The 55,952-nt window shown below is 73.2% G+C and carries 52 protein-coding genes (1 of these 52 running past the window's edge); 21 read left to right on the top strand and 31 right to left on the bottom strand.

The window, feature by feature from the left end; all coding sequences use genetic code 11:
- Positions 1–637 carry the 3' portion of an L-glyceraldehyde 3-phosphate reductase gene (mgrA, locus tag ACF1BH_RS02260; protein ID WP_391640485.1) on the top strand. 401 nt of this gene lie to the left of the window's left edge, so the window shows 637 of its 1,038 coding nt (coding positions 402–1,038); the start codon falls outside the window, past its left edge; its stop codon occupies positions 635–637.
- A gap of 307 nt (positions 638–944) precedes the next feature.
- On the opposite strand, the gene ACF1BH_RS02265 is transcribed toward mgrA, so the two are convergent.
- Positions 945–1,676, bottom strand: a complete 732-nt coding sequence (locus tag ACF1BH_RS02265) for a prepilin peptidase (protein WP_391640486.1) — start codon at positions 1,674–1,676, stop codon at positions 945–947.
- 138 nt (positions 1,677–1,814) lie between these two features.
- Between ACF1BH_RS02265 and ACF1BH_RS02270 the strand changes: the two genes are divergently transcribed.
- Positions 1,815–2,195 carry a DUF192 domain-containing protein gene (locus ACF1BH_RS02270; RefSeq protein WP_391640487.1) on the top strand — a complete coding sequence of 127 codons (381 nt, stop codon included), beginning with the start codon at positions 1,815–1,817 and terminating at the stop codon, positions 2,193–2,195.
- A gap of 92 nt (positions 2,196–2,287) precedes the next feature.
- On the opposite strand, the gene ACF1BH_RS02275 is transcribed toward ACF1BH_RS02270, so the two are convergent.
- From ACF1BH_RS02275 to ACF1BH_RS02330, 12 genes are all read right to left on the bottom strand, one after another.
- Positions 2,288–2,956 (bottom strand): OmpA family protein, encoded by a 669-nt coding sequence (locus tag ACF1BH_RS02275; RefSeq protein ID WP_391640488.1) that lies wholly within the window; start codon positions 2,954–2,956, stop codon positions 2,288–2,290.
- Positions 2,957–2,964: 8 nt separating this feature from the next.
- Positions 2,965–3,546: a hypothetical protein gene (locus ACF1BH_RS02280; protein ID WP_391640489.1), complete on the bottom strand. Its 582-nt coding sequence runs from the start codon at positions 3,544–3,546 to the stop codon at positions 2,965–2,967.
- Between the two features lie 67 nt (positions 3,547–3,613).
- Positions 3,614–4,339 (bottom strand): pilus assembly protein TadG-related protein, encoded by a 726-nt coding sequence (locus ACF1BH_RS02285; RefSeq protein ID WP_391640490.1) that lies wholly within the window; start codon positions 4,337–4,339, stop codon positions 3,614–3,616.
- Positions 4,340–4,380: 41 nt separating this feature from the next.
- On the bottom strand, positions 4,381–4,548 hold the full coding sequence (locus tag ACF1BH_RS02290) for a membrane protein (protein ID WP_030287944.1): 168 nt from the start codon (positions 4,546–4,548) through the stop codon (positions 4,381–4,383).
- Between the two features lie 476 nt (positions 4,549–5,024).
- Complete coding sequence (locus ACF1BH_RS02295) at positions 5,025–5,918, bottom strand: DUF5936 domain-containing protein (protein ID WP_345092362.1); 894 nt, start codon at positions 5,916–5,918, stop codon at positions 5,025–5,027.
- A 13-nt stretch (positions 5,919–5,931) separates the two neighbouring features.
- Positions 5,932–6,879: a type II secretion system F family protein gene (locus ACF1BH_RS02300; protein WP_391640491.1), complete on the bottom strand. Its 948-nt coding sequence runs from the start codon at positions 6,877–6,879 to the stop codon at positions 5,932–5,934.
- Complete coding sequence (locus ACF1BH_RS02305; protein ID WP_391640492.1) at positions 6,876–8,213, bottom strand: CpaF family protein; 1,338 nt, start codon at positions 8,211–8,213, stop codon at positions 6,876–6,878. The genes ACF1BH_RS02300 and ACF1BH_RS02305 overlap by 4 nt, the downstream gene beginning before the upstream one ends.
- Positions 8,210–8,758: a TadE/TadG family type IV pilus assembly protein gene (locus ACF1BH_RS02310; protein ID WP_391640493.1), complete on the bottom strand. Its 549-nt coding sequence runs from the start codon at positions 8,756–8,758 to the stop codon at positions 8,210–8,212. The genes ACF1BH_RS02305 and ACF1BH_RS02310 overlap by 4 nt, the downstream gene beginning before the upstream one ends.
- Positions 8,755–9,141, bottom strand: a complete 387-nt coding sequence (locus tag ACF1BH_RS02315; RefSeq protein WP_391640494.1) for a TadE/TadG family type IV pilus assembly protein — start codon at positions 9,139–9,141, stop codon at positions 8,755–8,757. Before ACF1BH_RS02315 ends, ACF1BH_RS02310 begins: the two co-directional genes overlap by 4 nt.
- Positions 9,142–9,292: 151 nt before the next feature.
- Positions 9,293–10,633 carry an AAA family ATPase gene (locus tag ACF1BH_RS02320; RefSeq protein WP_391640495.1) on the bottom strand — a complete coding sequence of 447 codons (1,341 nt, stop codon included), beginning with the start codon at positions 10,631–10,633 and terminating at the stop codon, positions 9,293–9,295.
- Between the two features lie 13 nt (positions 10,634–10,646).
- Positions 10,647–11,363 (bottom strand): Flp pilus assembly protein CpaB, encoded by a 717-nt coding sequence (gene cpaB, locus ACF1BH_RS02325; RefSeq protein ID WP_391640496.1) that lies wholly within the window; start codon positions 11,361–11,363, stop codon positions 10,647–10,649.
- Positions 11,360–12,754 (bottom strand): hypothetical protein, encoded by a 1,395-nt coding sequence (locus ACF1BH_RS02330; RefSeq protein WP_391640497.1) that lies wholly within the window; start codon positions 12,752–12,754, stop codon positions 11,360–11,362. Before ACF1BH_RS02330 ends, cpaB begins: the two co-directional genes overlap by 4 nt.
- Before the next feature lie 398 nt (positions 12,755–13,152).
- Here ACF1BH_RS02330 and ACF1BH_RS02335 point away from each other — a divergent pair, with 398 nt between their 5' ends.
- A complete protein-coding gene (locus tag ACF1BH_RS02335; protein WP_391640498.1) occupies positions 13,153–14,139 on the top strand; it encodes a chitinase in 987 nt (328 codons plus the stop codon).
- A gap of 105 nt (positions 14,140–14,244) precedes the next feature.
- On the opposite strand, the gene ACF1BH_RS02340 is transcribed toward ACF1BH_RS02335, so the two are convergent.
- From ACF1BH_RS02340 to ACF1BH_RS02360, 5 genes are all read right to left on the bottom strand, one after another.
- Positions 14,245–15,162 carry a serine protease gene (locus ACF1BH_RS02340; RefSeq protein ID WP_391640499.1) on the bottom strand — a complete coding sequence of 306 codons (918 nt, stop codon included), beginning with the start codon at positions 15,160–15,162 and terminating at the stop codon, positions 14,245–14,247.
- Between the two features lie 190 nt (positions 15,163–15,352).
- On the bottom strand, positions 15,353–16,834 hold the full coding sequence (locus ACF1BH_RS02345; RefSeq protein ID WP_391640500.1) for a GntP family permease: 1,482 nt from the start codon (positions 16,832–16,834) through the stop codon (positions 15,353–15,355).
- A 296-nt stretch (positions 16,835–17,130) separates the two neighbouring features.
- Complete coding sequence (locus tag ACF1BH_RS02350; RefSeq protein WP_391640501.1) at positions 17,131–17,541, bottom strand: RidA family protein; 411 nt, start codon at positions 17,539–17,541, stop codon at positions 17,131–17,133.
- A gap of 5 nt (positions 17,542–17,546) precedes the next feature.
- On the bottom strand, positions 17,547–18,326 hold the full coding sequence (locus ACF1BH_RS02355) for an IclR family transcriptional regulator (RefSeq protein WP_391640502.1): 780 nt from the start codon (positions 18,324–18,326) through the stop codon (positions 17,547–17,549).
- Positions 18,323–19,546, bottom strand: a complete 1,224-nt coding sequence (locus ACF1BH_RS02360; RefSeq protein ID WP_391640503.1) for a sugar kinase — start codon at positions 19,544–19,546, stop codon at positions 18,323–18,325. The genes ACF1BH_RS02355 and ACF1BH_RS02360 overlap by 4 nt, the downstream gene beginning before the upstream one ends.
- Positions 19,547–20,016: 470 nt before the next feature.
- Here ACF1BH_RS02360 and ACF1BH_RS02365 point away from each other — a divergent pair, with 470 nt between their 5' ends.
- Together ACF1BH_RS02365 and ACF1BH_RS02370 are read left to right on the top strand one after the other, a co-directional pair.
- Entirely contained in the window at positions 20,017–21,345 is a 1,329-nt protein-coding gene (locus ACF1BH_RS02365) for an alanine racemase (RefSeq protein WP_391640504.1), read from the top strand.
- A 185-nt stretch (positions 21,346–21,530) separates the two neighbouring features.
- Entirely contained in the window at positions 21,531–23,153 is a 1,623-nt protein-coding gene (locus ACF1BH_RS02370; protein ID WP_391640505.1) for an amidohydrolase family protein, read from the top strand.
- On the opposite strand, the gene ACF1BH_RS02375 is transcribed toward ACF1BH_RS02370, so the two are convergent.
- Together ACF1BH_RS02375 and ACF1BH_RS02380 are read right to left on the bottom strand one after the other, a co-directional pair.
- Positions 23,128–23,343 carry a DUF397 domain-containing protein gene (locus ACF1BH_RS02375; protein WP_391640506.1) on the bottom strand — a complete coding sequence of 72 codons (216 nt, stop codon included), beginning with the start codon at positions 23,341–23,343 and terminating at the stop codon, positions 23,128–23,130. The genes ACF1BH_RS02370 and ACF1BH_RS02375 overlap by 26 nt on opposite strands.
- Complete coding sequence (locus tag ACF1BH_RS02380; RefSeq protein ID WP_391640507.1) at positions 23,324–24,178, bottom strand: helix-turn-helix domain-containing protein; 855 nt, start codon at positions 24,176–24,178, stop codon at positions 23,324–23,326. Before ACF1BH_RS02380 ends, ACF1BH_RS02375 begins: the two co-directional genes overlap by 20 nt.
- Positions 24,179–24,287: 109 nt before the next feature.
- On the opposite strand from ACF1BH_RS02380, the gene ACF1BH_RS02385 reads away from it, so the two are divergent.
- Positions 24,288–24,524: a hypothetical protein gene (locus ACF1BH_RS02385; protein WP_391640987.1), complete on the top strand. Its 237-nt coding sequence runs from the start codon at positions 24,288–24,290 to the stop codon at positions 24,522–24,524.
- Positions 24,521–24,655, top strand: coding sequence for a hypothetical protein (locus ACF1BH_RS02390; protein WP_391640508.1), 135 nt, complete (start codon positions 24,521–24,523; stop codon positions 24,653–24,655). The genes ACF1BH_RS02385 and ACF1BH_RS02390 overlap by 4 nt, the downstream gene beginning before the upstream one ends.
- Positions 24,656–24,696: 41 nt before the next feature.
- Here ACF1BH_RS02390 and ACF1BH_RS02395 read toward each other — a convergent pair whose 3' ends face one another.
- The gene (locus ACF1BH_RS02395) at positions 24,697–27,327 is read right to left on the bottom strand and encodes a P-loop NTPase fold protein (protein ID WP_391640509.1); all 2,631 of its coding nucleotides are present in this window, start codon (positions 27,325–27,327) and stop codon (positions 24,697–24,699) included.
- A 305-nt stretch (positions 27,328–27,632) separates the two neighbouring features.
- On the opposite strand from ACF1BH_RS02395, the gene ACF1BH_RS02400 reads away from it, so the two are divergent.
- The 5 genes from ACF1BH_RS02400 (at position 27,633) to ACF1BH_RS02420 (ending at position 32,843) form a co-directional block, all read left to right on the top strand.
- Positions 27,633–28,841: a pyridoxal phosphate-dependent aminotransferase gene (locus ACF1BH_RS02400; RefSeq protein WP_391640510.1), complete on the top strand. Its 1,209-nt coding sequence runs from the start codon at positions 27,633–27,635 to the stop codon at positions 28,839–28,841.
- Positions 28,842–28,974: 133 nt separating this feature from the next.
- Complete coding sequence (locus ACF1BH_RS02405; protein ID WP_391640511.1) at positions 28,975–29,244, top strand: hypothetical protein; 270 nt, start codon at positions 28,975–28,977, stop codon at positions 29,242–29,244.
- A 40-nt stretch (positions 29,245–29,284) separates the two neighbouring features.
- Entirely contained in the window at positions 29,285–29,866 is a 582-nt protein-coding gene (locus ACF1BH_RS02410; protein WP_391640512.1) for a DUF6879 family protein, read from the top strand.
- 33 nt (positions 29,867–29,899) lie between these two features.
- The gene (locus ACF1BH_RS02415; protein ID WP_391640513.1) at positions 29,900–32,305 is read left to right on the top strand and encodes an ATP-binding protein; all 2,406 of its coding nucleotides are present in this window, start codon (positions 29,900–29,902) and stop codon (positions 32,303–32,305) included.
- A gap of 109 nt (positions 32,306–32,414) precedes the next feature.
- Positions 32,415–32,843, top strand: a complete 429-nt coding sequence (locus tag ACF1BH_RS02420; protein WP_391640514.1) for a hypothetical protein — start codon at positions 32,415–32,417, stop codon at positions 32,841–32,843.
- Between the two features lie 153 nt (positions 32,844–32,996).
- On the opposite strand, the gene ACF1BH_RS02425 is transcribed toward ACF1BH_RS02420, so the two are convergent.
- Positions 32,997–34,817 carry a phosphoenolpyruvate carboxykinase (GTP) gene (locus ACF1BH_RS02425; protein WP_391640515.1) on the bottom strand — a complete coding sequence of 607 codons (1,821 nt, stop codon included), beginning with the start codon at positions 34,815–34,817 and terminating at the stop codon, positions 32,997–32,999.
- Between the two features lie 424 nt (positions 34,818–35,241).
- Here ACF1BH_RS02425 and ACF1BH_RS02430 point away from each other — a divergent pair, with 424 nt between their 5' ends.
- Both ACF1BH_RS02430 and ACF1BH_RS02435 read left to right on the top strand, forming a co-directional pair.
- A complete protein-coding gene (locus tag ACF1BH_RS02430) occupies positions 35,242–35,991 on the top strand; it encodes a hemolysin III family protein (protein ID WP_391640516.1) in 750 nt (249 codons plus the stop codon).
- Positions 35,992–35,995: 4 nt separating this feature from the next.
- Positions 35,996–36,688, top strand: coding sequence for a TetR/AcrR family transcriptional regulator (locus tag ACF1BH_RS02435; RefSeq protein ID WP_391640517.1), 693 nt, complete (start codon positions 35,996–35,998; stop codon positions 36,686–36,688).
- Between the two features lie 187 nt (positions 36,689–36,875).
- Here ACF1BH_RS02435 and ACF1BH_RS02440 read toward each other — a convergent pair whose 3' ends face one another.
- The 5 genes from ACF1BH_RS02440 to mca all read right to left on the bottom strand — a co-directional run bounded on the left by ACF1BH_RS02440 (position 36,876) and on the right by mca (position 42,820).
- A complete protein-coding gene (locus tag ACF1BH_RS02440) occupies positions 36,876–38,249 on the bottom strand; it encodes an amidase (RefSeq protein WP_391640518.1) in 1,374 nt (457 codons plus the stop codon).
- Between the two features lie 85 nt (positions 38,250–38,334).
- A complete protein-coding gene (locus ACF1BH_RS02445) occupies positions 38,335–39,339 on the bottom strand; it encodes a zinc-binding dehydrogenase (protein WP_391640519.1) in 1,005 nt (334 codons plus the stop codon).
- Between the two features lie 100 nt (positions 39,340–39,439).
- Positions 39,440–41,515, bottom strand: a complete 2,076-nt coding sequence (locus ACF1BH_RS02450; RefSeq protein WP_391640520.1) for a thioredoxin domain-containing protein — start codon at positions 41,513–41,515, stop codon at positions 39,440–39,442.
- Positions 41,516–41,688: 173 nt separating this feature from the next.
- The gene (locus ACF1BH_RS02455) at positions 41,689–41,943 is read right to left on the bottom strand and encodes a hypothetical protein (RefSeq protein ID WP_391640521.1); all 255 of its coding nucleotides are present in this window, start codon (positions 41,941–41,943) and stop codon (positions 41,689–41,691) included.
- A gap of 4 nt (positions 41,944–41,947) precedes the next feature.
- A complete protein-coding gene (mca, locus tag ACF1BH_RS02460; protein WP_391640522.1) occupies positions 41,948–42,820 on the bottom strand; it encodes a mycothiol conjugate amidase Mca in 873 nt (290 codons plus the stop codon).
- 130 nt (positions 42,821–42,950) lie between these two features.
- Between mca and ACF1BH_RS02465 the strand changes: the two genes are divergently transcribed.
- Both ACF1BH_RS02465 and greA read left to right on the top strand, forming a co-directional pair.
- Positions 42,951–43,367 (top strand): DUF4307 domain-containing protein, encoded by a 417-nt coding sequence (locus tag ACF1BH_RS02465; RefSeq protein ID WP_391640523.1) that lies wholly within the window; start codon positions 42,951–42,953, stop codon positions 43,365–43,367.
- A gap of 221 nt (positions 43,368–43,588) precedes the next feature.
- Complete coding sequence (greA, locus tag ACF1BH_RS02470) at positions 43,589–44,086, top strand: transcription elongation factor GreA (protein WP_391640524.1); 498 nt, start codon at positions 43,589–43,591, stop codon at positions 44,084–44,086.
- Between the two features lie 143 nt (positions 44,087–44,229).
- On the opposite strand, the gene ilvA is transcribed toward greA, so the two are convergent.
- Positions 44,230–45,489, bottom strand: a complete 1,260-nt coding sequence (gene ilvA, locus ACF1BH_RS02475; RefSeq protein WP_391640525.1) for a threonine ammonia-lyase — start codon at positions 45,487–45,489, stop codon at positions 44,230–44,232.
- A gap of 225 nt (positions 45,490–45,714) precedes the next feature.
- Here ilvA and ACF1BH_RS02480 point away from each other — a divergent pair, with 225 nt between their 5' ends.
- Positions 45,715–46,215 carry a MarR family winged helix-turn-helix transcriptional regulator gene (locus ACF1BH_RS02480; RefSeq protein WP_391640526.1) on the top strand — a complete coding sequence of 167 codons (501 nt, stop codon included), beginning with the start codon at positions 45,715–45,717 and terminating at the stop codon, positions 46,213–46,215.
- A 109-nt stretch (positions 46,216–46,324) separates the two neighbouring features.
- On the opposite strand, the gene ACF1BH_RS02485 is transcribed toward ACF1BH_RS02480, so the two are convergent.
- On the bottom strand, positions 46,325–47,485 hold the full coding sequence (locus ACF1BH_RS02485) for a cystathionine gamma-synthase (RefSeq protein ID WP_391640527.1): 1,161 nt from the start codon (positions 47,483–47,485) through the stop codon (positions 46,325–46,327).
- 137 nt (positions 47,486–47,622) lie between these two features.
- Between ACF1BH_RS02485 and ACF1BH_RS02490 the strand changes: the two genes are divergently transcribed.
- From ACF1BH_RS02490 to ACF1BH_RS02505, 4 genes are all read left to right on the top strand, one after another.
- A complete protein-coding gene (locus ACF1BH_RS02490) occupies positions 47,623–48,762 on the top strand; it encodes a hypothetical protein (protein ID WP_391640528.1) in 1,140 nt (379 codons plus the stop codon).
- Between the two features lie 145 nt (positions 48,763–48,907).
- Positions 48,908–49,573, top strand: a complete 666-nt coding sequence (msrA, locus tag ACF1BH_RS02495; RefSeq protein ID WP_391640529.1) for a peptide-methionine (S)-S-oxide reductase MsrA — start codon at positions 48,908–48,910, stop codon at positions 49,571–49,573.
- 249 nt (positions 49,574–49,822) lie between these two features.
- The gene (locus ACF1BH_RS02500) at positions 49,823–51,223 is read left to right on the top strand and encodes a S41 family peptidase (RefSeq protein ID WP_391640988.1); all 1,401 of its coding nucleotides are present in this window, start codon (positions 49,823–49,825) and stop codon (positions 51,221–51,223) included.
- A gap of 166 nt (positions 51,224–51,389) precedes the next feature.
- Entirely contained in the window at positions 51,390–52,793 is a 1,404-nt protein-coding gene (locus ACF1BH_RS02505; protein WP_391640530.1) for an MFS transporter, read from the top strand.
- Positions 52,794–53,121: 328 nt separating this feature from the next.
- Here the strand turns inward: ACF1BH_RS02505 and ACF1BH_RS02510 are convergent, their stop codons facing one another.
- Together ACF1BH_RS02510 and ACF1BH_RS02515 are read right to left on the bottom strand one after the other, a co-directional pair.
- A complete protein-coding gene (locus ACF1BH_RS02510) occupies positions 53,122–54,390 on the bottom strand; it encodes a DUF2786 domain-containing protein (RefSeq protein ID WP_391640531.1) in 1,269 nt (422 codons plus the stop codon).
- Between the two features lie 166 nt (positions 54,391–54,556).
- Positions 54,557–55,861 (bottom strand): Ig-like domain-containing protein, encoded by a 1,305-nt coding sequence (locus ACF1BH_RS02515; protein WP_391640532.1) that lies wholly within the window; start codon positions 55,859–55,861, stop codon positions 54,557–54,559.
- Between the last annotated feature and the right edge of the window lie 91 nt (positions 55,862–55,952).

Below are 55,952 nucleotides of genomic sequence, written 5' to 3' on the forward strand. Positions count from 1 at the left end.
TTACGTCGATATCTTCTACTCGCACCGCTTCGACCCGGAGACCCCGCTGGAGGAGACGATGGGCGCCCTCGCGTCCGCCGTCCGCCAGGGGAAGGCGCTCTACGCCGGAATCTCCTCGTACACCTCCGAGCAGACCCGCGAGGCGGCCCGGATTCTGCGCGGGATGGGCGTTCCGGCGCTGATCCACCAGCCGTCGTACTCGATGATCAACCGCTGGACCGAGGACGACGGGCTGCTGGACACCCTGGAGAGCGAGGGCATGGGCTGCATCTCGTTCGCGCCGCTCGCGCAGGGGCTGCTCACCGACAAGTACCTGCACGGTGTCCCGGAGGGTTCGCGCGCCTCGCTGGGCAAGTCGCTCGACCCGGGGCTGCTCTCCGAGGACGTGGTGCGGCGGCTGCGGGGGCTGAACGAGATCGCCGCCCGCCGGGGCCAGTCGCTGGCGCAGCTGGCGCTGGGCTGGGTGCTGCGGGATCCGCGGATGACGTCGGCGCTGATCGGGGCGAGCAGCGTGGCGCAGCTGGAGGCGAACATCGCGGCGCTGGGCGCTCCGGAGCTGACGGAGACGGAGCTGTCGGAGATCGACGAGTTCGCGCGGACGACCGACGGGGTGAACATCTGGGCCCGCCGGAGCTGATCCCGGCGGGACGAGCGGGGGCAGCGGCTCCGGGGGGCCGGGCCGGTGTCCGGGAAGCGGTGTGCGCCCCCGTGTGCCGTGTGCTCCCGGCGTGCGCCGGAGCGGTCGCGGATGCCCGGGAACGGAGCCCGGGAGAACCCCGACAAAAAGCGGGCCGGTCCGTGGGGGGGGGATACGGACCGGCCCGAGGGGGGGCTTCCACCATAACCCCATGAGCCCTGTGGTGTGCGCAACATCGGAGAACCGGTGTGCCCCGGTCGCGCGCCGGGGCGCATCGCCGCCGCCCGGGAGGCGGTCGCGGCCCTCGTCAGGCGGCTGCGGCGGCCGCCGGGAGCAGCCCGCAGAGCGCCCCGGCGATCAGGTACGGGCCGAGCGGCATGGCCTCCCGGCGCCGCCCGGCGAGCAGCAGCCAGCAGCCGCGGAGCGCGCCGAGCGCGATGCCCGCGGCGGCGCCGAGCAGCAGGGTGTGCCAGCCGTACCAGCCCAGGGCCGTGCCGAGGCCGACCGCCAGCTTGGCGTCGCCGAGACCGATGCCGCCGGGGTTGGCGACGAAGAGCAGCAGGTAGCAGCCGCCGAGCAGCAGTCCGCCGAGGACCGCACGGCGCCAGGACCCGGCCGCGCCGCCGAGCTGCGCGGCGCCCCCCAGCCCGGCGGCGGCGAGCACGGCGAGCGTCGCCGTCAGGGCGTCCGGGAGGCGGCGTACCCGTAGGTCGACGGCGGCGAGGAGGACGGCGACGGGCGCCATCAGCAGCCAGGCGGCGAGTTCCGGACGGGGCCCGGTGGCGGCGGCCAGCGCCGCGCAGACCGGTGCGGTGACGGCCGCGGTGGCGCCGGCCCCCGGCCCGTACGCGGCGCCGCAGGGGCGGCAGCGGGCGGCCCCCAGCCAGCCGTGGGCCGGTCCGGTGAGGGGGTGCCCCTGGGGGCAGTCGGCACGCCAGTCCTGGTCGGGTTCGACGCTCAGCCGGTGGACGGGCCGGGGCAGCAGCGCTCCGGCGGCGGCGCCGTAGACGGCGGCGAGGATCATCAGCGTCGGAGACACCCGACGACCATAGAGCGCGGGCGCCGGGGGCGGGGCCGGTCGGCGGGAGAGCGGCGGGGGGCGCTCCGGGGCGCGGACGCGGGCGGCGGGCCGGGGCGCGCGTACCGGTGGGGGCGGGCGGCTGGTAGAACGGCGGCCATGGCGCGTTGGCGGGACGGTACGGGGACGGTGCACGGGGCGGACATGCCGGTCGCGGTGGAGATCGCCGCGTCCTACCGGGCGCGCAGGCGGGGGCTGCTGGGCCGGGACGGGGTGACGGGCGCGCTGCTGCTGACGCCGGCGAGCGGGGTGCACACCTTCGGGATGCGGTTCGCGATCGATGTCGCCTACCTCGACCGGACGTTGCGGGTGCTCGCGGTGCGCACCATGCCGCCGGGCCGGCTGGGGATGCCCCGCCCGCGCGCCCGCCATGTACTGGAGGCGGCGGCCGGGGCGATGGCCGGGTGGGGGCTGCGGGAGGGCATCCAACTGACGGTCTCCACGGGGGACGTGGGCCCGGAGGCGCGGGGTCACCCGTGAGCGGTCGGCCCCCGTCGCCGGCGTGACATCACCTCGGGCCACGGTTTTCCGGCAGCCTTCCCGAAGGTTCCGTCCTCCCGGCGCCCCGCCCCTCACCCCTCCCGGGGGAAGCTGACCTCCACCCTGCGGTTCTTCTTGCGGCCCGCCTCCGTGGAGTTGTCCGCGATCGGGTACTGCTCGCCGTAGCCACGGATCTCGAAGGTGATGCCGGAGCCGAGGTCCTGGGCGAGGCGGCGCTGGACGGCGCCGGCGCGTTGGCGGGAGAGGGTCAGGCCGTGGGCGGCGGAGCCGAGGTTGTCGGTGAAGCCGAAGACCCGCAGCTTCCGGGCGTGTTGCTTGGTGCCCTCGGCGGCGATGGCGGAGATACGGGAGCGGGCGTCGTCGGTCAGCTCGGCGCTGTCCTTGCCGAACAGCACCTCCGCCTGGAGCGCGAACGTCACGTTGTCGTTGGTGTCCTGGCGGCGTTCGGCGCCGTCGTCGGTCTCCACGACGGACTTGATGTTGAGGACCTTCGCCGGGGCCAGTGTGGCGCCCTGCACCATCCGCAGATCGGGGTCGCGCGGGTCGATGGCGACCGGCGGTGTGGTGTCCTCGGTCAGTCCCGGCGGGGTGTCGGCGTACGCGGCGGGGGCGGCGAGTCCGGTGGCCAGCAGCAGGGCGGCGGCGGTGACGGCGCGTCCGGTGCGGACGGCGCGGGGCGGGTGGCTGCCGGCGGGGCGGGTGCCGGTCGGGTGGGGGCGGGGCGGGTGCGTCGCGGGCATGGTCGCGGTCACTCCGTGATCCGTACGTCGGCGGGCGGCATCGTCGGGAGCTGGAAGTCGACCTCGGTGACCTTGGCGGGCGGGGCGGGGAACTGCGCGAAGATCGGTCGGCTCTCGCCGGGCCGCAGCCCGCTCAGGCCCGTGGTGCACAGGCATTCGCCGTCGGTGTCGCGCAGGACGAGGTACCGCTTCTTGCCCGCCTTGTCGACGAGGGTGGCGCCGGAGAGGGAGGAGCGGGAGCGGAGTTCGGATTCGTTGGAGCGCCAGTCGATGGCGTTGAAGACGTGGGTGCCGTGGTTGACGACGGTGCCGTTGACGGTGACGAAGCCGCCGGAGTCGCGGATGACGGAGTGCAGGGTGACGGTGACGCCGTCCGGGCCCTTCATCTCGCCGATGGCCTTGTCGACGTCGGCGGCGGGGGCGGTGGGTTCGGCGGTTGCGGGACCGGCGTTGCGGGCCGGCGCCCGGTCGTCCGTCCGTCCTCCCCCGGCGTCACCGCCTCCGCAGCCGGCGACGAGGAGCGCCAGGCCGGCCGCCACGGCCGTGGCGGCCGCTCCTCGGGCGGCTTTCGTCGTGCGCCGCATGCTCATGGGTGCCAGTCCTTCGGTCGTCAGCGGTTCGGTGGGCGGTCGGCCGTGCCCGGGACCGGCGGCGCGGTCATCGGGCGAGCCGGACGGCGAACAGGTCGGTGGCCCCGGGCAGTCCGCGGCCGTCGTGCAGGTCGCCGGGGACCAGGTGCCATACCTTTCCGTCGCAGACGAGCCCGGGGAGGGAGGCGTCGTCCGTGCCGTCGGGGTCGTGCTTCCCCTTTCCCCCGCCGGCGTCGCCGCTACCGGGTCCGGGGGTGGAGGAGGGTACTCCCCCGCCGGGGGTGTGCGGTCCGGTCGTCGGGGGCGTGTCGCCGGACGCGTCGGCGTGGCAGCGGGGTTCGACGACGGCGGTGGCGCGGGCCTCGGCGTGGGCGGACTCCGTACCGGGCACGACGGAGTGGCCGACGGCGGAGCGGGAGCGGACCTGGACGGCGAAGGAGGTGGGCCAGGAGTCGGGGGTGCAGTCGGTGAGGACCGCGTCGTTGCGGCCGGCGAACCAGCCGGCGCTGTCGCAGGCGGTACGGGAGTCGGCGCCGCGGCCCTCCAGCAGATCGCGCCAGTCGGCGCCGGAGCGCAGCGCGTCGAGGAGGCTCTCCGCCAACCGGTCGCGGTACTTCTGACCGGCGGCGAGGGCGGCGGCGTCGGCGGCGGTCTGGGCGCCGCCGCGGCTCGCCGCCGCCTGGCCGACGGCGAAGAACGCGAGGGCGAGGAAGAGCAGCCCGGCGACCGCCACGATGTAGACCGGGAACGCCTGTCCGGCATCGCGCGGCGGGCGGGCGGCGGGGGCGGTCATGGCGGGGGCGCCGGGCGGGCCGGGTGCGGGGGCGCGGCCCGCTAGATGCCGACGACTTCGGAGATCTTGTCGGCGATGGCGTTCGCGATCTGACTGCCGAAATCCGTGGTGGACAGCACCAGGACGATCGCCACGACCACCGCGATGATGCCGAGGTACTCGATCGAGGTCTGCCCCCGGTCGTCGTTCCTCACGATCCGCTTCGCCATCGTCTTCTCCTCCATGGGCCCCCGCACCGCTCTGGTCCGGCTGGGCTGTCCCCGTGGTGTCGGCGCGTAGCTTCGCGGTCACGACACGAGAAAAGTACGCCGGGAAGGCGCTCCTGGAACAGGGAATCCCTACCCCAACCTGTTCGGAGGACACGACGAGGAGCCGGAGCGAAAGAATTCGGCCAACCGGCGCGCGTGACGGAAGCGGTGCACCTCGCACTCCGTTCACCCCCGATTCCCCTGCGGTCCCCGCGCGGGACACCCCGAACCCCGATGGCGGCTCCACTGTGGCACAACTCGTTGCTGTTGCGAAGGAGTTGGCGGCAAGCCGTCGCGCGCCGCGAACGGTTTCGGTCGCCCGCGCACATCCGGTACGCCCCGCTCCGCCGGAGGCCCGGAGCGGGGCGGCGAACCGGCCACCGGGGTGCGGCGCGCGGCGCGTCCGGGTGAACCCGGCGGCGGCAGATCGGCGGTTTTCATTTCCCCATCAGGGAGCCGAAATCGGTGCCGGATCCGAGGAAGAACCCGGCGATCAGCAGGATCATGGTCGCCGGGACCATGAAGGTGGTGACGACCATGGTGGCCTTGGGGACGGCGCGGGCGGCCCGGCGGCGGGCGCTCTGCGCATCGGTGCGCCGCATGTCGTCGGCGATCTGGATGAGCGTGTCGACGATCGGCGCGCCCAGCTCCTCACCCTGCTGGAGGGCGGTGACGAACTGCGCGACCTGCTCGGAGTCGTTGCGTTTGCGCAGTTCCTCGAAGGCGGTACGGCGGCTGACGCCCATGTCCATCTGGCGTAGCGTGATGCGCAGTTCGTCCGCCCAGGGGCCTTCGTAGCGGTCGGCGACGCGGTCGAGGGCCTGGCGGAATCCGAGCCCCGCGCTGACGACGACGGCGAGGACGTCGAGGAAGTCCGGCAGGGTCCGTTCGATGGTGTCCTTGCGCTGGCGGATGGCGGCGCGGATGCCGACCTCGGTCCAGAAGCAGGCGAACAGCACCATGAGGACGCCGAGCAGCGGCTGGCCGCGCAGGAACATCACCAGCGCGCCGAACAGCCCGAGCCCGCCGTAGACCGCGCGCCGGGCGGCGTAGCGGTCGACGGTCAGCCCGCCCGGGTTGCCGGCCAGGTCGATGCGGCGGCGCAGCCGGGAGACCCGGTCGGGGCCCATCAGCCGCAGCACCAGCGGCGCGTAGCGCATGCCCGTACGGTCGACGGCGGAGCCGACGGCGGTGGTGCGGCGGGCGCCGACCTCCAGGGAGAGGGCGAGGTCGGGCGGGAGTTTCGCCTCACGGCGGTAGAGCGCGAGGCCGCCGCACGCGCCCGCGACGGACAGCGCGGCGAGCAGCGCCAGCAGGATTCCGGTGCCCATGCGTTGCCCGTCCCTAGACGTCGATCTTGGAGAGCCGTCGGATGAGGAAGAAGCCCAGTCCGTAGAGGACGAAGGCGGCGACGACGGCGAGCTGGCCGAGGAAGGAGGAGGTCATCCGGTCGATGGCGCCGGGGGCGATGCGGTTCATCAGCAGCAGGGTGCCGATGCCGAGCAGCGGGACGACGTACGCGGTGACGGTGACCTGCGAGAGCTGGGTGCGGACCTCGCGGCGGGTCTCCTTGCGCTCCTCCAGGGTGCGGGTGAGGTTGCGCAGCGAGCCGACGACGGTGCCGCCGGCGCGGTTGGCGAGGACCAGGGTGGTGACGAGGACGACGAGTTCGCGGGAGGGAAGGCGTTCGGCGAGTTCGTCGAGCGCCTCCTCGACGGAGTGGCCGACGGCGAGTTTGTCGGACACCTTGGCCAATTCCTGACCCGCCGGGGCCTCCAGCTCCTCGGCGGCCATGCCCAGCGCCGTACGGAGCGCCAGACCTGCCTGGGTGGCGTTGGCGAGGATGCGGGACAGCTCCGGGAGCTGGTTGATGAACCGCTCGGTGCGCTTGCGGCGCTGCCAGTCGAGGAAGGCGAACGCGGCCCAGACGGCGGTGAGCGCGGCGATCGGCCCGAAGAACGCGGCGAGGACGGCGTGCGCGACCAGCCAGAGGGCGACGACCGCCCCGGCGAGGTAGGCGGTGAACTCGCCCGGGGTGACGTCGAGTCCGGTGGCGGCGAGCCGTTTCTCCAGGCGGCGGCCGTAGCGGGTGGCGCGGACCGCGCGGTCGAGGGCGGCGAAGCGGCGGCCCCGGCCGGTCACCGGCAGCCGGCGGTCGTCGGCGAGCCGGTCGACGACGGCGCGGCGCCGGTCGCGCCCGGACGCGTGGAGCTGGAGCCCGGCGACCGCGAGGACGCAGCTGAGCAGGGCGGCGCCGGCGGTGAGGAGCGCGGGGTCGAGGGCGCGCGTCATCGGGCCTCCCGGGTGGCGAGCTGGTCGTCGGAGGCGGCGACGCCGAAGGCGGGCGGCACGGATTCGCCCGCCATCCGCAGCCGTTCGGCGGTGCGGCGCGGCAGCGGGAAGTGGCGGACGTGGCCGTGGACCCGGCGGTCGGCGGTCATCGGCTCCGTCTCGAAGCGGCAGACGGTGGCGAGCCGGTACGCCTGGTGGCCGCGGGAGTCGAGGAGGGCGACCTCGGTGATGCGGCGGGCGCCGTCGGCGCCGCGCCCGAGCTGGACGAGGCAGTCGACGGCGCTGTTGATCTGGTCGCGCAGCGCCTCGAAGGGGATCTTGACGTCGGACATCGAGGCGAGCGTCTGGAGCCGCATCAGGGCGTCCTCGGCGCTGTTGGCGTGGACGGTGGCGAGCGAGCCGTCGTGGCCGGTGGACATCGCCTGGAGCATGTCGAGGGTCTCGCCGCCGCGGACCTCGCCGACGATGATCCGGTCGGGGCGCATCCGCAGGGAGTTGCGGACCAGGTCGCGGATGGTGATACGGCCCTTGCCCTCGACGTTGGGCGGGCGGGACTCCAGGCGGATGACGTGGCTCTGCTGGAGCTGGAGTTCGGCGGCGTCCTCGACGGTGATGATCCGCTCGCCGTCCGGGATGAGTCCGGAGAGCGCGTTGAGCAGGGTGGTCTTGCCGGCGCCGGTCGCCCCGGAGACGACGATGTTGAAGCGGGCGCGGACGAGCGCGGCGAGCAGCAGCAGCGTCTGTTCGTCGAGGGTGCCCATGCCGAGGAGTTCGGCGAGGGCGTAGGCGCGGGGGAAGCGGCGGATGGTGAGGACGGCGCCGTTGAGGGCGAGCGGCGGGATGATGACGTTGACGCGCTCGCCGGACGGCAGCCGGGCGTCGACCATCGGGTTCGACTCGTCGACGCGGCGGTTGACGGTGGAGACGATCCGTTCGATGGTCTGCATCAGCTGCTCGTGGGAGGCGAAGCGGACGGGCACCGGCTCGACACGGCCGTGGCGTTCGACGTAGATCCGGTCGGGGCCGTTGACCATGATCTCGGTGATGGAGGCGTCTTCGAGGAGCGGTTCGAGGACGCCGAGGCCCAGCGCCTCGTCGACGACGCGGCGGATGAGCAGATCACGTTCGGCGGTGGAGAGGACCGGGCCCTCGCGGCTGATGATGTGGCCGAGGACGCGCTCCAGGCGGGAGCGGCGTTCGGCGGCGGTCAGCGCGGACATCTCCGCGAGGTCGATCTCCTGGAGGAGCTTGGCGCGGTAGACGGGCACCAGCCGCCCGTCGGAACGGGCCTCGCCCTCCGGTTCCGGGGCGGCGATCCGGCCTTTGAGGCTCATGGCGCGAGGACTCCTTCCGGGGCGGCGCCCGGTGCGTGCGCGGCCGCGGGGCGGGGCATCGTCGCGCTGCGGGTGACGGTGCCGAGGGTGATGCCGGGGATGACGGAGGGCAGGGTGACGGTCGTGGTGGCGCGGACCGCGTCACCCGCGCCGCCGACGCCGATCCGGGCGCGCTCGGCAACCCATCCGGTCATCGCGGCGCGCCCGGCGGCGGCCGGGTCGCGCTGCCGGTCCGGCGGGTCGAGCGAGGCGGTCCGGGCGGCGGCGCGGGCGCCCGTACCGGCCTGCTGCACGGCGAACGCGGCGATCCCGAGCTGGACGACGGCGAGCCCGACGATCAGCAGCAGCGGGAGGAACCCGAGGAATTCGAGGGAGGCCTGACCCCGGTCGCGGGCGGGCCCGCGGAAGCGGCGGCCCCCGGCGGACCGCCGCGCGCCGGGGGCGCGGGCGGCGTCGGACGCGCCGGGGCCCGTGGGCCGGACGGCGTCGGCGGCGCGCCGGGCGGGGCCCGCCGGGCGTGCCCCGCGTCCCGTGGTCCGGTTCATCGTCCCTCCTCGTCGACGGCTCCGGCGGTGCCGCTGACCGTCCAGGGGAAGGCGGCCGCGCCCGGGAAGAGGACCGGGACCTTGAGGCGTACGGTCGCGTGCCACAGGCCGGCGTCGGCGGCGCAGGTGGTGGTGGCGGCGGAGCGCCAGGCGGCGGGGAGTTCGCCGGTGGCGGCGGTGCGGCAGGCGCCGGGGCCGCCGTCGCGGAGCGCCACGGCGGCCCGCGCGCCCCGGTCGGCGGCGTGCGCGGCGAGCGAGAAGGTGTAGCCGACCAGCACGAACTGCCAGAGCAGCACGAGGACCAGCAGGATCAGCGGCAGCATCCCGGCGAACTCGACGGTGACCTGACCGCGGTCCCCGGCATGGCGGGCGCGGAGCGGCACGTGGGGCTCAGGGGAAGGGGCGGGGCGCCCGCCCGCACCACGCCGGGGCGGGCGCGCCGGGCCGCGGCGCGCCGGGCCTCCGCCGCGGGAGCGCGCCACCCGCACCGCCCCGTGGCGCCCCGCACCCACCTCGCTCCCCCGCCCCACCCGCTCAGCCCTCCTCGTACGGGGCGGCCGGTGCCGGAGAGGCGGCCGGGCCGGGGGCGGCCTGAGGCGGCACGGGGCCCGCCGTGAGGGCCTTACGCCGGCGGCCCGTCAGGGACGGGCGGGTGCGGTGGCCGGACTTGAGCCGGGGGACGCCCGACGCCGCCACCAGGCCCAGCTCCCCGGCGAGCGTCCACAGGGCCGCGCGGACCGTGGAGCGGGCGTCCAGGTCCTGCATCCGCCCGGAGTCGACGCAGGGTTGCAGCTCCTTGAAGGCCGCGGGCACGGTGGTGGCGGCGACGGCGGTGCCGGTGGCCTTGGCGATCAGCGGGGGCTGGATCTCGGTGTGCCGGGTGAGGCGGTTGACGACGGTGAGGGTCGACTCGGCCTTGCGGATCCGCAGCCGGTCCCAGAGCCGGACCTGGCGTTTGGCGGCGCGTACGGCGACGACGTCGGGGGTGGTGACCAGCAGGGCGGTGTCGGCGAGTTCCACGGCGGCGGCGTTGGCGGACTGCATCTGGGAGCCGCAGTCGGCGATGACGACGTCGTAGCGGGCGCGCAGCGCGGTGACGATCTGCCGGGCGGCGTGGTCGTCGACCTCCTCGCCGCGCTCGCCCTCCTCGGGGGCGAGGAGCAGCGCGAGGCCGGTGGGGTGGTCGTGTATGGCGTCGGCCAGCACGCGGCCGGAGAGGTCGGCGATCCCGGCGAGGTCGACGACCGAGCGGCGGAACTGGACGTCCAGGTAGGAGGCGATGTCGCCGGACTGGAGGTCGAGGTCGACGAGGGCGACCCGGCGGCCCGCCTGGCGGGCGGCGAGGGCGAGTTGGACGGCGGTGACGGTGGTGCCGGTGCCGCCCTTGGCGCCGGTGACGGTGAGCAGCGTCCCGGCCGGTCCCGGCGGGGCCTCCCGCCCGCCGCCGAGGTGGACGCGGACGCCCGCGGCCCACTGGGCGGCGGCCCGGACGCGGGCGGTGAGTTCGTCGTGGCCGAGCGGCAGCCCGGCGACGCCGCGGGCGCCCGCGTCCATGGCGGCGGAGTAGAGCGCGGGCCCGGCGTCCCCGGTGAGCAGGACGACGCCGACCGCGGGGAAGCGGAGCGCGACCTCGCGGATCAGGTCGAGGGCGGGCAGCGGTCCGATGCGTTCGTGGACGAGGACGACCTCGGGCAGCGCCTCGACGGCGGCGGGCCCGGCGGCGTCCGGCGGTGCGGCTCCGGCCAGCGCGTCGAGGAGCGCCGCGGAGTCGGCGACCGGTGGCGCCGGGGCCGCGTCGGGCACCCCGGCGAGCAGAGTGGTCAGGGCGCGGGCGGCGTCGGGGTCGCCGACGGCCGGCAGGATGCGGATGGTCACCGGTGCCTCCGGGTCACTTGTCGCCGTCCAGGGTGTAGGTGCGCTCGCCCGGCGGGATGGCGCGGTCGGAGCCGGGGGCGAGCAGGGCGAGGCGTACGTGGGAGGCGAAGGACTCGGCGTAGGCGACGCGTTGGGCGTCCTTGGTGTCGAGCGAGAAGGTGATCGGGACGGCCTCGCCCTCGCGGCGGGCGCCGGTGGCGTCGCCCGGGTCCTGGGCGGCGAGCGGGGTGAGCTTGCCGACGTCGATGACCTGGGCACCGGCCACGATGACCTTGGAGACCGGCTTGTCCTCGGGGCGCTTGCCCTCGAAGGTGGCGTAGATGTTGACCCGGGCACCCGGGGTGATCTTCCCGGCGACGCCGGTGGCCGCGTCGATCATGATGGCGATCTCCTGGCGGCCGGGCTGGAGCGCGGGCCGGGCGACGATCATGTCGTCCTGGAGCAGCGAGCCCTTGTGGAGGGGGGTGACCGCTATCTTCCCGCTGAGGGCGTCGAGGTGGGTGACGGCGGTCGGCGGCAGCCAGCGTTCGGGCATCGCGACCTTCTCGAACTGCCCCGGATCCAGCGGCGTGTAGGCCGCCACATCGGTCTTCAGCCGGTACGCGGTCCGCTCCGGGCCGACCTTCGACTCGACGTTGCGGATCACGGAGAGCACCCCGGCGAAGGCGCCGGCCGCGCAGAGGACCGACAGCAGGAGCAGGATCAGGCCGCGGCGCTGACGTGCGTTCATGGGTGGGGGACCTCGATCGGGGCGGGACGGGGCTGCTGCGGACGGGGAACGCCCCCGGGTACGCCGGGCGGCGCCACCGGGGAGAGTCCGAGGGCGTACGGGGGCCCGGCCGGCGGCGGGCCGGTGGGCGGCTGCCCGGCGAACGGGCCGCCGGGGAGCGGCCCCGGCAGCGGCGCGCCGCCCGGGTGCGCGCCCGGGTACGGCGGCCCGGTGGGCGGCGCGTCCGGCGGCAGGGGGGCGGGGGCCGCGGGGAAACCCGTCACACACGGCGGGCCGAAGCCTTCCGGCACCCCCGGCGCGCCGAACGGCCGGGCCGCGGGCGGCGTTTCCCCGGGCGCGACGGCGTCGGGCGGCGCGGAGGCGGGCGAAGCGGGAGAGGCGGGTGAAGCCGGTGAAGGGGCCGCGGGCAGCGGGCCGGGCGCCGTGCCCGGCCGCGGCGCGGGCGCCGCGGCGGGCGGTCCGCCGACGGGCGGCTCGCCGCCTCCCGGCGGCAGCGCCGCGGGCGCGCCCCGGGCCCCGGCAGGCCCTCCGGTCACCGCGCGTCCACCTGCGGCGACATGCTCTCCGCCGCGGCCGGGCGTACCGCAGAACGCGCAGCGGTCGCCGAGGAGTTCGAGGCCGCACCAGCCGCAGTCCTCGCGGCGTACCGAGGAGACCAGCCGGTGCAGCAGCGCCGGGTCGGGGATGGCGGCGGCGAACTCGACGAGCTTCTTCGTGCCCCACCAGTGGGCGGACTCCGCGGGCAGCGGCACCTCGTGGGCGCCGCGCACCTGCCAGGCGGGGGCGAGGACGGAGCCGACCCAGTCGCCGTGGAAATGGCCCCGGGCGAGCATCAGTTCCGTGGCGTACGAGGGGGCGGGCAGGGCGGCTTCGGTGCTGTGGCGCTCCACCCTGATCAGATGCGGTGCGGGTGCGGCGAGGACCGCGAACTGCACGCCGGGCAGCCAGGACGTCATGTGGGCGCGGAGGTCGACCTCGACGCGGTCCAGTCCGCCGACGGTGGCGAGCAGCGCCCCGGCGTGGACGTAGTGCGCCAGCAGCCGGGCGGCGCAGGCCAGGACGCCGGGGCTGAGCGCCGAGCGGGAGAGTTCCCGCAGCTGGCGGGCGAGGACGGCGAGCCCCAGGGGCGGCAGGTCCACCTTGACCAGGGCGATGCGGTCGCTCTCCAGCAGTCCGCGGAGGGTGTGCAGTCGGCGTACGTGCTCCGCCGGGCAGGCGTCGGAGTAGAGGACGACGAGATGGCCGTGGTGTTCGAGGACCGCGGCGGTCTGCGTCAGCGCCTCGTCGAGCGGCTGGAGATGCGGGGCGGGGAGCACCACCGCCGCGGGGGTGGTGCGGTCGGCGGCGGGCAGCGCGAGATCGGAGCCGGTGACGGCAATCGCGGTCGGCACGCCGCTCCCTCCCAACTCCCTCCGGCCTCCGCTTCCCGGGGCCGCTGTCTGCACTGCGTGGCTCTGCACTGCTTGCGCACTCGGCGCCGTACGTCCAGCACTTTATCCGCGAGATACGTCCGGGAGAACACGTTCCGGGCCACTGACCCCGCGTCTGCGGCCCCTGCGGAAGGGCCACTTCACCTCCCGGCCATCGTCACGCCCGCCACCCGCAAGGGGCAACGGGTGGTGTCGGAAACCTTGACACGGGGATTGGTCTGGACCACGTTGTACGGCAGCGCAGGGGCCCCTGAGCGCGCATCCGCACACCCCCAACTCCCCCACAGCCGGAGGCAGTCGTGGTTGGCGCACGAAGCAGGAAGACACGTTCGGGTACGACGAGGAAGGCGCTGCCGGCCGTGGTCGCCGTGGCAGCCTTGTTGACGGGCGGTGCGCTCTCCGCGGGCACCGCGCAGGCCGCGCCGGAGAACCACCGGCAAACCGCTCCGGCGGCGGGCGCGTCCGCCGTCGCCAAGCACGCGGTGACCGGCTACTGGCAGAACTTCGACAACGGCGCCACCGTCCAGAAGCTGAAGGACGTCGACGACGCGTACGACATCATCGCGGTCGCCTTCGCCGATGCCACGGGCAAGCCGGGTGAGATCACCTTCAACCTCGACCCGGCGGTCGGCTACGGCTCCGCGGACGATTTCAAGGCCGACATCAAGGCGAAGCAGTCGGCGGGGAAGTCCGTGATCCTCTCCGTCGGCGGCGAGAAGGGGGCCGTCTCGGTCAGCGACTCCGCCTCCGCGGACGCCTTCGCCGCGTCGGTGAACAAGCTGATGGACGAGTACGGCTTCAACGGCGTCGACATCGACCTGGAGAACGGCCTGAACTCCACCTACATGACGCAGGCGCTGAAGGCGGTGCACGCCGCCCACCCCGATGTGGTGGTGACGATGGCCCCGCAGACCATCGACATGCAGTCGCCGCAGAACGAGTACTTCAAGACGGCGCTGGGGATCAAGGACTTCCTGACCGTCGTCAACATGCAGTACTACAACAGCGGTTCGATGCTGGGCTGTGACGGCAAGGTCTACTCACAGGGCACCGTGGACTTCCTGACCGGGCTCGCCTGTATCCAGCTGGAGAACGGGCTGGACCCCTCGCAGGTCGGCCTCGGCGTCCCGGCGTCCTCCAGCGCTGCGGGCGGCGGCTACACCGCGCCCTCGGTGGTCAACGACGCGCTGGACTGCCTGACGAAGGGCAGCGGCTGCGGCACGTTCAAGCCGTCGAAGACGTACCCGGGGCTGCGCGGCGCGATGACCTGGTCGACCAACTGGGACGCGGCGAACGGCAACGCCTTCGCGAGCCAGGTCGGCAAGCACGTCCACGACCTGCCGTAGCCACCGCGCGCGGGCCCGGAGGTGGCGGGCCCGCGTACACCCCCCATACGGGCCGGGCCCCGCGTAGCGTGCGCGCGGGGCCCGGTCTCTTCCGTGTGTGCGGGGTCAGCGGCGGACGCCGGACGGCTTGGGCAGCTCACAGCCGGAGGCGCTGAGGTCGAGCTTGTTCCCGTCGGTGAAGCACTTCGTGATCCCGTAGGTCTCCTGGCCGTACGGGGTCCCCTTGTGCACGGTGACCGCGCCGCTCTCGTCCACCTCGCAGGGGTTGTTGAGCGTGCACTTCTCACCGTCCTCGTTGACGGTGTTGTTGATGGCGGTGACCTTGCCGGTCTCGTCGTCGATCACCGGGGAGCCGGAGGTGCCGCCGATGGTCTTGCAGTCGGTGGTGTAGCGGACCGAGTCCTTCCAGGTCCAGTCGCCCTCCTTGAGCTGGGGGACGAAGCCGTCGATGGCGCAGGAGTAGGTCTGCTTCCAGTAGCCCGACACCACGGTGATCTTGTGGCCGTCGGTGGGGTGTGCGGTGTCCACCTCCAGCGGCTTGATGCCGTACTTCTGCTCGATGTCGGCGTAGGTGGAGCCGGTCTCGTAGAGGGTGACGTCGGTGTCGGTCATCGTGGCGTAAACGACCTTGGTCGCCTTGACGGTGCCGAGGTCGCCGGCGTTGGCATCCAGGACGGTGAAGCTCCGGGTGGAGGGCTGGTCGGTGATGACCTCACCCGCGCCGGGCATCCCGGACTCCAGGCAGTGACCGTTCGTCATGACGAGCGCCGGGTCGGTGTCCTTGGAGGCCGGCATCTTGACGATCGAGCCGGAGCAGTTGCTGAGCGCCACCGTGCCGGCAAAGTCGACGGCCTTGGTGTGGACGCCGTGCTTCGCCGGCGCGGATATGGGGGTGGTCGCACGGAACGTGTCGGGGGCGTCCGTCGTGGACTGCTGGGCGGCACCGGCCGTTCCGGCGGTGCCCACCAGGGCGGCGGCGCCCAGGACGACGGTGGCGAGGGTGCCGACGAGAGGTCGGTTCATTGTGGGGTCCTCTCACGCTGCGTACCGCAGGGCGAACAGCCCTTCGGTTTGTCGTGCGCATTGTTGGCGGGCCCGGGCCCCAGGGCAATGAAACGGCCCGAATCAAGGGGAAGTTGGCGCACCGTGCCACCTTGCGCCGCCCGGACCGCCGGGGTCGTCCCGATCCGTCCCCCGGCGGTCCGGCCCTCCGCTACACGACCAGGCTCACCAGCGCGGCCACCGCGAATCCGGCGACCGAGAGGACGGATTCCAGGACCGTCCAGGACTTCAACGTGTCGCGCTCGGAGATGCCGAAGTACTTCGCGACCATCCAGAAGCCGCCGTCGTTGACGTGCGAGGCGAAGATCGAACCGGCCGAGATCGCCATGATGATCAGCGCCAGGTGCGGCTGCGACATGCCCTGGCCCTGGACGAGCGGCAGGACGATGCCGGCGGTGGTGACGATGGCGACGGTCGCCGAGCCCTGGGCGACGCGCAGCACCAGCGACAGCAGCCAGGCCAGCACGATGACCGGCAGACCGACGCCGTGGAAGGTGTCGGAGAGCGCGGTGGCGACGCCGCTGCCCTGGAGGACCGCGCCGAAGACGCCACCGGCGCCGACCACCAGCAGGATGTTGCCGATCGGCTTGAGGGAGGCGGTGGAGACCTGCTCCAGTGACTTGCGCGACCAGCCGCGGCGGATGCCGAGCAGGTAGTACGCGGCGAACAGCGCGAGGGTCAGCGCGACGAACGGGTTGCCGAAGAACTCGACGACCGAGCGGAACGTGCTGGGGTCCAGCGCGATGGACGAGAACGTCGACAGCAGGATCAGCACCAGCGGTATCGCGATGATCGTCAGGACGGCGCCCAGCGAGACCGGCTTCTCCTGCGGGGTGACCCCGGCGGCGCGCTGTTCGGCGAGGACCGCGGCCTTCGCCTCGTCGGCCGCCTCGGCCATGTCCTGCGGCAGTTCCACGAAGATCCGCTTGCCGATCCAGGCGGCCCACGCCCAGGTGGCGAGGACGGCCGGGACACCGCAGACCAGGCCCATCAGGATGACCCAGCCGAGGTCCACGTGGAACAGACTCGCGGCGGCGACCGGGCCGGGGTGCGGCGGCAGGAAGGCGTGGGTCATCGACAGCGAGCCGAGCAGCGGCAGGCAGTACAGCAGCATCGACTTGCCGCCACGCTTGGCCGCCGCGTAGACGATCGGGGCGAGGACGAAGATGCCGATGTCGAAGAAGACCGGGATGCCGAAGAGGAGGCCGGTCAGGCCCATGGCGAGCGGGGCTCGCTTCTCGCCGAAGAGGTTCAGCAGGCGGGTGCTGAGCACTTCACCGCCGCCGGAGACCTCCAGGATCGAGCCGAGCATGGTGCCCAGACCGATGATGATCGCGATATGGCCGAGGGTGCCGCCCATACCGCTCTCGATCATGGACTTCACGTCGGACTTCTGGACCGTGCCGAAGAGTTCGGTGACGGAGAGTCCGGCGCCCAGGCCGACCGCGATGGAGACGGTGAGCAGTGCGACGAACGGCTGTAGCCGGAACTTGATGATCAGCACGAGCAGCAGGGCGATGCCGAGGACGGCGACGGTCAGCAGGCCCGGGGTGCCCGGTATCAGGGCGAGCAGCCCGCCCGTGTGCGGGGGCGGGGGCGGCGGCGCGGGGGCCGTGGCGGCGGCGAGGAACATCGTGTGACTCCGTTGTCGGCGGGGCCCGGAGGTCCGGGTGGCTCCCCTGGAATGCGTCTCGGGGCAGGGCGGACCGCGGCACGGCGCCCCGGAGGTACGGGGCGCCGCGCCGTGCGGCGGACGGTGCGGGTGAAGGTGCTTTAAGGGCAAGGCGGGTGCTCGGTGGGGGGTGTGCGGCCGGGGCCCCTGCGGTGGGTTCCCCGGCACGGGCCCGTACGGCGACCCCTGCGGTGGGTGCCGTACGGACGGCCGGTGCGGCGGTGGAACGGTGGCCGGGCGTGGCCCGGGCCGTCGGCTCAGCTCAGGACGGCGAGGGCGTCGATCTCGATGAGCAGGCCCTTGGGCAGACCGACGTAGACGGTCGTGCGGGCGGCGGGCGCCTCCTTGAGGCCCTGCTCCTCGAAGTACGCGTTGTAGATCTCGTTCATCTCGGCGAAGTGGTCCACGTCGGTGAGGTAGACGCGCATCATCATGACGTCGTCCCAGCTCGCGCCGCCCTCTTCGAGGATCGCCTGGACGTTGGCGAAGGTCTGGAGGGTCTGCTCGCGCAGGGTGGGGCCGGCCGGGGTGGGGGCCTTGCCCTCCTCGGCGGGGAGGAAGCCGACCTGGCCGGCGACCTGGAGGATGTTGCCCTTCTTGACGCCGTGGGAGAACTTCGCCGGCGGGGTGGTGTGGGTGGCCGGGGTGAGCGCGGTCTTCTCGGTCATGGTGTTCAGGCTTCCTGTGCGGGGCCGGCGGAGGGCCGGGGGATTGCTGTTCCGGAGTACTCCCGGCTGATGGCGTCGGCGGTGCGGCGCACCAGCGGGAGGAGGGTGAGGAGTTCGTCGGCGGTGACGACGACGTTCGGTGCGGAGACCGACATCGCGGCGACCACCCGGCCGTCGGCGCCGCGGATCGGGGCGCCGATGCAGTTGATGGACTCCTCGTGGCCGCCGAGGTCGGTGGCCCAGCCCTGTTCGCGGACCTTGGCCAGTTCGGCCAGGAAGGCCGCGGCGTTCGGTGTCGAACGGGACGTGTAGAGGGGGTAGTCGAGCTTCTCCGCGACGCTGCGGCGCTCGGGTTCGGACAGGTCGGAGAGGAGCAGCTTGGCGACCGCGGCGACGGTGATCGCGACGGGCTTGCCGATCCGCGAGTACATCCGCACCGGGTAGCGGCTCTCGACCTTGTCGATGTAGAGGACCTCGTTCTCCTCGTAGACGGCGAGGTGGACGGTGTGTCCGCACTGCTCGTTGAGGGCGACGAGGTGGGGGTGGGCGATGTCGCGGACGTCGAGGTTCTCGACCGCCTGCTGGGCGAGGGCGAAGAGCCGGGCGCCGAGGCGGTAGCGCTGGTCGGGCTGGCGGTAGACGATGCCGTGCTCGTGCAGGGTCCGCAGCAGCCGCAGCGCGGTCGACTTGTGCACGCCGAGGCGGACCGCGACCTGTTCGAGGTTGGCCGGGCCCTCGGCGAGCAGCGGAAGGATGCTCAGTGCGCGGTCTACTGTCTGGCTCATGTCTGGGGGGCCTCCACCCGTGCGTCGTGCAGCCCCGTCGTCCAGCCGGGGCCGAGACGCAGTCTCCCCCAGTCGTCGGCGGGAAGGGCGGCGAGGCGGTCGGCGAGGGCGCGTGGCGGCGGTCCGGTGAGGTCGCCGGGGACGGTCAGCGCGGCGGCGGCCATGAGGTGCCCGTGCCGGATCCGGTCGAACACCGGCAGCCCGCGCAGGGTCCCGGACAGAAAACCGGCGGCGAAGGCGTCCCCCGCGCCGACCGGGGCGACGACGTCGACGCTGAGGGCCGGGGCGTAGGTGCGGGTGTCGGCGGCGGGCGTGCCGGCCCCGGCTCCGGCGGGCCTACCGGCTTCCCCGGCGGACGTGCCCGCTGCACCGGCGGACGCGGCGCCACCGGGGTGCGCGCCGTCCGCGGTCTCCCGGTGGAGGACCGTGACGCCCTCCGATCCCTGCTTGACGACGAGGACGGCCGGTTCGGGCAGCGCCGCGCGGATCGCCTCGGGCCCGTGCAGATCCCAGGCGGCCGCGGCCTCGTCCTCCCCGACGAAGACGATGTCGGCGCCACGGGCCAGGTCGAGCAGGGTCTCGGGGCCCTGCGGGCGGCCCTGCCACAGCCCGACGCGGTAGTTGACGTCGAAGGAGACGAGCGGGCGGTCCGGGGTGCGGCGGGTGAGGGTGCGCAGCATGGCGAGGCAGCTGTCGGAGAGCGCCGCGGTGATGCCGGTGAGGTGCAGCACCCGGGCCCCGGCGAGGGCGGCGGGCCCCGGGGAGGCGGGGTCCATGGCGGAGGCGGCGGATCCGGCGCGGTAGTAGACGACCTCCGCGGTGCCCGGCTCCTCGCCGTCCGCGCCGGTGGCCCGCTCCCCCGCCGTACGGAAGTAGATGCCGGTCGGCCGGTGCGGGTCGCGGGCGACGTGGCCGGTGTCGACGCCGTGGGCGGCGATGGCGGCGACGAGGTGGTCGCCGAAGCCGTCGGCGCCGACCCGGGAGACCCAGCGGGCGCGGTGTCCGGCGGCGGCCAGGACGCAGGCGACGTTCGACTCGGCGCCGCCGATGGCGCGGTCGAAGGACGGCACGTCGGCGAGGCGCCCGGGGCGGGACGGCAGGAAGGTGACCATGGACTCACCGAGGCAGACGACGTCGGCGTGGCCCGCCGGGAGCCCGGCGCCGTGCGCGGCGCCGCCGTCCTGGCCTGCGGTGCCGCTGGCGTTCGAGAGCCTGGTCACGAGGGTGGTGCTCCTTAGCTGTGCCGTGTGGGGGAAGCCGTCGCCGGGTCCGGGGACCCGGCCGTGCCGTGCGCCGGGGCGTCCGTCCGGCGCGTGGCACGCGATGGACGTACCGGGCGGCGGCTCAGGGGGCGAGGGCCGGGCGGCGGTCGCGGCGCGTGCGGGCGGCGGGTGCCGGGCCTCCGGCGGGGGTGCGGCCGACGACCGCGGTGACCACCGGATTTCCGGCCCGGGGCACGGCGCGCGCCACGGCCGTGACGACCGTCGACACCCGTCATTGACCCGGTGCTGGCTCGGATGTTAGACAGCATTAAGCGATATACGCAATGGGTGTTGCAGGGAACGCAACGCATCGCGGAGACCCGCCCCCCGTCAGGCCCCCGCCCGGCCACCCGGCGCATACTTCGCCCAGCACCGACCGGCACGCCGCGGCGCAGCCCGCGCCCGGCGCCCAGCTCTGAGGAGGCCCCATGGCCGACGACCGGCTCACCGACGACCGGCCCGCCACGGACCCGCACGCCCCCGCGACGGCGGCGGCCCGGGCCCTCGCGGACGAACGCGTCGACCACCGCTTCAAGGCGCTCCCCCCGGACGCCGAGGGCCGCACCGTCGGTGACCTGGCCGCCGAACGCCGCAACCTCTTCGACGGCGGCTTCACCACCCCGGTGCTCGCGCTCTCCGCCGAGTCCGTGGAGCACAACCTCGCGCTGCTGGAGACGTACGCCGAGCGGCACGGCCTGGCCTTCGCGCCGCACGGCAAGACCTGCATGGCCCCGCAGCTCTTCGCCCGCCAGCTGGCGCACGGCGCCTGGGGCATCACCGCCGCCGTCCCCCACCAGGCCCACGTCTACCGCGCCCACGGCATCGCCCGGATCTTCCTCGCCAACGAACTCGTCGACCCCGCCGCCCTGCGCTGGCTCGCCGCCGAGCTGGACGCCGACCCGGACTTCCACTTCATCTGCTACGTCGACTCCGTGCGCGGCGTCGAGCTGATGGACGCCGCACTGCGCGAGGCCGGGGCCCGCCGCCCGGTCGACGTCGTCGTGGAGCTGGGCGCCGGCGAGGGCGCCCGCACCGGCGCCCGCACCGACGCCGACTGCCGCGCGGTGGCCGACGCCGTCGCCGCGACCGCCACCCTGCGCCTGGTCGGCGTCGCCGGTTACGAGGGCGAGGTCCCCGAGGCCAACCACGCCAAGGTCACCGCCTGGCTGCGCCGCCTGGTGGCGCTCGCCGCCACGTTCGACGCCGAGGGCCGCTTCGCCGGGGTGGACGAGATCGTGATCAGCGCGGGCGGCAGCGCCTGGTTCGACGCGGTCGCCGAGGTCTTCGCCGAGATCCCCGCGCTCTCCGCCCCGGCCTTGAAGCTGCTCCGCTCGGGCGCGTACGTCTCGCACGACGACGGCCACTACCGCCGCCTCACCCCGTTCAACCGGGTCCCCGAGGAGGGCGCCCTCCAGCCCGCGTTCCGCCTCTGGGCGCAGGTCGTCTCCCGCCCCACCCCGCACCAGGCGTTCGCCAACGCCGGGAAGCGCGACGCCGCCTACGACCTCGACCTGCCGCAGGCCCAGGTGGTCCGCTCCGCCCGGGACGGTGCCGAGCGCCCCGCCACCGGCGTCACCGTCACCGGCCTGTCCGACCAGCACGCCTGGCTGGCCACCGAGTCCGCCGACGCCCTGGAGGTCGGCGACTGGGTCGGCATGGGCCTCTCCCACCCCTGCACCTCTTTCGACAAGTGGCAGCTGATCCCGCTGGTCGAGTCCGACGGCACGGTCGTGGACTTCATCCGGACGTTCTTCTAGACGTTCTTCCAGCCGAGCGGCCCGCCGGACCGGCGGGCCGCCCCAAGACCCGGTGGTACGCGTCGATCCCCCGCGCCGCGTACCACCGGCCCCTCCCCCCACCCGACCGGCGAACCGCCCCGGACACCGGCCGCTCACTCGATCACTCGCTCGACCTCAAGGCCGAAGTACCGAAAGGCAGTTCCATGGACACCGTGTTCCGCGACGTACGCGTCATCGACGGATCGGGCGGCCCGTCCTACCGCGCCGATGTCGCCCTGGACGGCGGCCGGATCGCCGCCGTGCACCGCGAGGGCGACGCCGGTCCCCGCCCGTCCGCCCGCCACACGGTCCCCGCCGACGGCCTCGCCCTCGCTCCCGGCTTCATCGACATGCACGCCCACAGCGACCTCGCGCTCCTCCGCGACCCCGCGCACGAGGCGAAGGCGGCGCAGGGTGTCACCCTCGAAGTCCTCGGCCAGGACGGCCTGTCGTACGCGCCGGTCGACGACCGCACCCTTGTGCAGGTCCGCTCCCAGATCACCGGCTGGAACGGTGACGGCAGTGACATCGACTTCTCCTGGCGCTCCGTCGGCGGCTACCTCGACCGTCTCGACCACGGCTTCGACGGCGCCGGTATCGCCGTCAACGCCGCGTACCTCATCCCGCAGGGCACCGTCCGGATGCTCGCCATGGGCTGGGACGACCGCCCCGCCACCGCCGACGAGCTGACCCGGATGAAGCAGCTCGTCGCCGAGGGCCTGGAACAGGGCGCCGTCGGCCTCTCCTCCGGCCTCACCTACACGCCGGGCATGTACGCCTCCGACGCCGAACTGACCGAACTCTGCCGCGTCGTGGCGGAATACGACGGCTACTACTGCCCGCACCACCGCTCCTACGGCGCCGGCGCCCTCCAGGCGTACGAGGAGATGGTCGCCCTCACCCGCGAGGCGGGCTGCGCCCTCCATCTCGCCCACGCCACCATGAACTTCGGCGTCAACAAGGACCGCGCGCCCGAGCTGCTGGCCCTGCTGGACGCGGCCCTCGACGGCGGCGCCGACATCTCCCTCGACACGTACCCGTACACCCCCGGCTGTACGACGCTCGTCGCGATGCTGCCGAGTTGGGCGAGCGAGGGCGGGCCGGAGGCGATCCTCGCCCGGCTGCGGGACGAGGAGGGCGCCGCCCGCATCCGCCACACCATGGAGGTCGAGGGCGCCGACGGCTGCCACGGCGTGCCGATCGAGTGGGACACCATCGAGATCTCCGGGACGACCGATCCGGCGCTCGCCCCGTACGTCGGGAAGACCGTCGCGCAGAGCGCCGCCGCGCGCGGCGAGGAGCCGTGGACCGTCGCCCGCCGCCTGCTGATCGAGGACCGCCTCGGCCCGACGATCCTCCAGCACGTCGGCCATGAGGAGAACGTCCGCCGCATCATGCGCCACCGCGTCCACACCGGCGGCTCCGACGGCATCCTCCAGGGCGCCAAACCGCACCCCCGCGCCTACGGCACCTTCCCCCACTACCTGGGCCGTTACGTCCGTGAGCTGGGCGTTCTCTCCCTGGAGGAGTGCGTCGCGCACCTGACGTCCCGCCCCGCCGCCCGGCTGCGTCTGCCCGACCGGGGCCTGGTCCGCGAGGGCTACCGCGCCGACCTCGTCCTCTTCGACCCGGAAACCGTCGCCGCCGGCTCCACCTTCGACGCCCCGCGCACCCTGCCCACCGGCATCCCGTACGTCCTGATCAACGGCGAGTTCGTCATCGAGAACGGCCACCGGACGGAGGTCCTGGCCGGCCGGGCCGTCAGGCGCGCAGCGCCTCGTTCTTGACCGCCGATACGAAGCGGCCCCAGGCGCCCGCGCCGAAGATCAGGGTGGCGCGGGCGCGGTCCTTGGTGTCCCGGACGGGGACGATGCCGGGGAGGTCGTCGGCGATCTCGACACAGTCGCCGCCGTCGCCGTTGGTGTACGTGCTCGTACGCCACACGGCACCGGTCAAATCAATTCCGTTGCTTGCCATTTCGGAAGTCCTCCGCCGTTGCCTGGATCATCGACAAGGAGGCCGCCGGTGGCAGCGCGGCAGCCCTCACCAGATCGTATGCCTTGAGGTACTGGTCCACGATCTCTGGATCATCGATGGTGTCACCGCTGTACGCGGACTCGATGTAGATCAAAGGCGGCTCATCCCGGAACCGCATTGCCTTAACCGAACCCATCATCAGCGGGTGCGGCCCGCTATTGCACGGAAGGATCTGTGGAACGATCCGGCGGCGCCGCCCCAACTCCGCGATGTGGTTCAACTGTTCGGCCATCTCGTCCAGCGGAAGCAGGGGTTGGCTCAGCACGGACTCGTGCAGAACCATCCAGAACGCCGGATTCTTGTGATCCACTTCGAGGAGTTGTGCCCTCTTCAGCCGCGCGGAGACTTTCTCTTCCACTTCTTCTTCAGTGGAAAGCGGATGAGCCCCCAACACCATCGCCCGCGCGTACGGGGCCGTTTGCAGCAACCCTGGCACGAGGCCGGGATACCACTCCTCGATGCCCGTGGCCCTCTCCTCTGCTTCCAACGCCCGCTCGAAGTAGTGGGCATAGCCGCCTCCGCGTGACCTGCGGACGTCGTCGCATCGCCGCGCGAAGAATCCGTCTGTGCCGAGCACGCGGTCCACATGCGGGGCCAATTCCCTCGGCATCCGCCGGTATCCGCGCTCGATCTCGCTCAGATAACTCACCGAGAAGTAACAGTCCTTGACCACTTCCTTGAGGGTCAGGCCCGCCTGCTCCCGCTTGTAGCGCAGTTCCGCGCCGTAGAAGGCGAGCACGCTCTCCGAACCATCAATTTCCTTGCTCGCAGGCATATTTCACCGCTCCACAGATTGCGCACCGAATGGGAAGGACCTTCCACGCTACGCCGGTCCGCGTCACGCTGTGAGCAGTTCGTCACAGACCGCACAGGAAGCCGACGCCATGCCGCACGCCTACAGCTACCCCCACCACGACGACATCGACGACTGCACCGAGGAACTGCGCGCCGCGCTCGCCGCGCACGGCATCACGCTGCCCTCGCTCGGCATCGATCTGCCGTCGTTCGCGGGGAGTTACAGCGCCCCGCTGATCGCCCTCGGCAACTGCAACACCGCCACCGCCCGCCGCCTGTCCGCAGCCCTCCACCAGGCCGTTTCCGGTACGGGTACCGAGCGGTGAGCAAGCCGCGGGACGGGGAGCGCGCCCCGAAGGAGCAGCCCGCCGGGTCCGGGGAGGCTCGTCGGGAGGCGTTGGCCGAGGAGGTCCGGCGGCTCAACAAGTGGTCCTCCGGCGGGGGCGGGCGCCGCTGAACCGCGCGCCCCGTACGCCTCGATGCGCGGGGCTCGCACGCTCACTCCGTGTCACCGGCGCCCCGCCGCTCCCGCTGGACCTCCTCGATCCACTCCACCAGGGTCCCTGCCTGAAGACTCAGGCCGAGCGCCCCGACCTCCCGGGCCCGGCGCTCCCGCTCCTCGGTGACCCGCCCGGCGAAGAAGCCGATCGGGCCGTCGTAAAGCCCCTCGTCGCGCAACCGGCGGGCGAGGGCGAAGCCCGCGTCCGGGTCGCCGTCCCGGGTCACGTCGGAGAGAAGCAGGTCCACGGGGCGGGCGGCGACCCGGGCCAACACCTCGTCGTCGGTGGTGACCACCTGGATGTCCGCGCCCCGGCGGCGCAGCTCCGCGACCATCGACGTCAGCCCCTCGGGGGCGTCGTCCACCCAGAGAACGGCGAGATCCAGGTCAGGGCCGTCGTCCGGGGGCGGCCCCTCCAGCGGGATGGACGGGCCGGTACGCGGCCGGGGGGCGGGGAACTCGCGGGACGGGGCGGGGACGGGGTCGGCGACCGGGGCGGCGGGCAGGCGCGGCCCGGCCCCGGGCGCCGGGACCTCCGCCCCCACCACCGGATACGGCTCCGCCGCCGGCTGCCGCGGACCCGTCGCGGAACGCCCTCGCGCCTCCATGGCCTCCACCACCAGCTCCCGCAGCCGGTCCTCCTGGTTGGTGAGGCGGGCGCCCAACGACGCGGCGCGGTCCTCACGTTCGGGACTCTGCCGGATCGTGTAGAAGATCACCGGGCCGTCGTACAGATACTCCCGCCGGAACCTCTCCACCATCGTGAACCCGGCGGTGTGGTTCCGGCGGCGGCTGATGTCGCTGATCAGCAGGCCCGGTGGGCGCGACCGCAGCTCGGCGGCGGCCTCCCCGCTCGACGTCACATGCCGCACCCGCGCCCCCAGGCTCCGCAGCACGGCCCGCACCTCGCCCTTGCGGTACGGCTGGTCGTCCACCCACAGCACATCGAGCGTCGGCAGCGCATAGCCGCCGCGCGAGCCGTACCGGGCGGCCCCGGCCACGAACCGCTGGCCCCGCCCGTCGGACGCGCCCTGTTCCGGCAGCTCGGGGCCCGCGCCACCGTTCATGTGCACGCTGTCCCCGTACGCGGCATCCCCGTACACCGCCGCCCCCGGCCGGAACGGCTCCGGGCGCGCGCCGGTCCGGAACTCCGGCGGCAGCTCCGGGTACCCGGCGCCCTGCTCCGGGATGCCGTCCGCGCGCCCCTCCGGCACCGGGACCGGCCAGGCCAGCGGCGACCCGTCCGCGTCGAGGTCGTCCCGCATCCCGTCCAGCACCTCCCGCAGCGGCTCCCAGGCGGCGGACATCCGGGCAGGGCCGTCGCCGGAGAGCGACGGGCCCTCCCGCAGCCGGACCAGCAGCCGCGCCGCGTCGTCCAGGTCGACCAGCTCGTCGATCAGCGAGGTGAACCCGGAATTCAGCACCAACTCCGGGAATTCCCTGGGGAGTTGGCGCTCCAGCGCGGCCAGCACGTCCGGCCCCGCCGCGTCCGGCCCCTCCGGCACCACCAGGTCGTACCGGGCGACGAACCTCGCCGCCGCCTCCGTCTCCTCCTCGGGCACCGACCCGCGCGGCGCCAGCAGCGTGCGCCGCACCGCCCGGTACGTACGGAACTCCGCGACCACATCGCCGTCCACCGTCCCCGACGGGCCGGTCATCATCCGGTAGAAGTCCGGATAGAAGTACTGGAGCAGCAGCGTGCGCAGCACCGCGTCCGGGCCGAAGTCGCGCCAGACCGGGTTCAGCGTCGCTTCCAGGACGAAGCCGTTGACCAGGCGTTTGATCCGTCGCGGATTGCGCGCGCTGCGCTGCGCCAGCAGCTCCACCAGTGCGTCGTCCACCAGCGGCGCGACGCCCGCGGTCCGGGCGCACCAGCGGATGTACTCCTCGACGCCGCGCCCGTCCGGCGCCGGGATGCGGTAGCTCGTCTGGAAGATCTTCTCCATGAACGCCGACCCGGCGGGCGACAGATCGCGCAGCAGCCCGTTGGGGCCCATCGCGGAGCGGTCGCAGCCGACGACGAAGGCGAGCCCCGGCACGTCCAGGTAGACCTTCACCGCCTCGCAGACCGCCAGCACGGTCTCCTCCGAACAGCGGTCCAGGTCGTCGATGAACACGACCAGCATCCGCCGCAGCTCACCGGCGTTCTGCGCCCACTCCCCCACCAACTCGCCGATGGCGGTCCGCATCTCGTTCCTGGCCTGCGAATTGACGGACAGGTTCTTCCACAGTTCGTCCACCAGACCGGCGACGCCGAGCGGGCCCGCGGCGACCGTCGTCACGGCGCGGACCACCCGCAGCAGCGCCCGCTGCTCGGTGGCGCGCTGGAGCCCGCGCCGCAGCACCCGCCGGTCGAACCGCATCAGGACCGACTTGATCAGCCCCTCCAGCGCGTCCGAGCCGGTCGAGGTCCAGGCGTTGTACCAGACGGTGTGCACGTCGGACTGCGCGGTCAGCTCCGCGTCGACCAGCCGCATCAGACTGCTCTTGCCCATCCCCCAGCCGGCGTCCACCGCAAGGGTGAACGGCGTCGCGGGGCGCGAGGCGACCAGCAGCCCCGCCAGCCGCCGCGCGGCCGCCTGCGCCCCGAGCAGATCCCCGCCCGCCTCGGTCACCGGCTCATCGCTCAACAACGAGAACGGTGTACTCCCCGCACCGCCGCCGTCGCCCCCGCCGCCGTTGCGCCCCGCCACCATCTGCCGCCCCGCCCCCGAGCCGTACCGGACCGGCGGTACGCACCCTGGCCGCGCGCCCCCGCCGACGAACGCCCGGAGCGTACCGCCGGACCGGCACCCCCCGCCGCCGCCCCACGGAATCCGCAGGTCAAGGGGGGCCCGGTCGGTCACGCGCGCCGTACGCGCCCCGTGTGCCCCACCGGCCCAACGTGGGCAAAAACACCGCGCAGGGGGTCCTGAGCGGTCGTAAAGTGGCGGACATGCAGGTCATCCAGTCAACGAAGCTCGCCAACGTCTGCTACGAAATCCGCGGCCCGGTGCTGGAGGAGGCGATGCGACTGGAAGCGGCAGGCCACCGCATCCTCAAGCTCAACACCGGCAATCCGGCGGCCTTCGGCTTCGAGTGCCCACCGGAGATCCTGGAGGACATCCTCCGCTCCGTCGGCACCGCCCACGGCTACGGCGACGCCAAGGGCCTGCTCTCCGCCCGCCGCGCGGTCATGCAGCACTACCAGACCAAGGGCGTCGAGGTCTCCGTCGAGGACATCTACCTCGGCAACGGCGTCTCCGAGCTGATCCAGATGTCCATGCAGGCGCTCCTCGACAACGGCGACGAGGTCCTCGTCCCCGCACCGGACTACCCGCTGTGGACGGCGTCCGTCTCGCTCTCCGGCGGCACCGCGGTCCACTACCGCTGCGACGAGCAGGCCGACTGGATGCCGGACCTCGCCGACATCGAGTCCAAGATCACCGACCGCACCAAGGCGATCGTCGTGATCAACCCGAACAACCCCACCGGCGCGGTCTACGACAACACCCTCCTGGAGGGCATCGCCGAACTCGCCCGCCGCCACAATCTCATCGTCTGCGCCGACGAGATCTACGACAAGATCCTCTACGACGGCGTCACCCACACCCCGTTCGCCTCGCTCGCCCCCGACCTCCTCACCCTCACCTTCAACGGCCTCTCGAAGGCGTACCGCGTCGCCGGCTACCGCAGCGGCTGGCTGGCGGTCTGCGGCCCGAAGGCGCACGCCACCTCGTACATCGAGGGCCTGACGATCCTCGCCAACATGCGCCTGTGCGCCAACATGCCGGCCCAGCACGCCGTCGCCACCGCCCTCGGCGGCCGCCAGTCCATCAACGACCTGGTCCTCCCCGGCGGCCGCCTCCTCGAACAACGCGACACCGCCTACGACCTCCTGACCCAGATCCCCGGCGTCACCTGCGTCAAGCCCAAGGGCGCCCTCTACGCCTTCCCGCGCCTGGACCCCAAGGTCTACAAAATCACCGACGACCGCGAACTGGTCCTCGACCTCCTCCGCGCGGAGAAAATCATGATCGTCCACGGAACGGGCTTCAATCACCCGACGCCGGACCATTTCCGCCTCGTCACCCTGCCCAACAAGGACGATTTGACGGAGGCGGTCACACGGATCGGGGCGTTTTTGGAGGGGTACGGAAGGTAGGTAAGGCAGGGGCAGGGATTGCCATTGCCCTCCACAGGCAGGGGCTGTGGTGGCTGGATCGCCCGCTCCCCTCTCCCCTTGCGCCCGGTATCGTCCGCACGGCCATCCATACCATCGGGACCTGGAGGCCGCCATGACTCGCGCCTGGGAAGCCGACCCGTCAGCGTCATTCACCAAAAGACTGGGGAAGTCCGCGGCGGAACTCGGCAATTCCAAGGACGAAGACGACTGCCCGGACATTTGGCAGCTGAGCAATGGTGATGTTGCTGTCATAGGCCGCGACCTCACCGACCAGTACGACTCGCGCCTGCCGGAGGGCGTGCGCCTCGACTCTGACGAGCGCTTGGTCGTCGTCCCTGGAAACATGCTCAGCGCAGCAAAGGCGGATATTCCCGATGCTTGACCTCCGTATCCCCGTTCCACCACTCCCCGACGCCTCGGGCGTGCGACTCACGCGTCCGGAATACCACCGCGAATTCCGGGAGCACCGGAAGGAAATCCGCAACAGCAACTCCTGGAAACTCGAACGGCTCCAGCACTTCGAGGAGACGAACGACGAGAGCCGCGAAGCCCTGCGCAAGGGAGACTGGCCGGAGTCCCTGCGCCTGTTCGAAGCCGAGCGTGACGCCACATGCCAGCAAGCCCGGGAGCAGGAATCGCGGGGCGCACTCCTCCACCGCATCCGGATCGTGGAAGAACCGCTGACGCCTTACGTGCAGTGGGAATTGCACTGGCTGCACATGCGTGCGGAATGCGGCCACCCGGTCCGCGTACTGCCTGCCAGCGCGGTCGCCTCGGTCGAGAGCGACGGGCTCCTGCCTGAGCTGACCCTACCTGGCAACCGCGTACTTTTCCGAGTTATCTACACCGAAAGCGGGCGACCCGACGGAGCGATCCGCTTCACCGACCCCCACCTCGTACAGGAATGGGCGGCGTATTTGGAGAAGCTGTACGCAGCGGCCGAGAGCATGCAGACGTATTTCGACCGTGTGGTGGCACCGCTGGCTCCGCCGCCCGCGGCATGACCCGATATCGCGATCGCCGTGCGGGATATCGACATGCCGGATGACCACGGCAACGAGCGCCACGGGGACACACGGAACGACGTCTCCGGAGCGACCCACGATGTCGTCCAGGCCGGGAACATCACCGGGGGCGTCCACTTCCACCAGGCTCCCCCGGCCACGCCCCACCGCCCCGGCCCTCGTCAACTGCCGTCCGACATCCGTACCTTCGTGAACCGCACCGCGGAGCTGGGGCAGCTGAACGCCGTACTGACTGGCCCGGACGGCAGCGACCTCGTCATCTCCGTACAGATCGTGGCCGGTACCGCAGGTGCGGGGAAGACCTCTCTGGTGCTGCACTGGGCCCATCAGGTGAAGGATCGCTTCCCGGACGGTCAGCTCTTCATCAACCTGCGCGGCTACGATCCCGCGGAGCCGGTCACGGCAGACCAGGCGCTACGGAGGTTCCTACGGGCGCTGGATGTGGCGGCAGCCGATCTGCCGCAGGACACCGATGATGCGGCAGCCCTGTACCGCTCCCTGCTCGCCGACCGACGCGTACTGATCGTGCTGGACAACGCCGCGACGGTCAGCCAGGTCCGGCCGCTCCTCCCCGGCAGCGGCAGCAGCCTCGTCGTGATCACCAGCCGCAACCGCCTGGCCGGACTCGCCGTCCGCGACAGCGCCCGCCGGATCACCCTCGGCACGCTCCCGGAGCCGGAGGCCGTTGCCCTGCTGCACGCGGTCACGAAGGACTACCGCCCCGAGTACGACGAGGACAAGCTCGCGGAACTGGCCCGCCACTGCGCCCGCCTGCCCCTGGCCCTGCGGATCGCCGCCGAGCGGGCCGCCAGCCACCCGTATCTACGGCTCGACGATCTCATCAGCGACCTACGGGACGAGTCCGCGCTCTGGGACACCCTCAGCACCGGCATCGATGAGGAGGCGGAGGCCGTCCGGTCAGTCTTCGCCTGGTCCTACCGGGCTCTGTCCGCGCACTCCGCGCGCCTCTTCCGGCTCCTCGGCCTGCTCCCCGGAGCGGAGTTCGGTCTCGCCGCCGCAGCTGCGCTGGGCGGCCTCCCGCTCCACCGGACCCGCCAGTTGCTCGACGACCTCGTCGGCGCCCACCTGCTGGAGCAGACCGCCCCCGACCGCTTCCAGTTCCACGACCTGCTGCGCGCCTACACGACCGACCTGGCACAGACCGAGGAAGCCCCCGCCCACCGGGACGCGGCGCTCCACCGGCTGCTGAGCTGGTACCTGCATACCGCCGACGCCGCACAGACCTGGCTCGCGCCGTCCGCGGAACGCCTGACGCTGCCGGAACCGCCGCCCGGCGTACGACCGCTCACCTTCGCCGACTACCACGCGGCGGTCGACTGGTCCGAGCGGGAACACCCCACCTTCCTCCCGTTGCTGCGCAGCGCCGCGCGCAGCGGCCTGACACAGCTGACCTGGCTGCTGGCCGCCGTCATGTGGTCCGCGCGGCCTCCCTCCTCGTCGGAGCGCGACTGGCTGGAGCCGGGACGCATCGGCGGCGAAGCCGCGGCGGAACTGAACGATCCGGCGGCACGGATGCGACTCCTCCTCAACACGGGCATCGCACACCGCACGCTGAACAACTTCCCGGAAGGCCTGGCAGCCCTGGGCGAAGCAGCCGATCTCGCACGAGAGCTGGGCAGCGGGCACGACGAGGCCCGCGCCCTCAATCTCATCGGCCTGATCCACCTCAGGCGGCGCGATCTCGGCCTCGCCGAAGCCCACTTCGACCGGGCACTCTCCGCCTTCCGAGCCGTGGAGAACCTCCGGATGACCGCCGTCGCGCTGTCCAATGTCGCCGTCGCCCGCCTCAGTGCAGGCCACCTTCCGGAAGCGGCCGCAGCCGCCGGTGAGGCACTGCGTACCCACCGCGCTCAGGGCAATCGGAGCAGCGAGGGCAACATCCTGCGCCTCATGGCCGTACTGGGCCTGGAGCAGGGAGACATCGGTGCGGCCCGGCAGGCCATCGACGAGGCACTCGACATCGCCCTCGCTCTCCGCGACCACACGCTGGAGGGCTACTGGCTCCTCACCCTCGGCGACATCCAACGCGCCGAGGGGCAATACGGTGATGCGCTGGCCTCCTGTCAGCGTTCCGCCATGCTCCACCGCCGCCTCGGCGACCACAGCCGCGAGGCTCTGGCCTGGCGCGGCACCGGGCAGGCCTACACCGCGATGGGCCGCGGTGCGGATGCCGCGGCCTTCCACCGGCAGGCCCTGCCCGTCCACCGTGACCTCGGGGACTCCTGGCAGCTCGCCGTGGAACTCGGCCTCCTGGCCGACGCCGTCCATCAGAAGGCCCCGGAAGCCGCCCGCGCCCACCGGTCCGAGGCCCTCTCCTGCCTGTCCGGGTACGCAGACCCCCGGGCCGCGGCCTTCCGCTCCCGCTTGGAGGAGCTGTTGGCCGCCCCCGAAGGCTGATGCGCGGCAGCAACGTCGGCACCCCACCCCACCAGAGCCACGAAGGAACCCAACTTTAGAATCAATCTAAGTTAGGATGGCTTCCTAGTCACACTCAGGAGGCTGTCCCATGTACGAACCGATCCGTTCCAAGTCGGTCCACACCATGGCCGCCGCCGGGGAGTTCCCGCACCGTTCGCGGGCGGAGGAGTTGGACATCCGGCTCGCCGGGCATCTGACCGCGCTGCTGACCGTCACCGATGAGCTGCGGGCGCTGACGCCCGGGGCCGACGGGGAGGCGCTGGCGGCGGCGGCCGAGCGGATCGCCGGGCAGGTGGCGCGGCTGCGGGGTGGCCGCCTCCCGTTGCGGGCCGAGCCGAGCGGTGGGGATCCGGCGCGGGCGGGGGCGCTGCACCGGCGGGCGTACACCCTGGCCGGGCATGCGCTGACCGTCGCGACCTGGCGGAACGACGCGGCGGCCGGCGCGCTCGCCGCCGAGCGCCGTGCCGCCCACGAGGGCCCCGCCGCGCCGGCGCTCCCGGATCTCGCCACGGCGTAACCGAAGAGACGGGGCGCGCGGGCCGGACCTCGGGCCGTACGTCCCGCCCCGCGCACGAACGAGGGACCCCGCGCCACCGAGCGCGAGGTCCCTCGTTCCGTTCACTCACCGTGTGCCGCGAGGCGGCGTCACAGCATCAGCCCGTTCGGGCCGTCACCCCAGGCGCCGCACCAGCGCCCGGTACTCGTCCCACAGCTCCTTCGGGGTGTGGTCGCCGAAGGTGTTGAGGTGCTCGGGGATCAGGGACGCCTCGTCGCGCCAGACGTCCTTGTCGACCGTGAGGAGGAAGTCGAGGTCGGCGTCGGAGAGGTCGAGGCCCTCGGTGTCCAGGGCGTTCTTCGTCGGGAGGATGCCGATGGGCGTCTCGACGCCCTCGGCCTTGCCGTCGAGGCGCTCGACGATCCACTTCAGGACGCGGCTGTTCTCGCCGAAGCCCGGCCACACGAAGCGGCCCTTGTCGTCCTTGCGGAACCAGTTGACGTAGTAGATCTTGGGCAGCTTGGCGGCGTCCGCGGACGCGCCGACCTTGACCCAGTGACCCATGTAGTCGCCCATGTTGTAGCCGCAGAACGGCAGCATGGCGAACGGGTCGCGGCGCAGCTCGCCGACCTTGCCCTCGGCGGCGGCGGTCTTCTCGGAGGCGACGTTCGCGCCGAGGAAGACGCCGTGCTGCCAGCTCATCGACTCGGTGACGAGCGGGACGGCGCTGGCGCGGCGGCCGCCGAAGAGGATCGCGGAGATCGGCACGCCCTTGGGGTCCTCCCACTCGGGCGCGATGATCGGGCACTGGCCGGCGGGGACGGTGAAGCGGGCGTTGGGGTGGGCCGCCGGGGTCTCGGAGTCCGGGGTCCAGTCGTTGCCACGCCAGTCGGTGAGGTGCGCGGGCAGCTCCTCGGTCATGCCCTCCCACCACACGTCGCCGTCGTCGGTGAGCGCGACGTTGGTGAAGACGGAGTTGCCCCACATCGTCTTCATGGCGTTGGCGTTGGTGTGCTCGCCGGTGCCGGGCGCGACGCCGAAGAAACCGGCCTCGGGGTTGATCGCGTAGAGGCGGCCGTCCTCGCCGAAGCGCATCCAGGCGATGTCGTCGCCGATGGTCTCGACCGTCCAGCCCGGGATGGTCGGCTCCAGCATCGCGAGGTTGGTCTTGCCGCAGGCCGACGGGAACGCCGCGGCGACGTACTTCGCCTCACCCTGCGGCGGGGTCAGCTTGAGGATCAGCATGTGCTCGGCGAGCCAGCCCTCGTCGCGCGCCATGACGGAGGCGATGCGCAGCGCGTAGCACTTCTTGCCGAGCAGCGCGTTGCCGCCGTAGCCGGAGCCGTACGACCAGATCTCGCGGTCCTCGGGGAAGTGCGAGATGTATTTGGTGGTGTTGCAGGGCCACGGCACGTCGGCCTCGCCCTCGGCGAGCGGGGCGCCCAGGGTGTGCACGGCCTTGACGAAGAAACCGTCCTCGCCCAGCTCGTCCAGGACCGCCTGGCCCATGCGCGTCATGGTGCGCATCGAGACGGCGACGTACGCGGAGTCGGTGATCTCGACGCCGATGGCGGAGAGCGGCGAGCCGAGCGGGCCCATGCAGAACGGGACGACGTACATCGTCCGGCCGCGCATCGAGCCGCGGAAGATGCCCTGCTCACCGGCGAAGATCTCCCGCATCTCGGCGGGGTCCTTCCAGTGGTTGGTCGGGCCGGCGTCCTCCTCCTTGGCGGAGCAGATGAAGGTGCGGTCCTCGACGCGCGCGACGTCGCGGGGGTCCGATGCGGCGTAGTACGAGTTGGGGCGCTTGACCGGGTCGAGCTTGGTGAACGTGCCCTTGTCGACGAGCTCCTCGCACAGCCGCTCGTACTCCGCCTCCGAGCCGTCGCACCAGACGACCCGGTCGGGCTGGGTGAGGGCGGCGATCTCGTCGACCCAGGCGATGAGTTCCTGGTGACGGGTCTGGGTGGTGGGAGCCGCGTTGTCGCGCGCCACGATCGCTCCTAGATGAGGGTGTGGACGGATGGCCGACGGGCCGGACCGGGGGCTGCCGGTTCGGTCCTGGACGTCCGCTTCTTTGGTTGGTGCCCCTTGGGGGCTGCGACCCGGACGCTTCGTGACCGCTCATCCGGTGCCGACCGCACTCATTTGATCATCCGACCCCGACGGGCTTCTGTCCAGGGGGCCCCGTGGTGACCGTCACCACTCGTTCCCGTACGTACACCCGGGGCGAAAAGCCCTCGTCAAGCACGTGCCAAGCGTTCCCCAAGCGCGCACGGGGCGGGCGGCGTCCCGCGGCTCCCGCCGGGCCGCGCCCTCACCCGACCGCCTCCGGCCTCCCGCGCATCCGGGTCCGTCGCCCACCCGAGCGGCGGCCGTCAGACCGGGAACTTACGGTGCCGTAGATAGCATGACCGGCATGACTTCCGCGCCCGATGCCGCAGCGAGCCAGCCCCCGTCCGCGCCCGCGGTGGCCGAAGCGGTCCCCCCGACCGGAGCGGCCCCCGCCGCGGCCGGCCCGGCGGCGACCGCACCGGCCAAGCCCCGGCTGCGGGGCTGGCTGCACGCCGGGATGTTCCCGGCCGTCCTGCTGTCCGGCGTCTTCCTCACCGCACTCGCCGACAGCACCCGCGGCCGCGTGGCCTGCGCCGTCTACACGCTCACCGCCTGCCTGCTGTTCGGCGTCAGCGCGCTCTACCACCGCGGCAACTGGAGCCCGCGGGTCGGCGGGGTGCTGCGGCGGCTGGATCACGCCAACATCTTTCTGATCATCGCCGGTACGTACACCCCGCTGACGATGCTGCTGGTGCCGGGCAGCCGGGGGCAGATCCTGCTGTGGGCGGTGTGGGCGGCGGCGCTCGCCGGGATCGCCTTCCGGGTGTTCTGGGTCGGCGCCCCGCGCTGGCTCTACACCCCCTGCTACATCGCGATGGGCTGGGCCGCCGTCTTCTTCCTCCCCGACTTCCTGCGCACCGGCGGCATCGCCGTCCTCGTCCTGGTGATCGTCGGCGGACTCCTCTACAGCGCGGGCGGCGTGATCTACGGCCTCAAGCGCCCCAACCCGTCCCCGCGGTGGTTCGGCTTCCACGAGGTCTTCCACTCGTTCACGCTGGCGGCGTTCGTGGTGCACTACGTCGGCATCTCGCTGGTCGCCTACTCGCACGGCTGACCCGGTGACCACCCCCCGCGCGGACGGCGGGGCGCGGCCCGCCGTACCCCGCCCCGCCGCGCCCGCCGACGGGCTGCGGGAGCGGAAGAAGCGCCGCACCCGCCAGGCGATCCGCGACGCCGCCTTCCGCCTCTTCGACTCCCGGGGTTACGACGCGACCTCCGTCGACCGGATCGCCGAGGCGGCCGACGTCTCCCCCAGCACCGTCGCGCGGTACTTCCCCACCAAGGAGGACATCGTCCTGCGGGACGTCTACGGGGAGCTGCTGGTGGCGGAGGTGGCCGCCCGGCCCGCGGAGGAACCGCTGCCCGGGGCGCTGCGCGCCGCCGCCCTGGCGGTCTCCGCGCGGCTGTCCGCCCGGGACCTGCGGGAGCTGCGGCGGCGGGCCCGGCTGATCCGCGACGTCCCGGCCGTACGCCGCCGCACCGCCGACCACCACGCCCGCGCCGCCGCCGGCCTCACCGCCGCCCTCGCCACCCGGACCGGCCGTCCCGCCGACGACCTGGAGATCCGGGTGATCAGCACGGCGCTGCTCGCCGCCCTCCAGGAGGCGCTGCTGCGCTGGGCGGACGGGCCGCCACGGGACGGCGCGGCCACGGGGGCGCGGCCGGCCGGCGGCCGGGGCGCGGCGTTGGAGACGGTGGTCGGCCAGGCGCTGGACGTACTGCTGCGGGGGCTGGCGCCGTCCTCCGGGTGAGGCGCGGGGACGGGTTCCGTACGGCGGGCCACCGGGCCGGTCGAGGGGGCCCGGCCACGCCTTCCGGGCCCGGCCGTTCGCCCCAAGACCGTCCCAAGTCCCCCGTCCGCAGGCCCACCCCAAGGAGTGACAGCCGCTCGCGGTGCCATGCCCACGCCAGGGTGAACGGGGGCGGTCACCGCCGGGCTCAGCCCTCGCCCGCGGCCCCGGCGGCCACCGCGCCGCCCGCCCGCAGCGCCTCCTCGATACCCGCCGCCCAGGCGAGAACCTCCGGATCGGAGCCGTACGGGCCCACCAGCTGGAGGCCGAGCGGCAGACCGTTCGCGGCGTACCCGGCGGGCAGACTCACCGACGGCAGACCGGCGTTGCTCCACGGCAGGCACATCACCGACGTACCGGTGGAGCCCAGACCGAAGGGGGCCGGGCCGGTGGCCGCGGGGGCGAGCCACAGGTCGGCGCCGGCCGCCCGCCGCGCCGCGTCCAGCTCGTCGCGGAATGCGGCGCGCCGGGCGCGCGCCGCCTCGTAGGCGGTGTCCGTGACGGCGTGGCCCTCGTGCAGGGCGGTCGCGGTCTGCTCCCGGTAGAGCTCGCCGAAGCGCGCGTACCACTCGGTGTGCGCGCGGGCGACCTCATAGCGGTTCATGGTGAACAGCTGGGTGACGATCTCCTCGAAGTCCGCCATCACCGCCACCTCGACGACGGTGTACCCGGCGCGGCGCAGCACCTCCCGCTGTGCCTGGAGGGCGGCCAGCGCCTCGTCGTCCGCGCGGCGCAGATACGGGCCGACCGGGACCCCCAGCACCGGCCGGCCGGGCGCCGCTTCCGTACCGTCCGGCCAGCCGTCGCACAGCACCGGGGCGGCCAGCGCGGCGCCCGCGACGTCCTGCGCGTACCAGCCGACGGTGTCGAAGCTGACCGCGTTGGGGATCACCCCGGCGGTCGGGACGCGGTCGAAGCTCGGTTTGAAGCCGACGATGCCGCAGTACGCGGCCGGGCGGATCATCGAGCCGACGGTCTGGGTGCCGAGGGCCAGCGGCACCATGCCCGCCGCGACGGCCGCCGCCGAGCCGCTGCTCGAACCGCCCGGCGTGTGCGCGACGTGGTGCGGATTGCGGGTCGGGCCCGGCGCGGTGACCGCGAACTCCGCCGTCACCGTCTTCCCCGCGATCAGCGCGCCCGCCGCGACCAGCCGGTCCACGACCGCCGCCTGCGGACCGGCGAGCACACCGGGCGGCAGCACGGAGCCCGCGCGGGTCGGCAGCCCGTCGACCCGGATGATGTCCTTCACCCCGACCGGCACGCCGTACAGCGGCGGTTTGGCGGGGCGGTGGGCGCGGTCCGGGGCGCCCGCCGTCGCGCTGTCCCACGCGGCGACGGCACGTTCGGCCGCGGCCGACAGCCGCTCCCGCCGGTCCGGTTCGGGCACGAAGGCGAGGAGGTGCGGGTCGACGGCGTCGATGCGGTCGCAGGTGCGGCGCGCCGCCGCCACGGGGTCGTCCGCACCGGACCGCAGCGCCGCGGCCTCCCGGACGAGTGAGCGGTTCCGGAGCAAGCTGTCCACGGCGGCAGGCTACAACCGCGGGATACGGGGCGGGGGCGGAAGCCGCAAGACGCCGCGCGCCACGGGCGCCGCCGCCCCGCCCGGCTCACAACTCCACGATCACCGCGCCCATGTGGCGTCCCTCGGTCAGCTCCCGCAGGGCGGTCGGCGCCTGCTCGATGCCGTGCAGACGGCTGTGCGGGAAGGTGAACGTGCCGTCCCGCAGGCCCTTGCCGAAGCGGGCGTTCCACTCCGGGATCAGGTCGAGGTGGTCGTGGAGGGCGACGCCGCGCAGTGTGATGCCGCGGCCGAGCAGCGAGAGCGTGTCGATCTCCAGCGGGGCCGAGCCGTCCCCGCCCATCTGCGCGGCGAGCGAACCGACGACCGCGATCCGGGCACCGCGGTTGGCCACCGCGAACGCGGCGCGCAGCTGCTCACCGCCGACGTTGTCGAAGACCGCGTCGACGCCCTCCGGGGCGGCCTCGCGCAGCTGCTCCTCGATCGGCCCGGCGCCGCGGATCACCACGGCGTCGTAGCCGAGGTTCTCGACCAGGCAGTCGGCCTTGGCCTGCGAACCGGTGCTGCCGATGACCCGGGCGGCGCCCCGCTCCCGGGCGATCTGCCCGGCCAGCGAGCCGACGCCGCCGGCCGCGCCGCTGATGAACACGGTGTCCCCGGGCCGCACTTCGGCGCCCCGGACGATGCCCATCCACGCGGTGGGCCCCTGCGAGAGGTGGGCGGCCGGGTCGGGCAGCTCCGCCGGGTCGATCCGCTGCACGGCCCCGGCGTCCACCAGCGCGTACTCGCGCCAGCCGAGGCGGTGCTGCACCAGATCGCCGACGGCCGCCTCGCCGCCGGGCGCGGCGACGACCTCGCCGACGGCCGGTCCGCTCAGCGGCTCGCCCAGCGCGAACGGCGTCAGCGGCACCACGCTGGACTCGTCCATGAGGGTGCGCATCACGGCGGCGACGCTCATCAGGGTGTTGCGCACCAGAACCTGCCCGGGCGCGGGCTCGGGGACCGGCACCTCCACGATCTCGAAGAGCGCGTCGGTGACCGGCCCCTCGGGACGGGCCGTCAGATGAACTTCACGTGCGGTGCGCTGAGTCATGTACCGATCTCACGCCCGATTACGCACCGGAGTCAACTCCGTCATTGGGCGGAGCACTTCCGACCGAGGCACCGCCGCCCGTGCTGTCGGTGCCCGCCGGTCACCGCACCGTCCCGCGGAGCCGGCCACCCAGCTCGTCCGGGTCGGTGACCGGCTGTTCGCAGGTGAAGTGGCGGCAGACGTACGCGGCGGGGGCACCGTCGACCAGCGGCCGGTCCCGGAGCAGCGCCACCGCGTCCGCGTCGTCCGTGCCCGGCTCGCCGAGCGCGACGACCGCGCCGGGGGTGTTGCCGAGCAGCGCGGTGCGGTGCAGCGCCCGGGTGGCCGCGTCGTCCGGCGGGCCGACGACGGCGATCTCCCGCGGCCCGTCCAGCGCCGCCTCCGCGACGGCCAGCCCCCAGCCGATGAACCTCGGCGCCCGCCCGGCCAGCGCCGTCACCACGGTGAGCGCCTGCTCGGCCGCCTCCCGGTGCGGGGCGCTGCCGGTGAGCGCCCCGTAGGAGAGCAGGGCCCCGGCGGCGGCGGTCCAGCCGGACGGGGTGGCGTTGTCCGTCGGGTCCTGCGGGCGGCGGATCAGCGCCTCGGCGTCCGCCGCGGTGTCGTAGAGGGAACCGTCCTCGGCCCGGAACTGCACCAGCACCGTGTCGAGGAGGAAGCCCGCGAAGTCCACCCAGACGCCCTCGCCGGTGACGGAGGCGAGGGTGAGGAAGCCCTCGGCGACGTTCGCGTAGTCCTCCAGGACGCCGCCGTTGTCGCCGGCGACGCCGTCCCGGGAGGTGCGGTGCAGCCGCGCCTGCCCGTCCATGTGGACGCGGACGAGCAGGTCGGCGGCGTCCGTGGCGGCCTGGACGAGGTCCGGCCGGTCGAAGTAGGCGCCGGTCTCGGCGAGCGCGGCGATCGCCAGCCCGTTCCAGGACGCGACGATCTTGTCGTCCCGCCCGGGGCGCGGCCGCTCGTCCCGCGCCGCCAGCAGCCGCTCGCGCACCGACCGGACCCGCTCGGCGTCCACCGGGCCGACCCCGTCCGGGAGTTGCAGCACCGAGGCGCCCTCCTCGAAGGTGCCGTCCCCGGTCACCCCGAAGTACCCGGCGGCGAACTCCCCGTCCGCCTCCCCGAGCACCGCCCGCAACTGGTCAGGGGTCCATACGTAATACGCGCCCTCGGCGTGGCGTCCGCCGCCCGGACCGTCCTCGCCGTCCGGTACGACCTCGCTGTCCGCGTCCAGCGCGGAGGCGAACCCGCCCTGGACGGTGCGGAGTTCCCGCACCATGAAGTCGGCGGTGGTGAGCGCGACGCGGCGGGCGGTGCCGGAGCCGGTGGCCCGCCACAGATGCGCGTAGACGCGGCAGAGCAGCGCGTTGTCGTACAGCATCTTCTCGAAGTGCGGCACCGTCCACGTCGCATCGACGGCGTACCGCGCGAACCCGCCGCCGAGCTGATCGTGGATCCCGCCGCGCGCCATCGCCTCGCACGTCGCCTCGACCATCTCCACGGCGCCCTCGGAGTCCGTCCGCGCGTGGTGCCGCAGCAGAAACTCCAGCACCATCGCCGGCGGAAACTTCGGCGCCCCGCCGAACCCGCCGCGCACCGCGTCGAAGTCCCTGGTCAGCGCCATCAGGGCGGCGGCCAGATCCCCCGGCCCGGGAGGCGCGTCGGCCGACAGCGACCCCGCCAGGGACCGCCCGGCCAGATCCGCGGCGATCCGCCCGGCGACCTCCCCGACCTCCCCGCGCCGCTCCGCCCAGGCGCCGCGCACCCCCTCCAGCACCTGCCGGAACGACGGCATCCCGTGCCGCGGCTCCGGCGGAAAGTACGTCCCGAAGTAGAACGGCTCCCCGTCCGGCGTCATGAACACGGACATCGGCCACCCGCCCTGCCCCGTGGCCGCCTGCACCGCCTCCATGTACACCGCGTCGACGTCGGGCCGCTCCTCCCGGTCCACCTTCACGGACACGAAGTGCTCATTCATGAACGCGGCCGTCGCCTCGTCCTCGAAGCTTTCTTCTGCGAGGACATGACACCAATGGCAGGCGCTGTACCCGACACTCAGAAAGACGGGCACATCACGCCGCCGCGCCTCCTCGAACGCCGCGGCCTCCCAGGGCCACCAGTCGACGGGGTTGTCGGCGTGCTGAAGCAGATAGGGCGAGGTGGCGTGCGCGAGTCGGTTGGCCATGGGGCCATCCTCGCGTACGGGGAACGGGGGCGGTGGGGCGCGGGACGGTGTGGCGCCCCGGGGGAGGAACGGACCGGGGCGGGCCGGCCACCGTGGGCAACGACCCGCGGCCCTCGGCCGGGCCCCGGGCACTCCCGCCCAGACCCCGGCCGAGGGATCAGCCGGTCAAGGAATCAGCCGGCTTCCGCCTCTCCCTTGGGGGCGGAGGCGGGGGAACCGGTGGAGGAGGCAGCGGTCGCCGCCTCCTTCTCCTCGAAGTCCACCTTGCCCATGTGGCGGTTCATGGACTTCATCAGCAGCCATACGGCGCCGCCGATGACCGCGAAGACGATGAAGCCGAGGATGCCGGGGGTCACCTTGTCCTTGTCGAACGAGTCGGCAAGGGCGACGAAGTGCGTCAGGGCGAGGGTGCTGGTCGCGCTCATCATGAGGTCAATTGTTGCGGATGCCCGCGAAGAGGTCGTCCTCGGGGAGGGAAGTGTCCACGAGCGACTTCGCCAGCTCGTACTCCTCCGTCGGCCAGACCTCCTGCTGGATGTCCATCGGGACACGGAACCAGCCGCCGTCGGGGTCGATCTGCGTGGCGTGGGCGATCAGTGCCTTGTCGCGGACCTCGAAGAAGTCGGCGCAGGGAACGTACGTGGTCAGCGTGCGCTCGCGCCGCTCGAACTGCTTCCAGCGCTCCAGCCACTCGCCGTACGGGGACTCCATGCCGCGGGCCAGCAGCGCCTCGTGGAGGGCGACGGTGCGGGGGCGGTTGAAGCCCTGGTTGTAGTAGAGCTTCCGCGGCTGCCAGGGCTCGCCGGCGGTGGGGTACTTCTCCGGGTCGCCGGCCGCCTCGAAGGCCACCATCGTGATCTTGTGGGTCATGATGTGGTCGGGGTGCGGGTACCCGCCGTTCTCGTCGTAGGTCGTGATCACCTGCGGCTTGAACGAGCGGATCAGCTTCACCAGCGGCTCGGCCGCCGCCTCGACATCCTGAAGAGCGAAGCAGCCGTCCGGCAGCGGCGGCAGCGGGTCCCCCTCGGGGAGCCCGGAGTCGACGAATCCCAGCCACTCCTGCTTGACGCCCAGGATCTCCCGGGCCTCGTCCATCTCCTTCTTGCGTACCTCGTGGATGTGCTCCTCGATGTACGGGTCGCCCTGGAGCTTGGGGTTGAGGATCGAGCCCCGCTCCCCGCCCGTGCAGGTGGCGACCAGCACGTCCACCCCCTCGGACACGTACTTGGCCATGGTGGCCGCACCCTTGCTCGACTCGTCGTCGGGGTGGGCGTGGACCGCCATCAATCGCAGCTGCTCAGTCAAGACTCGATCCTCAGTAAAGGCTGGGAGAAGATGCCTCCTATAGTGACCGAAGCGAGGGGGCCGTGTATTCCCCGGACGGGGAACCCACGAGGCCGGACGTTTCCCGGCCCCGGTAGCAGGAGGACAGAGCATGACCGCGGTACGCGAGGGGCTCCCCGAAGGCCGCTACGGAAGGTCCTCGAACGGCCGGAACGACCGCGGGCTGAAGATCGTCGGCGGGGTGCTGGGAGCGGCGCTGCTCGGCGTGGTCGCCTGGTGCGGGATCTCGTACATCGGCGGCCAGCAGGTCAGCGGACGCGTGATCACCTGGGAAGCGGTGCCGGACGGCACGGTGAAGGTGCATCTGGAGGTCGTCAAGGACCGGGATGCCACGGGTGTGTGCACGCTGCGGGTGCTCTCCGCGGACAAGGCCGAGGTGGGGCGCAAGGACGTCACCGTCGGCGGGCGTGGGGAGCAGATCGACACCGAGGTGACGCTGCGGACGACGGGCCGGGCGACGGCGGCGGAGCTGGTCGGCTGCGCGTCCGCGTCCTCCGCCGGTCGCTGACCGCGGGCCCTCCGGTCCCCGGCATGCCCGGGTGATCGCCGGACCGACGCGCGGGCACCCCTTCCGACCTGGGGATTTCACGCTCAGGGAGGTTCCCTGGAAATTTCCTCTTCCCCGTTTTGTGCCGGAATTGTTAGGCTCGTGGTTTCGCCCACCCGTGAAGGCGCAATCCTTCCCTGGTAGGGCGTTTGATTTATCCCCAGTACCGACGAGGAGCACCTGTGACCCAGACCAGCGAAAGCGTCACCTGGCTGACCCAGGAGGCGTACGACCAGCTCAAGGCCGAGCTGGAGTACCTGTCTGGTCCCGCACGCGCCGAGATCACCGAGAAGATCGCGGCGGCCCGCGAGGAAGGTGACCTGAAGGAGAACGCCGGGTACCACGCGGCCAAGGAGGAGCAGGGCAAGCAGGAGCTTCGCGTGCGCCAGCTCACCCAGCTGCTGCAGACCGCGAAGGTCGGCGAGGCCCCCGCCGCCACCGGTGTCGTCGCTCCCGGCATGGTCGTCACCATCGCGTTCGACGGAGACCCGGACGACACCCTGGAGTTCCTGCTCGCCTCGCGCGAGTACGCCAGCTCGGACATCGAGACGTACTCGCCGCAGTCCCCGCTGGGCGAGGGCGTGAACGGCAAGAAGGTCGGCGCCGACGCGGAGTACGAGCTGCCGAACGGCAAGAAGGCCAGCGTGAGGATTCTCGAAGCCAAGCCGTACTCGGGCTGATCACGCCGTATTCCGGCTGATACACGACGTACGCGGAAGCGGCCCGGAGCGCGATGCTCCGGGCCGCTTCGCCGTGTCCGGGGCGCGGGCTTCCCGTGTCCCGGCGCGCGGACGCCGCGCGGGAACCGGGGCCCCGGCGCGGCTCACTCCGCTTCCGACACCGGGTAGCCCGCGTCCCGCAGCGCCGCCGTGACCTCGGCGCGGTGCTCGGGGCCCGAGGTCTCCAGCTGGAGCTCCACCTCGACCTCGGTCAGGCCCAGCCGCGGGCCGGTGCGGACATGGCCGACGTCGAGGACGTTGGCGTCGGCCTCCGACAGCACGCCGAGGAGCGTCGCGAGCGCCCCGGGGCGGTCGGTCAGCCGCAGCCGCAGCGAGAGGTAGCGGCCGGCGGCGGCCATGCCGTGGCGGAGGATCCGCTGCATCAGCAGCGGATCGACGTTGCCGCCCGACAGCACCGCGACGACCGGGCCCTCGAACGCCCCCGGGTCGCTCAGCAGCGCCGCCACCGGGCTCGCCCCGGCGGGCTCCACCACCAGCTTCGCCCGCTCCAGACAGAGCAGCAGCGCCCCGGCCAGCGCGTCCTCGGAGACCGTACGGACCTCGTCCACCAGCTCCTCGACGATCCGGAACGGGACATCACCGGGCCGCCCCACCTTGATGCCGTCGGCCATCGTCGACAGCCCCTCGACCGCCACCGGGTGTCCGGCGGCCAGCGACGGCGGGTAGCAGGCCGCGCCGGCCGCCTGGACGCCGACGACCCGGACGTCCGGGCGCAGCGCCTTGACCGCGACGGCCACCCCGGCGGCCAGCCCGCCGCCGCCGACTCCGACCACGATGGTGCGCACCTCCGGGCACTGCTCCAGGATCTCCAGCCCGACGGTGCCCTGACCGGCGATGACGTCCCGGTGGTCGAAGGGGTGGAGGAAGACCGCGCCGGTGCGGTGCGCGTACTCCTGGGCGGCGGCCAGCGTCTCGTCGACCACCTGGCCGTGCAGCCGCACCTCGGCGCCGTAGTCGCGGGTCGCGGCGACCTTCGGCAGCGGGGCGCCGACCGGCATGAACACCGTCGACCGCACCCCGAGCAGCGAGGCCGCCAGCGCCACACCCTGGGCGTGGTTCCCGGCGCTCGCCGCCACCACCCCGGTCGCCCGCTCGGCCGCCGTCAGCCGGGCGATCCGGACGTATGCGCCGCGGATCTTGAAGGAGCCGGTGCGCTGGAGGTTCTCGCACTTGAGGTGGACCGGGGCACCGATCAGCCCGGAGAGGTGGCGGCTGCTCTCCAGGGCGGTGGCGCGGGCGACGCCGGAGAGCAGCTTGTGTGCCTCGCGGACGTCCTCGACGGTGAGCGCGGCCGCGTCCCGCCTGGGGGCCGCGGGGTGCGGAGACGACGTGTGGTCGGGCATGACGTCAGTCTGGCAGTCCGGCGTCCCCCGGGCCTTTTCCGGCCAAGGTGCGGACAGGGGCGGAGGAGCACGGCCCGGCCCGGCCCGGCGCCCGGTGAGTGACCGCACGCCCTTACGGGTCGGGCCCGGTCCGGGTCGTAGCGGTTTTCGGCGGACGGTCTCCGGCCACTTCCGCGTAACCTTGTCCACCGGTCCCTCAGCCCCCCATGAAGCGAGCTCCCGGCCATGCCCACCTCTTCGGACATGACGACCCCCACCGATCCCGCCGTTCTGGACACGCTGCAGCACCAAGTGGCCGTGTTCGCCCGGCGTGCCGAACAGAGCCGCCTCGGCGGGGTCGGCCAGGCGCGCAACTCCATGGACCGCGCCGCGTATCTGCTGCTCAACCGCCTGGACCAGGAAGGTCCGATGGGCGTCAAGGCGCTCGCCGCCGGGATGGGGATCGACTCCTCGACCGTCACCCGGCAGGTCGCCCCGCTGGTCGAGTCCGGGCTGGTCAACCGCGCCACGCACCCCGAGGACGGCCGGGCGGTCGTCCTCCAGCTCTCCGAACGCGGCCGCACCCGCCTCGGCGAGGTCCGGGCCTCGCGCCGCGCCCTGATGGAGATGGTCACCGACGAGTGGACGGAGGAGGAACGCGCCGTCTTCTGCACGCTGTTGACCCGTTTCAACGTCTCCCTCGCCGCCGTCACCGCGACGATGCCGCCGCCCGGCGCGGCCTCCTGAGCCCGAGCCCGTAGGGGTCTGCCCCGGAGCGCGCCGGAGAACGACGCACGCCCCGGGCACGGAGCCCGTACGGCCGTCCCCTACGGGTGGCCGTACGGGCTCCGGACGCTCAGCCCAGCGCCTGGGTGAGGTCGGCGAGCAGGTCGTCGATCGACTCGATGCCGACGGAGAGACGGACCAGGTCGGCGGGGACCTCCAGCGCGGAACCGGCCGTCGAGGCGTGCGTCATCCGGCCCGGGTGCTCGATGAGCGACTCGACGCCGCCCAGCGACTCCCCGAGGATGAACAGCTTCGCGCGGTCGCAGACGTCGACGGCGGCCTGCTCGCCCCCGGCGACGCGGAACGACACCATGCCGCCGAAGGAACGCATCTGCTTGGCGGCGATCTCGTGCCCCGGGTGCTGCGGCAGCCCCGGGTAGTACACCTGCGTCACCTTGGGGTGCGCGGTCAGCAGCTCCGCCACCCGGGCGGCGTTGGCGCTGTGCCGGTCCATCCGGATGGCGAGGGTCTTGATGCCGCGCATCACCAGCCACGCGTCGAACGGCCCGGCGACCGCACCCATCGCGTTCTGGTGGTAGGCCAGCTCCTCACCGAGGGCGTCGTCACCGACCACGAGGGCGCCGCCGACCACGTCGGAGTGGCCGCCCATGTACTTGGTCGTGGAGTAGACGACGACGTCCGCGCCGAGCGCCAGCGGCTGCTGGAGGTACGGGCTGGCGAAGGTGTTGTCGACGACGAGACGGGCGCCGGCCTCCCGGGCGACGGCGGCGAGCGCCGCGATGTCGCTGATGCCGAGCAGCGGATTGCTGGGCGTCTCCACCCAGACCGCCTTCGTCCGCGGACGCAGTTCGGCGCGGACCGCCTCCGGGTCGGAGGTGTCGGCGACCGACCATTCCACGCCCCAGCGCTCCGCGACCTTGGCGAACAGCCGGAAGGTGCCGCCGTAGGCGTCGTTGGGGATGACGACGTGGTCGCCGGGGGACAGCAACGTGCGCAGCAGGCAGTCCTCGGCGGCGAGGCCGGAGGCGAAGGCCAGTCCGCGGCGGCCCCCGTCGAGGGCGGCGAGGTTCTCCTCAAGGGCGGTGCGGGTCGGATTGGCGCTGCGGCTGTACTCGTAGCCGCCGCGCAGACCGCCGACGCCGTCCTGCTTGTAGGTGGACACCTGGTAGATGGGCGGCACCACCGCGCCGGTCGCCTCGTCGGGCTCCTGACCTGCGTGGATGGCGAGGGTTTCGAAGTGCTGGTGGCGCTGGTCGCGCTGTTCGCTCATGGATAGCGAGGGTAGTCGCCCCGGGGCGGGACGATCCGCGGAACTTTCTGGTTCGCTGGGGAGTGGAGAGAGCAGGACGTGCGCACCTCGCCCGTCCGCCGCTCCGCCGGCCCTGCCTCCGACCGGGACACCACCTCATGGACGCTCTGCTCGTACTCCTCGCCGCCACCGCGTTCGGCGGTCTCGTCCTCCTGCCCTGGCTGCGCCGCCGGCGGGCCGCCGGACAGTTCCGGCAGCAGGGCCCGCCGCAGGTCTCCGACCCGGTGGCGGGCTACGGCTTCGTCCCGCTCGACGCGCTCGACGTCCGTCTGCCGGGCCCGGACGAGGAGCTGGCGCACGTCCTCGACGGGATCCGGCGCGACCACGACTGGCGCCCGGCGGCGGCGCTGCTGCGGGCCACCCCGGAGGACGACGAGCGGCGCTGGCAGCGGGTCCAGACGCTGGCCGGGGCGGCCGCCTTCGAGCTGGCCCGGGAGCAGGACGCCCCGGACGCCGCGCCCGACGTGCCGCGCAGCGGCGGGGTGTGGCTGCGGCGCTGGCGGCTGGAGGACCCGAAGGACGCCGGGGGCGCGCAGACGCACGCCCAGTTCCTCGTCCTCCAGGCGCTGCGGGACCCGGGCTCGGAGGACTTCCGGATGATCCTGGAGGAGGCCCGGACGGTCTGCGGCGAGGCGGCCCTGCTGGCCCCGGGCAGCCCGATCCCGTACGTCATCGAGCTGGCCGTCGCCCGGGGGCTGCACGACCGCCCCGCCGACTACGCCGAGCTGTGGGAGAAGGTCGCCCGCCGCGCCCCGCACCACATGGGCGCGCACCTCGCGGCGCTCCCCTACTGGTCGCAGAAGTGGCACGGCTCCCGCGAGGAGGCGGAGGCGTTCGCCGAGCGCGCCGCCTCCGGGGCTCCCAAGGGCAGCCTCCTCCCGGCCCTGCCGCTCTTCGCCGTCTACGAGCACCTCCCCGAGGCCAACATGGTCCGCGGCCTGTACCAGAGCGCCGTGATCGAGCGGGCCGTCGAGGGCGCCCACTACGCCCTCCGGGAGGCCCCCGCGGACCACCCGATGGCCCCGCACGTCCGCCACCTGCTGATCTGGTTCCTGGTCCGCGCCGAACGCTACGGCGAGGCCCTGGACCAGCTGCGCGAGGTGGACGGCCACGTGGGCGCCGTCCCGTGGTCGTACGGTCACAGCCCGGCGGCCGAGTACGCGGCCTACCGCGCCCTCGCCGTGGCCGGCTGGGAGCGGAGCGGGGGGACGGCCACGGGGGGCGTACGGCCGGAGTGAGGGCGGGCAGCGGCCCGCGGGGACGGCAGCCGGCCCCACCCGCCCGGAATGCCACCGCCCCGCCCGGTGTTGTGGCTGACGCCACGGTCCTCACGGCAGGCGGCCGCCTGCCACCACCCGCCGTCGTCCCCGGAGCCTGATCGCGATGCTGTTCTCCCGCTTCAAGAACCACCTCCCCACCCCCGAGGAAGCCCTCAAGGGCCGCCCGGAACGGGAGTTCGCCGTCCCCGACCGCCACACCGTCCTCGGCACCCCCCTGCTCGGCCCGTACCCGGAGGGCACCGAGACCGCCGACTTCGGCCTCGGCTGCTTCTGGGGCGCCGAGCGGAAGTTCTGGCAGACCGAGGGCGTCCACACCACCCTCGTCGGCTATCAGGGCGGCCACACCCCGAACCCGACGTACGAAGAGGTCTGCAGCGGCCACACCGGCCACACCGAGGCCGTCCGCGTCGTCTACGACCCCGCCGTCGTCCCGTACACCACACTCCTGAAGCTCTTCTGGGAGTCCCACGACCCGACCCAGGGCTTCCGCCAGGGCAACGACGTCGGCACGCAGTACCGCTCCGCCGTCTACACCCACTCCCCCGCCCAGCAGCAGGCCGCCGAAGCCTCCCGCGACGCCTACGCCGCAACCCTGCGCTCCCGCGGCTACGGCGACATCACCACCGAAATCCTGCCCGCCACCGATCGCCCCTTCTACCCGGCCGAGGGGTACCACCAGCAGTACCTCGACAAGAACCCGGCCGGGTACTGCGGGATCGGGGGGACGGGGGTGTCCTGCCCGGTCGGGGTGGCCCCGGCCGACGGGTGAGCGGCGGGGCGGCGGCGCCCCGCCGGCCGTCCCGCCCGGGCCCGCCCTTGGGCCCGGGGGTGGGGCCAGCCCCCGTTCGTACCGGCCGGGCAGCCGCATTCCGGGCCGGGCCCCCTTCTCAGATCCTGGTGTGACAGGAGTTGAGACGGCCGACGGGGAGGGGCGCACGTGCGCATCAGGAGTGGGGCGACGGGCGGGGCGGGTGGCGGGTGCGGGAAGTGGTCGTGGCGGAAGGGGGCCGCGGTCGCCGTGGTGCTGGCCGTCGCGGCAGGCGCCGCGGCGGCCGCGGGGCCCGTCGCCGCCGCGCCGTACGGGGCCGGCCGGCTGGACGGCGTATGGCGCACCGACGGGTACGGGACCGTGTTCGCCCTTCAGGACGGGCGGTTGCAGGAGTACCGGACGACCACCACGAGCTGTCTGCCCGGCGCCACCGCCCGCCGCACGAGCGGCAGCGGCTCCGGCGGGAGCACCACCGCCACCGGCAACGGTTCGGTGCTCTACACCGGCGACGACGCGACCGTCTACCGGATCCGGCCGAGCGCGGGCGGCACCCGCGCGACGCTGCACCTCGACGGCTCGGTCGGCGACCGCCGGCTGCGGCGCGTACCGGCCCTGCCCGGCAGCTGTATGAAGGCCGCGCCGAAGGGAGCGTTGGCCACCTTCGACGTCTTCTGGCAGACCTTCGAGGAGAACTACCCGTTCTTCGCCGCCAAGAAGATCGACTGGCAGGCGGTCAGGGACCGCTATCGGCCCGAGGTGCACGACGGGATGGCGCCCGCCGAACTCTTCGCCGTGCTGCGGGAGATGGTGCTGCCGCTGCACGACGCGCATGTCTCCCTCGACGCCGGTGACACCGGTTTCTTCGCGCAGAGCCGCCCGGGCACCACGGTCCCCTCTCCCGCACTCGACCAGCGGGTCCAACGCTTCGTCGAGCAGAGCGACCTCGGCGGTACCCCGCTCCGGCAGTTCGCCAACGGGCGTATCGGCTATGCCCAGTTGCCCGACGGCACCGGCTATCTGCGGATCTCCGGCTTCGGCGGGTACGACGGGAACGGTCCCGACTACGCCCGCAACAGCGCCGCGCTGGACCATGCGCTCGGCGAGACCGTCCGGCCGGGACTGCGACGCCTCGTCCTGGACCTGCGGCTCAACGGCGGCGGCTCCGACGCGCTGGCGCTCCAGGTCGCCGAGCGGCTCACCGACCGCCCCTACCTCGCCTACGCCAAGCGGGCCCGCAACTCCCCCACCGACGCGGAACGCTTCACCCACCCGCAGCGGATACGCGTACGGCCCACGCCCGGCCGGTTCCGGTTCACCGGCCCGCTCGCGGTGCTGACCGGCGGCGAGACCTACAGCGCGGGCGAAACCCTCACCCAGGCCCTCATGCAGCGCCCGGCCGGCGCCCTCCGGGTCGGCCGGAACACCCAGGGCGTCTTCTCGGACGTCCTGGAGCGCACCCTCCCGAACGGCTGGAGCTTCGGCCTGCCGAACGAGGAGTACCTCACCCCGTCCGGCACCACCTTCGACGGCCCGGGCATCCCCCCGGACCTCCGCACCGGTGACTTCCTCCAGGAGGTCGCCACGGGCGGCCGGGACTCGGCCTTCACCCGGGCGCTCGCCGCCCTGCGCCGCCACGGCCGGAGCCGGTAACTCCTCCGCATGCGCCGGGCCCCCGGGGAGCGCACGCTGAGACGGTAGGACGTTCTGCCAGTGGCCTCGGCTGCCGTGGTCCGGGCGCCCGGCGCGCAGCGCGGCCGGTGTAGATGTCCCGCGCGCCCCGGCGCCCGCCCAGCCACTCCGGACGGAGGTGGTGGGAGTGACGGAAGCAGTGACCTCGGAGCGGCCGCCGGCGGGGCGGCGGGCCCTCGCCCCGCTCGCCCTCGCGCAGTTCATCTGCTGCTTCGCCGGCTCCAACATGAACGTGATGATCAACGACATCAGCCGGGACCTCGGCACCACCGTGCACGGTGTGCAGATCACGATCACGGTCTTCCTGGTGGTCATGGCCGCCTTCATGATCCCCGGCGGCAAGCTGACCGACCGTTACGGCCGTAAGCGCTGCTTCCTGGTGGGGCTGACGATCTACGGCGTCGGCGCCCTGATGAGCGCATCGGCTCCGGGGCTGGGCGGGCTGATCCTCGGCAACTCGATTCTGCAGGGCGTCGGGACGGCGCTGCTGATCCCGCCCGTCTACGTCCTGACCACTCTGCTGTTCCCGGGCTTCGCCTCCCGGGCCCGCGCCTTCGGGGTGATCATGGCGATGGGCGGGTTGGGGGCCGCCGCAGGCCCGCTGATCGGCGGCGTGATCACCTCCGGGCTCGGCTGGCGGGCCGCCTTCGTGTTCCAGGCGCTGATCATCGTCCTGATCGCCGTGCTCAGCCGCGCTCTCGACGATCCCCTGCCGCCGGACCCGAACCGGTCCTTCGACACCGGCGGGGCGGTCCTCTCGGCCGCCGGCCTCATCCTCGTCGTCGTGGGCATCCTGGCCGTCGACAACAACGTCTGGCTGGCCGTCGTCCTCCTCGCCCTCGGTGTCCTCGTCCTCGCATGGTTCGTCAGATCGATGCGGGCCCGCGAAGCGGCCGGCCGGGAACCGCTGCTGTCCACCGCCGTGTTCCGCAACCGCACCGCCAACCTCGGCCTCGTCACCCAGCATCTGCAATGGCTGCTGCTGCTGGGGACGTCCTTCACCGTCGCGGCGTATCTCCAGGTCGTGCGCGGCTACAACGCCGTCGAGACCGGCGTCGTCTTCTCCGCCGCCACTCTCGGCCTGCTCGTCTCGTCCCTCGCCGCCGAGCGGCTGGCGAAACGGCGCCCGCCGCGCACGCTGATCCTCGCGGGCTTCGCGCTGGGCGTCGGGGGCATCGTCGTCCTGATCACCATGGTCAACAGCTTCCCCAGCGCCTGGGCCTTCGCCCCCGGGCTCCTCCTGATCGGGCTCAGCCTGGGCCTCATGCTGACCCCCTCGGTCAACGTCGTCCAGTCGAGCTTCCCCGAGTCCCAGCAGGGCGAGATCGCCGGTCTGTCCCGCAGCCTGTCCAACCTCGGCGCCTCTCTCGGCACTGCCATCGCCGGGACCATCCTCCTCGCGGAACTCACCACCAGCACCTACGCCGCCGCCATGATCACCCTCGCCGCCATCGGCCTCCTCGGCCTCCTCACGGCCGCCTTCCTCCCCGGGACCGCGGTCCCGACGGGCGGGGAGGGGGACGGGGCGTGATCGGCCGCGGTGCGTGACCGCGGCGTCCGGTCACGGGCGCCGCCCCTCAGCCGACATCTCTCGTCATCGCCCCGGGGACGTCCACAGGGCCCCCGTCGGCCACGACAACCGCGGCCGGACCCCGTGTGCGAAGTCGCCTTCGGACGCCCCGCCCCGCTCGTGGCCCGGCATCAGGCCCGGGAGGCCGCCGTCCACACACTCGACGCCCGAGGGGCAAGAGGCGCTCCCCGGCCACTGCCCACGGTGGCCGCGCTCGACGGCACAGCCGAGTTCATCGGCGTCGGCCTCGGCACCGCCGGACCTTGGCCGTACGCACCGGTCCGGACGCTCACCCCTCCCCCCACCGCGCCCGGTCCGCCGCCGCCCGCCCCTGGTGCCAGCCCTCCGCGTCGTGCAGGCCGCGGAGGCGGACGGGGGACGTGTCGGGGAAGAGGGTGCCGGTGGTTTCCTCCACGGCCAGGGCGCGGGCGGCCAGCACCGGGAGGAGGTCGTGCGCGGCGGAGCCGGTGCCGGCTTCCCCGGTGGTGGCCGCCTCGGTGGTGGCCGCCTCGGTCGCGGCGGTCAGGCGGGTGCGGACGCGGTCGGCGTAGGCGACGAGGAAGGTCTGGCGGAAGTCGCGGGTGCGGCGGGCGCGGCCGCGGGTGTGGTGGGCGTCGGCGGCGCGGTGCATGGCGGTGGTGGCCTGGAGGAGCAGCGAGGTGTAGAGCAACTCCGCGGCCTCCAGGTCGGGTTCGTAGCCGACGAGGGTGGAGAAGGCGACGTCGGAGGACCAGACGGCCTGGCAGCGGTTGGCGGTGGCGACGGCGTCGAGGAGGAGGGCCTTGGCCTGTTCGTACGGGCCCTCGATGCCGACGCGGATCGCGGTGGGGCCGCCGCCCGCGGCCGCGCCGGCCCCGGCCAGCAGGGCCTCGTCGATGCTGTGCCGGGCCATCAGCTCCTGGGCCTTGGCCGACAGCGCCTCGGCCTCCTCGGCGTAGTCGGTCGCCTCCGCCTTGGCCAGCAGGCCGCGGATCCGGCCGAGGGCGCGGGAGGCGCCGGGGGGCGCGGTGCGGGCGGCGGGCGGCGGTGCGGCCGGGAGCGGGGCGAGGCGCGGCAGCCGGGCGAGGGCGCGCAGCGCGAGGAGGACGGTGTACACCGTCTCGAAGCGGGTGGCGCGGCGGCGGGCGGCGAGCGCGTCGAGATAGCCGCCGTCGGACGGCCACCAGACCTCGGCGCCGAGCTGCCGCAGCTGGGCGTCCCAGCGGTCGGTGGCGCCCGGCGGGCGGGGGCCGCGGCGGGCGTCGGCGGCGATGGCGTCCACGACCGGCCCGGTGTGTGCGGGGTCGGTGGCGTCGCGGCGGATGATCCGTTCCAGGTCGGCGGGTTCCCAGCCGCCCGCCCAGCAGCGGCGGACGGCGTCGGTGGCCGCGCGCAGGACGGCGGCGGAGACGGCTTCGCCGCCCTCGGGGGCGGCGGCGAGCCGGGAGGCGCCCGCCTCGGCGGCGTCCTCGGCGGGCCCGCCGTCGGCGGCGTAGCGGACGGTGCCGAGGACCTCGCCCACCAGCGCGTCGGCGTTGCCCTGGCGCCGGGCCCGGCCGCTGTCCTTGCTCTCGCTCATCCGGCCACTGTACGGAGACGCCGCGGCCGGACGTCGCGGACGGCCACGCCGGGGCGTCCGGGCCCGCCCCCCCCCGCACGGCGCGGGCCCGGCCGGAGGCATCCGCCGCCGACCGGGCCCGAAGCCACGTGTCACGTCGGGCGGCCGAGCCGCCCGGAGCGCTGGTTCAGGAGGCCGAGCCGCCCAGCGCGCTGCCCGCCACCCACTGCTGCCAGCTCATGTTCCAGCCGTTCAGGCCGTTCTCCGGCTGGATGGTGTGGTCCGGGGAGTTGACGACGGTCACCACGTCGCCGATCAGCGAGTGGTTGAAGAACCAGGCGCCGTCCGTGGACGGGTCGCCTGCGCCCTTCGCGTCCGGCAGGCCGATGCAGCCGTGGCTGGTGTTGACGTTGCCGAAGATGCCCTTGCCCCAGTAGTTGCCGTGGATGAAGGTGCCGGAGGTCGACAGGCGCATGGCGTGCGGGACGTCGGGGATGTCGTACTCGCCCTTGCCGTCGTTGTTGGTGAAGCCGACGGTGGAGCCGTCCATGCGGGTCTGCTCGTACTTCTCGGAGATCACCATCCGGCCGTTGTAGGTCGGGTGGTCCTCGCTGCCGGCCGAGATCGGGATGGTCTTGAGGGTCTTCCCGTCCCGTACGACCGTCATGAGGTGGGTCTTCGCGTCGACGGTGGAGACCTGGGAGCGGCCGACGTGGAAGTGGACGGTCTTGTTCTGGACGCCCTGCACACCGGGCGACGCCTGTACGCCGCCGAGGGCGAGCTTCACGGTGATGTCGGAGTTCGCCTTCCAGTACTGCTGGGGGCGGAAGTCCAGGCGGGTGTCGTCGAACCAGTGGCCGACGACCTTCTGGTTGCTGCCGGCGGCGACGGTGATCGCGGACTCGACGGCCTTCTTGTTCTTGACCGGCTTGTCGAAGTGGATCGAGACCGGCATGCCGACGCCGACGGTGGCGCCGTCCTCGGGCGTGAAGTTGCCGATGAAGCTGTTCGCCGGGGAGACCGTGGTGAAGGTGGAGTTCTCGACCGCCTTGCGCCCCTCGGAGTCCACGGCGTGCGCGGTGATCTTGTACTTCGTCGCGCGCGAGAGGTCCTGCGACGGCGTCCAGGACGAGCCGTCGGCGGCGAGCGTGCCGGCGACGGTCTTCTTGGAGTCGACGGCGGTCATGGTGACGGAGGTGAGCTTGCCGCTCTTGACGGTGACCTTCGCGTCCTTGCTGATGCCCGCGGTGGACGAACCGTCCTTCGGGGTGATCTTGATCTTGGCGTGTGAGGCGTCCTGTGCCGCGGCCTCGTCGACCTGCAGGGACCTCTCCTTCGCGGGGGTGGAGGCACCGCTGCCCGCGTGGCTGTCGCCGCCCCCCGCGCCGCTCGCACTGCCGCACGCCGAGAGCACGACCACGCCCCCGGCCAGCGCGGCGGTGGCTATGAAGCCCTTGCGGCGCTTGCTGTCCGTCATCACACGCTTCTCCATTGATCGGATAGGAATCCCCGAGCAGCAGACCGGGTGCAGCCTCCCCGGCCGACGTCCAGGAAACGCCATTTTTCCCGTGACACCCATCGGA

It is taken from the genome of Streptomyces sp. NPDC014733 (assembly GCF_043083385.1).
Classification (GTDB): Bacteria; Actinomycetota; Actinomycetes; order Streptomycetales; family Streptomycetaceae; genus Streptomyces.

What these genes read in the sequence shown, in the direction of transcription:
- ACF1BH_RS02480 (WP_391640526.1), top strand. Translation starts at nt 45,715, where the DNA reads ATGCCCACCTCTTCGGACATGACGACCCCCACCGATCCCGCCGTTCTG.
- ACF1BH_RS02375 (WP_391640506.1), bottom strand. Translation starts at nt 23,343, where the DNA reads ATGGCAAGCAACGGAATTGATTTGACCGGTGCCGTGTGGCGTACGAGC.
- ACF1BH_RS02455 (WP_391640521.1), bottom strand. Translation starts at nt 41,943, where the DNA reads ATGATGAGCGCGACCAGCACCCTCGCCCTGACGCACTTCGTCGCCCTT.
- ACF1BH_RS02270 (WP_391640487.1), top strand. Translation starts at nt 1,815, where the DNA reads ATGGCGCGTTGGCGGGACGGTACGGGGACGGTGCACGGGGCGGACATG.
- ACF1BH_RS02310 (WP_391640493.1), bottom strand. Translation starts at nt 8,758, where the DNA reads ATGAACCGGACCACGGGACGCGGGGCACGCCCGGCGGGCCCCGCCCGG.
- ACF1BH_RS02350 (WP_391640501.1), bottom strand. Translation starts at nt 17,541, where the DNA reads ATGACCGAGAAGACCGCGCTCACCCCGGCCACCCACACCACCCCGCCG.
- ACF1BH_RS02400 (WP_391640510.1), top strand. Translation starts at nt 27,633, where the DNA reads ATGCAGGTCATCCAGTCAACGAAGCTCGCCAACGTCTGCTACGAAATC.
- ACF1BH_RS02290 (WP_030287944.1), bottom strand. Translation starts at nt 4,548, where the DNA reads ATGGCGAAGCGGATCGTGAGGAACGACGACCGGGGGCAGACCTCGATC.
- ACF1BH_RS02285 (WP_391640490.1), bottom strand. Translation starts at nt 4,339, where the DNA reads ATGACCGCCCCCGCCGCCCGCCCGCCGCGCGATGCCGGACAGGCGTTC.
- ACF1BH_RS02355 (WP_391640502.1), bottom strand. Translation starts at nt 18,326, where the DNA reads ATGAGCCAGACAGTAGACCGCGCACTGAGCATCCTTCCGCTGCTCGCC.
- ACF1BH_RS02340 (WP_391640499.1), bottom strand. Translation starts at nt 15,162, where the DNA reads ATGAACCGACCTCTCGTCGGCACCCTCGCCACCGTCGTCCTGGGCGCC.
- ilvA (WP_391640525.1), bottom strand. Translation starts at nt 45,489, where the DNA reads ATGCCCGACCACACGTCGTCTCCGCACCCCGCGGCCCCCAGGCGGGAC.
- ACF1BH_RS02445 (WP_391640519.1), bottom strand. Translation starts at nt 39,339, where the DNA reads ATGACTCAGCGCACCGCACGTGAAGTTCATCTGACGGCCCGTCCCGAG.
- ACF1BH_RS02490 (WP_391640528.1), top strand. Translation starts at nt 47,623, where the DNA reads ATGGACGCTCTGCTCGTACTCCTCGCCGCCACCGCGTTCGGCGGTCTC.
- ACF1BH_RS02415 (WP_391640513.1), top strand. Translation starts at nt 29,900, where the DNA reads ATGCCGGATGACCACGGCAACGAGCGCCACGGGGACACACGGAACGAC.
- ACF1BH_RS02515 (WP_391640532.1), bottom strand. Translation starts at nt 55,861, where the DNA reads ATGGAGAAGCGTGTGATGACGGACAGCAAGCGCCGCAAGGGCTTCATA.
- ACF1BH_RS02295 (WP_345092362.1), bottom strand. Translation starts at nt 5,918, where the DNA reads ATGGGCACCGGAATCCTGCTGGCGCTGCTCGCCGCGCTGTCCGTCGCG.
- ACF1BH_RS02405 (WP_391640511.1), top strand. Translation starts at nt 28,975, where the DNA reads ATGACTCGCGCCTGGGAAGCCGACCCGTCAGCGTCATTCACCAAAAGA.
- ACF1BH_RS02305 (WP_391640492.1), bottom strand. Translation starts at nt 8,213, where the DNA reads ATGAGCCTCAAAGGCCGGATCGCCGCCCCGGAACCGGAGGGCGAGGCC.
- ACF1BH_RS02280 (WP_391640489.1), bottom strand. Translation starts at nt 3,546, where the DNA reads ATGAGCATGCGGCGCACGACGAAAGCCGCCCGAGGAGCGGCCGCCACG.
- ACF1BH_RS02485 (WP_391640527.1), bottom strand. Translation starts at nt 47,485, where the DNA reads ATGAGCGAACAGCGCGACCAGCGCCACCAGCACTTCGAAACCCTCGCC.
- ACF1BH_RS02385 (WP_391640987.1), top strand. Translation starts at nt 24,288, where the DNA reads ATGCCGCACGCCTACAGCTACCCCCACCACGACGACATCGACGACTGC.
- ACF1BH_RS02345 (WP_391640500.1), bottom strand. Translation starts at nt 16,834, where the DNA reads ATGTTCCTCGCCGCCGCCACGGCCCCCGCGCCGCCGCCCCCGCCCCCG.
- ACF1BH_RS02380 (WP_391640507.1), bottom strand. Translation starts at nt 24,178, where the DNA reads ATGCCTGCGAGCAAGGAAATTGATGGTTCGGAGAGCGTGCTCGCCTTC.
- cpaB (WP_391640496.1), bottom strand. Translation starts at nt 11,363, where the DNA reads ATGAACGCACGTCAGCGCCGCGGCCTGATCCTGCTCCTGCTGTCGGTC.
- ACF1BH_RS02430 (WP_391640516.1), top strand. Translation starts at nt 35,242, where the DNA reads ATGACTTCCGCGCCCGATGCCGCAGCGAGCCAGCCCCCGTCCGCGCCC.
- ACF1BH_RS02370 (WP_391640505.1), top strand. Translation starts at nt 21,531, where the DNA reads ATGGACACCGTGTTCCGCGACGTACGCGTCATCGACGGATCGGGCGGC.
- ACF1BH_RS02510 (WP_391640531.1), bottom strand. Translation starts at nt 54,390, where the DNA reads ATGAGCGAGAGCAAGGACAGCGGCCGGGCCCGGCGCCAGGGCAACGCC.
- msrA (WP_391640529.1), top strand. Translation starts at nt 48,908, where the DNA reads ATGCTGTTCTCCCGCTTCAAGAACCACCTCCCCACCCCCGAGGAAGCC.
- ACF1BH_RS02465 (WP_391640523.1), top strand. Translation starts at nt 42,951, where the DNA reads ATGACCGCGGTACGCGAGGGGCTCCCCGAAGGCCGCTACGGAAGGTCC.
- ACF1BH_RS02450 (WP_391640520.1), bottom strand. Translation starts at nt 41,515, where the DNA reads ATGGCCAACCGACTCGCGCACGCCACCTCGCCCTATCTGCTTCAGCAC.
- ACF1BH_RS02365 (WP_391640504.1), top strand. Translation starts at nt 20,017, where the DNA reads ATGGCCGACGACCGGCTCACCGACGACCGGCCCGCCACGGACCCGCAC.
- ACF1BH_RS02420 (WP_391640514.1), top strand. Translation starts at nt 32,415, where the DNA reads ATGTACGAACCGATCCGTTCCAAGTCGGTCCACACCATGGCCGCCGCC.
- ACF1BH_RS02300 (WP_391640491.1), bottom strand. Translation starts at nt 6,879, where the DNA reads ATGACGCGCGCCCTCGACCCCGCGCTCCTCACCGCCGGCGCCGCCCTG.
- ACF1BH_RS02275 (WP_391640488.1), bottom strand. Translation starts at nt 2,956, where the DNA reads ATGCCCGCGACGCACCCGCCCCGCCCCCACCCGACCGGCACCCGCCCC.